This window comes from Legionella saoudiensis, from assembly GCF_001465875.1.
Lineage (GTDB): Bacteria > Pseudomonadota > Gammaproteobacteria > Legionellales > Legionellaceae > Legionella > Legionella saoudiensis.
The window spans coordinates 290,858-348,528 of the sequence record NZ_LN901323.1; the positions used below are offsets into that span (position 1 = coordinate 290,858).

The window sequence follows — 57,671 nt, forward strand, 5'->3', positions numbered from 1 at the left end:
GCAGTTGGACAAAGAATTAAAGAAACAGTTAATGCGAGTATTCCTAAAATTTTCTTATACATGATTACTTTCCTTAGTTATGTTGAAATCATAAAGAAGTATAGACGCTTATTTTGTAAAAAATATCACCTACTATAAAAAATGTATTATTTTTTTATAGCGAATTTCACTATACTATCTCCCATGTTGAGATTGCCGCAATTGAGGTTACCATGAGTTTACTAACAAAAATGCTACTATCTGCCGTCTTATTAATGGCAATAACTACAGCAAGTCAGGCCGATGTACTCTTGCGTGACCTTCAAGGACAGGAAATTTCTTTTGCCTCATTGAAAGGAAAATGGGTACTCATTAATTACTGGGCAGGCTGGTGTAAAACCTGTGTGGAAGAAATTCCCGAACTTAACCGTTTTTATCACAAGCATGCGCATGATTCTGTAGCCTTATTTGCCGTAAATTATGACGCGCTACCGCTGGATAAGCAGCATCGCTTAATTAGGCAATTAAATATTCAATATCCTTCGCTACGTACTGATCCCGCCTTTGCTTTAGGTTTAGGCGATATCACTGGCGTTCCAGTTACTTTCGTATTTAACCCCCAAGGTGAACTGGTGAATACTCTCTATGGTGGCCAAGACGTTAGGGCTTTAGAAGAAGCCATGATGGGTTAATAAAATAGCCTTGATGCCGCAATATAATTAAGGCTATGGCTAATCAAATAAAGATTTTTGGTAATACGATTCAGTTTCAACCGGTTGTTGTTGGAAATGCACCCCTAACCCAAGCAAGCGGATAGGTTTAGGATGGTGCAAATTTATCTTGTGAAATAATCCCATATAATATTCCAGATTAGGCTGGTTGGTTTTAATCTCTGCCGACAGCACTTTAAAATCGCTATTTTTTATTTTAATAAACTGATTTTTTATGACTAAATCAGCAGCATGCTTTTGAATGCGTACAAGCAAATCCTCATATAATTCGCGAATGATTGCCATTGCGTGCTCTGGTTCCACAATATCATGCAGCAAAGTTTTTTCCACACTCAGGGATTTTCGCACTCGATTAGGCTGCACCGGACGATTATCAATTCCCCGAACCTGGTAATATAACTGTTGGCCAAACTTCCCAAATTGCTCCGTTAAAAATGCCAATGAATATTGATAGAGATCATTACAAGTAAAAATATTTAAGTGATGTAATTTTTGTGCGGTTACCTTACCAACACCAAATAATTTATCAACCGCTAAAGTTTTAACAAATTCCGGCACTTGTTCTGGGGTAATCACAAACAAACCATCCGGTTTATGCCAAGCGCTGGCTATTTTTGCTAAAAATTTATTGGGTGCTACTCCGGCTGAGGCGGTCAGCCCATGCTCCTGAAAAATAGCCTGGCGAATGGCTTGAGCCATTCGTGTAGCACTGTTTTGATAATAAGAAGAATGAGTAACATCCAAAAAGGCTTCGTCCAAAGATAAAGGTTCTACCAAATCGGTGAAACGATGAAAAATGGTATTAATCGCCTGAGAAACCTCGCGGTATTTGGCCATGTTTACCGGTAAAACAATTAGCTTAGGGCATAGCCGCTGTGCTCTAGCCGTAGGCATTGCTGAGCGTACCCCATAATCACGAGCAATATAATTACAGGTGCATAAGACTCCTCGCTGGCTGGCTAAGCCACCAACGGCGACGGGTTGGTTACGTAATAAAGGGTTATCACGCATTTCAATAGCCGCATAAAAACAATCCATATCCACATGAATTATTTTTCGTGGCGCTGAAGCTTTTTCGTCTATAGGTATGTTCATTATGATAAGAAGTCGAATTGCACCAACAGCTAATTTTCTTCGCTACAACAACAGTGTTCTTATTGATAATTGCCAATGGGAATCAGCAACAATAACCAGACTTATTACGAAACCGTACTTACAAACAAGCGTTGTTTTTGCGCCTGCGTGATGCGAATTTTAAGCAACCAATCGCCCTCTTCACTAATCGATTCATTTAAAATCGCCCCAAGCTCATAGAGCTGAGCGCGTAGCTTCGCTTGTGTGGGTTTCAAGAGAATATCTTCAATCAATATCGCACCATGCAATTGAGTACTAATGGCTTCTTTTAATAAATCCAAGCCCTGATTGGCCGCCGCAGAAATCCAAACCTTACACCATTCCTGGCTGTAATCAATTTTCGGCACCCAATCTTCTTTTAAATCAATTTTATTAAACACATGGATAACTGGAACATCCAATACCCCCAATTCATCCAAAACTTGTTGTACGGAGGATACGGTATCACGCCAGTGCGGATCGGAAATATCAATCACGTGCAGTAATAAATCTGCTTGTTGCGTTTCTTCCAATGTAGCGCGGAAGGCTTCCACTAAATGATGCGGTAAATCACGAATAAAACCTACGGTATCCGTCAAAATAACTGATGAAGAGCCGGGTAAACTTAATTGCCGCATTGTGGGGTCTAACGTTGCAAATAATTGATCCGCCACATAAATGCTTTCCCCAGTTAAGGTATTAAATAAAGTGGATTTACCCGCATTTGTATAACCGACCAAAGAAACAGTGGGCATAGAGGCTTTACGGCGAGCTTGCCGGTTTTGATCGCGGCTGCAACGCACCTTTTCCAGGCGTTTGTTAATGTATTTTATCCGCTCACGCAATAAGCGCCGGTCGGTTTCCAACTGCGTTTCACCCGGGCCACGTAAACCAATACCGCCCTTTTGACGCTCCAAGTGGGTCCAACCGCGAATAAGTCGGGTAGATAAATGTTGTAATTGCGCTAATTCAACCTGTAATTTACCTTCAAAGGTACGAGCGCGTTGTGCGAAAATATCGAGAATAAGACCGCTACGGTCTACCACCCGACATTCCAATAAACGCTCTAGGTTGCGTTCTTGTGAAGGAGATAGCTCATGATTGACCAAGACCAATTCAGCATCTAAAGCCTTAACCATTTGTGCAATTTCTTCTGCCTTACCTTTGCCTACATAATATTTGGCTTCGGGTGTTGCACGCGTGCCTAAAACACAATCCAGTACTTCAGCTTTTGCTGAACATGCCAACTCTTCAAATTCTTGTAATGCTTTTTCAGCATCAACCCCAGGCAGCGCCAATTGCACGAGGATCGCTCGTTCACCACCTTGCGGACGTTCAAACAATACTTATTCTCCGACAAAAAAGGCCAACTAACCTAAAAAAAGCGCGGAATATTTAGTGCAAACCTGCTGCTTTTTTTAGGATAAATTGGGTATTCCCAATTTATGTTGTTAAAAAATGCCTAGTCTGCCACAGTTCCCTCGCTTCCACCAGTTCCATCCTCGGTAGGAACTTTTACCGCTCGTGATGGTACTACTGTAGATATAGCATGTTTATAAACCATTTGGGTAATGGAATTCTTTAACATTACGACATATTGATCAAAAGAATCCACTACGCCATGCAATTTAATTCCATTGACTAAAAAAATGGAAACAGGCACCTTTTCTTTACGCAACTCATTTAAAAAAGGGTCTTGTAATAAATGATTTTTAGACATTGCCCACTCCTTGTTGTTATTGTAATTTTAAAAGGCAAAACGTGCATCTAATAACTTATTCGACATTTTCTCAGAAAACTTTAGCTTAAATTCATGACAGCTTTAATTTATTCCGTTACTATAGCTGTACAAATTTAAATCTTGGGTTTTTGGGAGATTTAAAATGCTTGATGCACGTGCGATCTAAACCACATAAACCTATGTTTTATAAGTTTAGACATAGTTTTTATTTATCGCCAAAGAACTTTAAAATACTTAGGAGCTGTTTACATTTCGCAAGCTTAAGGCAAAATATAAACAGCCTCAAATTAAACCACTGTAGCGATGTAGGAAACCTTCCAACCATTAACATTAAGGAGATTTAAATGACCTATAGTCGTATTGAGTTATTAGAACATAAAGCACCTTATGAATTATTCAATGATGTCGATGCTGGAGACACCTTCGCCGAACACCAAGATATATTAGATAACGAATTATCCGAAGACGAACAACTCGAATTTGCTGTAAAACTGGTAAGTAGTTGTCCTCAAGATAAATTAAAAGATCTTAAGAATGCAGCAAAAGCATTATACTCAGCAAGACAGGCCGATACTTGTTTTTATTCCGTAATTGATGATGCCCTACAGGTAAAAATACGTCTTCTAAGTATCTTAGATAATAAGAATAAACAACCTCATGCATTTTTATTAGAAGAAAACACCCCGGACTTACTAGAACGCTTTAATGTTTTAGCAGGCGAAATATTGGGAAAAAATGAAATTGCCATTGCCGAGCGCCTGGCGTTGTTAACCCCAGAAGAAGATCGCAGTAAGCTTGCGCGAACCATTCATAACATTTTTCCGAACAGCGCACTCGCAGAAGAGGTCAATGCGGCGTTTACCTTAAGACGTCAGGTAAGACAATTACTCGGCGAAACACCGGATTTATTTTTTACTGATCTTGATTTTAACCGTGATAACTGCCTCAAATTTTCCACCATGCTCTCCAAGCTTCTAACTGGACATGAGGCGGAAATTGGTAGCAAACTAGCGAAGAAAGGCTTTGAAATACGACAAGACATTCGTCACAAATTAGAACTTTTAACTAGCTCGGCATTTAATAGCACCGATCCATTTCTGTTAATTGCCAAAGAAATGAACGCCAAACGCGTATCTATTGGGGCGAATAGTAGCACTCTGTATGGGGGTTCTACAGCACCAACATCAACAATTACCCCATTTTCAGAAAATTCAAACAGTAACAGTCTATGATTTATTTTTTTAATCCTATTTTTAAACTTCTTTGCCCTTACATTGTAAGGGCTTCATATGATCCATAACCTCAGTAATATTAGGAGTATTTGTATGGCCTCTAAATTAACCGTAGGACTTGTCCAAGAAAAATGGCACGAGAATCCTAAAGAACACCAAGATCAGCTGGAAGCAGGAATTCAAGCTGCCGCACACCAAGGCGCAACCGTCGTTTGTCTGCAAGAGCTAACCCTAAGCCCCTATTTTTGTACCCGTTCGGATGTTGATGGCAAACCCTATATGGAAGATATTCATACAGGCCGGACTGCCCAATTCGTTAGCAAAGTCGCTAAAGCTTATAAGGTTTCCATTACTTCCTCCTTATTTGAAAAAGCTGGCTATAATACAGCGGTAGCATTCAATAATCAGGGAGAGCTTATTGCCATAACGCGCAAACAACACATTCCCAGTGGCGAAAAATACCATGAAGATTTTTACTTTAAGCCAGGAGATTCAGATTATCCCGTCCATGAAATAGCAGGACATCGCTGGGGCTTGCCAACCTGTTATGACCAATGGTTCCCTGAGCTTTCCCGTATTTATGGTTTAAAAGGCGCTGAAATTTTAACCTACCCTACTGCAATTGGTGGTGAACCAACCGCACCTGGTTTTGACAGCCAACCGATGTGGCAGAAAGTAATGATTGCGCAAGGAATTATGAGTAATACCTTTGTTATCGCGACTAACCGTATCGGTTGTGAAGATAATCTTGAATTTTACGGCAGCAGCTTTATTAGTACACCAATGGGAGAAATTTTAGCACAAGCGCCACGAAATCAACCTGCGGTACTCGTTGCGGAATTAGATTTCAGCCAACGGGAATTATGGGGACGCCTATTTCCTTTTGCTCAACAGCGTGAACCGGAAACTTACCACGAGCTCATTAAAGTTCGTTAATCTTTTTTGGAATTTCAAAATATATGAACAATTCATTAATTGAGGCAAATTTATACAACATTGAAAACTGGGGTGAGGGATACTTCAGCGTCAATTCCAAAGGGAATATTGAAATAAGCCAGGCCCCTGGTAAAAAGGGGGTGGAACTGCAAGCTATTGTTGATGCCGCACATCGAACAGGCTTGCATTTGCCATTATTAATTCGTTGTACTGATATTTTGCATGATCGCGTACATCGTATCTATCAAGCCTTTGCTGATGCTATAGCCGAAAATGATTATGCGGGCTCTTATAAATTGGTTTATCCCATTAAAGTAAACCAAGAGCAAAGTGTAGTTCGAGAATTATTAAAATCGCCCAATAACTCAATTGGTTTGGAAGCAGGCTCCAAACCTGAGCTGATGGCCGTAATTGGCATGCTCAGTAACCAATCCAGCACAATTGTCTGTAATGGTTATAAAGACAGTAGCTACATTCGTACTGCTTTAATCGCGCAGCAAATGGGACATCAAGTATTTATTGTTATTGAAAAGAAATCTGAGCTCGATATTATCTTAAAAGAATCCGCACGCTTACAAATTAAACCTACCCTTGGGGTACGCATTCGCCTCGTGAGCAAAAGTGCTGGCAAATGGGAAAATAGTGGCGGCTCCAAATCAAAATTTGGCCTTAATGCCAAGCAAGTGCTGGAGTTAATTTCCCAATTAAAAGCGCATAATATGCTGGATTGCTTGCAATTAATGCATTGTCACTTAGGTTCGCAAATTGCCAATATTCATGATATTCGCCATTGCATGCAAGAAGTAGCGCGTTATTATGTGGAACTACGCCAATTAAATGCGCCAATCAATACGATTGATGTGGGAGGCGGGCTTAGCGTGGACTATGAGGGAACACGTGCAAATAAAGGTTGTTCGATGAATTACAACCTCAATGAATATGCCACCCACATTCTGCTGGCAATTAAACACTTATGCCAGGATGCGAAAATTCCCGAGCCCAACATTATCTCAGAATCAGGTCGTGCCTTGACTGCGCACCATGCGGTAGTTATTGCGGATATTTCTGATATAGAACGAATTGATAAATCCCCGGTGCTACCTGGTGTAGATGAAGAAGACTCGCATGTGATTCGTGATATTTATGATACTTATCAGGCCATCACAAACAGCTCACCTATCGAAATCTATAACTATGCCGTACATTCACTGCACGAAGCACACTCTTTATTTAAACATGGGGTAATTAGCTTACAAGAGAAGGCTAAGGTTGAATCTTTTTACACTAATATCTGCATGGAACTTAAAGAACGCTTAGCGGAAGATAACCCTAGTGAGCAAGCTTTATTATTAAAAATAAATGAGGATCTGGCAGTCAAAATATTTTGTAATATTTCTTTTTTCCAATCCATTCCTGATGCCTGGGCTATTGGGCAAATATTCCCCATTGCACCGATTTCGCAACTGGATGTCCCGCCCGAAATGCACTGTATTTTACAAGATTTAACCTGTGACTCAGATGGTACCATTAAGGAGTATTTAGGCAGTTCACGCGTAAACTCGACTCTAATGCTACCTCCTTATGACAGTACTAATCCCTATGCGCTAGGATTTTTCCTGGTGGGTGCCTATCAGGAAATCTTAGGTAATCTACATAATTTATTTGGTGATACCAACTCCTTAGATGTGGAGCTTTTTGATGATGGTAGCTTTGAGTTAAATGATTTAGTCAGTGGGGATACGGTCACTAACGTTTTGAATTTGGCTCATTTTGATACCAAAAAATTGAGTCAATCTTATGAGAAACAACTTATCCAAGCCGGGTTATCCCGAGAAAAAATCTTATTTTATTTGAATGAATTAAGAAGCGTTTTTTCTCAACTAACCTATCTTGACGCTGAGCATACGGAGTAATAAATAATGACACCAAAACAAAGTGGTTTTTTCATGCCCGCAGAATGGCACCCACATGAACGATGCTGGATGGCTTGGCCTTGTCACCTAGAGACTTGGTCTAAAATTGGCCTGGATAAAGCACGCCGAGCCTACGCGCTGGTTGCTAACTCCATCGCCCAATATGAGCCGGTAATTATGCTGGTCAATCCAGGTGATGAAGATTTAGCTAAAGAGCTTTGCGGAGAGAAGATTAGCATTCAATCCTTGCCGATTAATGACTCTTGGACTCGCGATACAGGACCAACTTTTTTGTTAAATAAGGAACAAAAATTAGCAGGGGTTAATTGGATTCATAATGCCTGGGGTGGAAATTACGCAGATTGTGCTTTAGATAATAAAATTTCCGCAGCCATCATTGAAAAAACCAAGGCCTTATCTTTTTCTGCACCCTTGGTAATGGAAGGAGGCTCTTTTCACGTTGATGGTGAAGGCACTATTTTAACCAGTCGTGAATGCTTGCTTAACGCCAATCGTAACCCACAATTAAGCCAGCAGGAAATAGAGCAGTATTTATTTGATTTTCTTGGTTGCCAGAAAATTATTTGGTTAAACAAGGGCTTATTAGGTGATGAAACCGACGGCCATATAGATGAAATTGCCTGCTTCATAGCACCTGGCAAAGTACTGTGCTTAATCACTGAGGATAAAGAAGATCCTAACTATGCGACCTTGCATGAAAACCTGGAAATTCTTAACGCAGCCACGGATGCACAAGGAAGAAAATTAGAAGTGTATACGGTTGAACAACCACCCGCAACCTACATGCATGGGGAACGGCTGACCCTATCCTATATTAACTTTTATTTAGCCAATAAAGGCATTGTGATGCCTGCTTTTGGCTATGAAGCGCAAGATAAAGCTGCATATGAGTTATTTACTAAGCTCTATCCAAATTATCATATAAGCCAAATCGATGCTTTAGATGTATTTGCTGGCGGCGGGGGTATTCACTGCATTACGCAACAGCAACCAAAATCCGTATAGCAAGCGTTCAAAGGACCTCACCCTGAGTAGTTTACGACGAAGGACCTGCTGAATGGGGCACAAACTCTATGTGCCCCATAAAAAAGACAAGACAATATCCCCTACTCTTTGAGAAATATCTTACATTGCGCTGCTCCATCGGCCCAATGACAATAACCATATACAGGTTATACTTAAAACTCAAAGGGATGACATGGATATGTCTGACAGGATGTCAAAATTAAAGGGACAAGTACATGGATTGTACTTCGCTGCACGGAGGCAGCACTGTTCTTTTACCCCCGCCCTTTTTCTTACCGCGCATGCGAACCCAGTTGTGCCAAACGTTTTGCAATAACAAGCTGAATGTTATCACGTGCTTTAGGCGGAAAATATTGATAAGCATCAAAAAAGTCATGTGCGTTAATTGACAGAAATTTACATGGGGTAAGTGTACTTACACGCGCCGTTCTTGGGATACGTCTTAATATAGCGATTTCCCCGAATACATCTCCCGGACCCAGGGTGTTAATTCGCCTGCGCCCCACATTTATATCCTTTACTGAAACCAGCATCTGCCCTTCAATAACGATATAAAGCTTATCCCCTATTTCGCCCTGCTCGATGATGATTTCTTCTGCACCACAACGAGTGACAATACTTTTATCTGCCAGCATTTTTTGTTCCACAATCCCTATGCCGGAAAAAATATGCGCATTATAAATAGCCATAAGCACATCAGACTGTGCTGAACCGGTGAAATCCATAAACACCACCCTTAACTTGTTAATATGTTTCTGTTTTTCTATTAGTTTAGTATATTTTTTTTAACAGTAGGGGGTAATCTCTTGGTATTTTTTACTTTTGTAATAGCAAAGCCCATTCCAAGCACCTAATGGCACACTTAGCGAACCCTCTCCCGCAGAGGAAATTCGAATAACAATACTGTTAGGCGCGGGAGAAAGGTTTCTTCTAAACTGACGTAGAAATACTTTAAATAGGCCCCATTGTAACCGGGCTACACCACTAACTACACATCAATATTTTCTGCCTCTAAGGCATTCATTTCAATGAAGTCTCTTCGTGGTTCAACATTATCACCCATTAATGTGGTAAAGATTGCATCGGTAGCTACGGCGTCTTCAATACTCACTTGCAGCATACGTCGTACGTCTGGATCCATGGTAGTTTCCCACAACTGATCCGCATTCATCTCACCAAGACCTTTATAACGCTGGATGGTTTGACCTCTTTTCGCCTCATCCATTAGCCAATCTAATGCCTGTTCGAAGCTTTCTACCGCTTGCTCTTTCTCGCCGCGCTTAACAAAAGCTCCCTCTTCCACCAAACTCGCTAATTTAGAACCTAAGGCCACCATTTCTTTATAGTCTTTAGAATAGAAGAACTCAGCATTCATTATAATATGATGAGCCATACCATGTTGCGTCATAGTAATTCTTGGCACAAATAAATTGCTGTCCGGTAAGGCATAAGCATCTACTTGATAATGTTCCGTTTTATTATCAAGCTGTTGCAAACCAAGATGTAATTGTTTACACCAACTTGCTATTTTTTCTTCCTGATTAAAATCTTCATTATGCAACACGGGAAGATAAGAAACTCGTTTCAAAATGTCACTAGGATATCTGCGCTTATAACGCTTAATAATTTTTTCAACGCGTCTGAATTGCAGTACTAACTCTTCTAAAGCGACTGCCATAATCGGAGGCACGTCTTTTGACGGATAAAATGCTGCCGAATCTAAAGCACTCTGCGTTAGGTAATCAAATAAAGCTTCATCGTCTTTCACATACTGCTCTTGCTTTCCACGTTTTACTTTATACAGAGGCGGCTGAGCAATATAAATGTAACCACGCTCTAATAGCTCAGGGGTTTGTCTATAGAAAAACGTAAGCAGGAGCGTACGAATGTGGGATCCATCGACGTCCGCATCGGTCATGATGATAATGCGGTGGTAACGTACTTTATCTGGGTCATATTCATCAGGCCCAATCCCACAACCCAGAGCGGTAATTAAGGTAGCCACCTCTTGAGAGGCAAGCATTTTATCAAAACGTGCTTTCTCTACGTTTAGAATCTTACCTTTAAGCGGCAAAATAGCCTGGAACTTACGATCACGCCCTTGTTTTGCAGAACCACCCGCAGAATCCCCCTCCACTAGGTAAAGTTCAGATAAAGCAGGGTCTTTTTCCTGACAATCTGCCAATTTTCCTGGCAAGCCAGCAATATCCAAAGCCCCTTTACGGCGAGTCATTTCGCGTGCGCGACGCGCAGCTTCACGCGCTCTAGCCGCATCAATAATTTTACCCACAATCGCTTTGGCAATTGCAGGGTTCTCTAAAAGGAAATCATTAAATTTTTCTGAAACACTGGATTCAACTACAGACTTCACTTCAGAAGAAACTAACTTGTCTTTAGTTTGTGAAGAAAACTTAGGATCCGGCACTTTTACCGATAATACTGCAGTTAAACCTTCACGTGCATCATCACCTGTGGGTGAAACTTTAGCTTTTTTAGCATAACCTTCTGCTTCAATATAATTATTTAAAGTTCGAGTCAAGGCGGCTCTAAAACCGGCCATATGCGTTCCCCCATCACGCTGAGGAATGTTATTGGTAAAGCAATAAAGGGTTTCTTGATAGGAATCATTCCACTGCATTGATAATTCAACCGTAATATTGTCTTTTTCAGCAGTCATAGAAAAAACAACGGGAGTAATTACGGTCTTATTTTTATTTAAATGCTCCACAAAAGCCTGAATTCCTCCTTCATAATGGAAGGTATCTTGTCTTTGTGAGCGCTCGTCAAATAAGTGAATGCATACACCAGAGTTTAGATAAGATAATTCGCGCAAACGCTTCGCTAAAATATCATAATGGAATTCAATATTGGAGAAAGTTTCTGCACTGGGTTTAAACCAGATTTGCGTACCGGTATTCGTAGCATCGCCTGTTATGGCTATCGGCGCATCAGGCACCCCATTACGATAATGTTGCTCATGAATTTTGCCATGACGACGCACAGTTAAATGGAGTTCTTCGGATAAAGCATTTACTACCGAAACTCCCACGCCATGTAATCCACCAGAAACTTTGTATGAGTTATCATCAAATTTACCGCCGGCATGAAGAATTGTTAAAATAACTTCTGCAGCTGAACGCCCCTCTTCCTTATGAATATCTACTGGAATTCCACGCCCATCGTCTTTTACTGTAACGGATTCATCAGAATGGATTGTGACAAAAATCTCTTTACAATAACCTGCCAACGCCTCATCAATAGAGTTATCTACTACCTCAAAAACCATATGATGCAAACCAGTACCATCATCTGTATCACCGATATACATTCCTGGTCTTTTTCTTACTGCATCTAACCCTTTTAGGACTTTAATATTACTTGAATCATAACTGGCATCAACGCTCATTAGAAGGTCCTCTTAAACCCTTAGTACACCATTTAAAATTAGCTCTATGATAGCATATTTTGCTTGTATTTTGCATGTATTTGGCTTACTAGTGCGATAAAGTATAGATAAGCTGAAATGTTCCACGTGGAACATTTTTAAAGGCTTTTCGCCTGCTAGTGAAAATTATATCCTGACGTTACAGATTTATATTAGTTATTATAATCGGGTTGCTAACAAGCAAGAATCTTTAGGCGCTATAGCTTTGCGCGATACAATTTAATCGAATGTTTCACGTGAAACATCTGAGGGTTCAACAAGTCCATGGCTAAGCCGATAACATAAACCTGTTTCAGGCGTACAAGAACGTAAAAATTCCGCACTGGTATTAGTAGTAATCACATACTGACCTTTGCGCGAAGCTAAATACGACAATAACTTTCTTTGATGCACTTCATCAAGCTCTGCGGGTAAGTCATCCAGCAAATACAAACAATCTTGTGTAACTAAATTCGCTTGCGCTAGCTTCAATGCAATTAAAATGATTTTCTGCTGCCCGCGTGAAAGAAATTGCTTCGCTTTATTTAAATTACTTTCAATAATAACATCCGCTTGGTGCGCACCGTATTGGGTGTATTGTTTATGCTTATCACTCTCAAAATGTTCTTCCAGCACTTGTTGCAGATTCTTACCGGTATTTTTTTTATCCCAACCTCTAAAATAATTTAATGTACATTCAAGATCAGTGAGCTGTGCCAAAACTAGAGTAAACTCTTTAGCCCATAAAACAAAATATTCTTTACGTAATAAATCTAATTGCAAGGCCAATTCGCTAAGCTGGTTATCCCAAGGGACAAAATGCGTATATGGAGCATGTTTTTTCAATAAGGCATTACGCTGTTTCAATACTTTCTTATAATCTTTTAGCAAGCCAAGATAATTAGGTTTCACGTGAAACAGTCCCCAATCCAAGACACTGCGACGCACCGCAGGACCGGCATCAATAATTTGAAAAATATCTGAATAAAAAATTTGACAGGGTACTGCATAAGCTAATTGGCTGGTGCTGGAGCAAAATTGATTATTCAATTTAATCTGCGTAGGTTGAGCGGAAGACTTTTGAATACTGATGGTTTCTTGTTCTGTGCCACGCGCAAAAACAGTAAAAGTAGATTGACCTTGCTGAATAATTGGAGCAATTTCTCGTGAGCGGAAAGAATGCCCACAACTTAAGAGGTAAAGGGCTTCGAGGATGGAGGTTTTGCCACTGCCATTAGCCCCAGAAATAAAATTAAATCTAGGGTGTAATGGCAATTTGATTGAAGATAGGTTACGTAAATGGTGAATTTTTAATTCAGAAAGGATCATATTTTCATTGGCATAATAATATATTGATAATGCTCATTTTCTAAAGACTCAATTAAAATACTACTGTCCATGTGCGATAAAGACAGACGAATTTGTCCCTCACCAAAGTGAGAAAGGACATCCAATAGATAAGTAGCATTTAAGCCAATTTTTAACTCTTCACCCTGAGTTTCTGCAACCAAGGATTCAACCGCTTCTTCTTGTTCATTATTATTAGCAATGAGCGTCAATAGACCTGGTTGTAAATGCAACATCACCGCCTTAGATTTCTCATGGGCCAAAATAACAATTCGCGATAAAGCCCGTTTTAGCACGGCACAATCAATAATAATTTGTTTGTCTTGATTGCGCGGGATTGCTTTCGCATAAGGGGGAAAACGCGCCTCTATTAATTTGGACAAAAAAACAAATTGCTTCGTTACCAATTTAAAATGCGACTTACCTGCAGCAAGCAAAACCTGTTCATCATCAATTCCATTTAAAAGGCGTAATAATTCTTGAATACCTTTTTTGGGAATTAATAATTTTTTATCACTACTGTTTTCACATTGATGGCGACAAATAGCCATACGATGCCCATCCGTTGCGACTGCAGAAATCAGATTAGGCTCAAAATCTAAAAACAAACCATTGAGGAAAACCCGCACATCTTGCTGGGACATAGCAAAATGAGTTGATTGTAATAATTGCAACAACACCAAACGAGGAATACTTAATTCAACTTCGTTACACTCATCCTCACTCAAAGGATAACCATCAGCAGGCAAAGTGGTCAGTTTAAATGAACTACGACCTTGCTTAATCGTTAAAATGCCATTATCTACTCGTAAATGAGGACTAGCCTGATCATCCAAAGAGCGAATAATATCAATAAACTTTTTTGCCGGAACGGTAATTGAACCGGCTGTTTGCTCCGACTCACAAGGAACTTGAGCAGAAATTTCTATTTCTAAATCAGTAGCTGTAATCGATAGTTGCCCATCGGCCAATTTAAATAAAAAGTTAGACAGTATGGCTAAAGATTGCTTTTTATCGACAGCTCCAGCAACGGTAAGCAAAGGGGTAAGCAAATCTTCCTTTTTTATCGCAAATTCAAACACCACAAGCTCCTATTTTTAAGAAGATAAGATGCGCATTAAGTTTTTATAATCTTCAGCAAAATCACTATCATCCTGAATCAGTTCTTTAACCTTCCTACATGCATGAATTACTGTAGTATGATCGCGGCCACCAAAATGATCACCAATTTCAGGTAAGCTATGATTTGTTAATTCTTTAGCTAAAGCCATTGCCATTTGTCTCGGTCTAGCAATAGAACGACTACGGCGCTTCGACAATATATCAGCCACTTTGACCTTATAATACTCAGCTACTGTTTTTTGAATGTTTTCAATAGTCACTAATTTATCTTGTAGCGCCAATAAATCACGTAATGCCTCATGAACAAACTCAATGGTAATGGGCTTACCAGTGAAATGCGCATTAGCAATAACCCGCCGTAGTGCTCCTTCAAGTTCACGTACGTTCGAACGAATACGTTTCGCAATAAAAAATGCCACTTCATAAGGCAATTCAATATTCGATTGCTCCGCCTTACTAATTAAAATCGCAACCCGCGTTTCTAATTCAGGAGGCTCCACCGCAACCGTTAATCCCCAACCAAAACGAGATTTTAACCGCTCCTCCATCCCTTCAATCTCTTTGGGATAACGATCGCTGGTTAAGATAATTTGTTGTTGGCCTTCTAATAAGGCATTGAACGTATGGAAAAATTCTTCTTGAGAGCGGTCTTTGCCGGCAAAGAATTGAATATCGTCAATAAGCAAGGCATTTAACGAGCGATAAAAACGTTTAAACTCATTGATTGAATTGGTTTGCAATGCCTTCACCATATCCGCCACAAAGCGCTCCGAATGCAAGTACAGGATTTTCGCATCGGGATTATTTCTAAGAATTTCATTACCAATAGCATGCATTAAATGGGTTTTCCCCAGGCCAACACCGCCATAAATAAATAAAGGGTTATACGCATCGCCTGGGCGTTCGGCGACCTGCATGGATGCGGCACGCGCTAATTGGTTTGAGTTTCCTTCGACAAAACTTTCAAATAAGAACTTCTTATTTAAATGGCTACTTTTGTAGTCTACCGCCTTTTTAGGGGTACTTTTGGTAACTAAAGTTTCCGTAGCAGTTACCGCTTTATTATCACCAGCGCTAGCTGTTGTGGTGCCGGAATCGGTACTAATAGAAGTTTTACTACCAATTTCAATAGAAATTGATTTAATTTCATCACCACTAAACTGTTTAATTAATTCTTCTATACGAGAGAAAAAATGCTTCTTTACCCAATCAACAACAAAACGGTTAGGGGCTAATAATACCAAACGTTGTTCCTCAGTATGTGCCTGTAAGGGACGTAACCAAGTATTAAATTGCTGGGCAGAATATTCATCCTGCAGCAAACCTAAACATTTTTGCCAAACTGCTGCTGACACAAAACAACTCCTCATCTAAAGAAGAAGGTAAAAATAAATAAAACCTGAAAATCGAATTTAAATAAGGTCTATGGTCTTTAAATAAATAAAGAATACCTACAGCATGTCCCAACCTATTTGCGACCCCTGATACTGCTCCATAAAGATTTTAAGGCATTTACCGACAGAACCTAATTATCCATGAATACAAACACTGCCACTGAGTAGGTGCAGGGCAACAAGATAATCTAAGCATGAAATTTAAAGCGAAACAACCACAACTTACTCTAAACAGCGAGGGGGCAATTATACTCAGCCTTTAGGCTAAAGGCAAAGTTATCCACAAATAAAAAGCTTTTATCGTCCAAAAAGCATACAATATAGCAACTATCTTTACTAGCATGTGAATAAAAAACACATACGCGCGAAACGCAAGCTCAATAATTCCCCACTTATCCACTATTGGTTAGAAGTACATTATTTGCTCAAAAAGGAGGAATAAGCTATAACTGACTTGATAAGCCGAGAAAATTTATTTGATCATTTTTAGGGATATTTAGCGAGAGGAAGCATGAGTCTAAATAATAAAACGGTATGGATAACAGGAGCTTCTTCAGGAATTGGTGAAGCATTAGCCTATGAACTTGCCCGTTCTGGAGCCCGGCTTATTCTCTCTGCAAGAAATCAAGCCGCATTAGAGCGGGTAAAAAACGCCTGTGTAGACTCAGAAAAACACCGCGTAGTCCCTCTTAACCTAGAGCATCACCAAGAATTAGCAAGTCAGGCACTTAGCGTTTGGGAAGAACATGGTCCGATCGATCTGCTTATTAATAATGCCGGACTCTCCCAACGTTATCTTGTGGTCGATTCAGCTTTGAAGCTAGATAAAAAAATAATGGACGTCAATTTTTTTGGTGCAGTAGCTCTAACTCGCCCTGTATTAAAAAAAATGCTGCAACGAGGAAGCGGACAGATCGCGGTTGTATCCAGCATGCTCGGCCTTTATGGAATTCAAACTCGCTCAGCCTATAGCGCCAGCAAACATGCGCTCAGAGGTTATTTTGAAAGCCTTCGTAATGAATTAGCAAACACTAATATCTATATAACCCTCATTTACCCAGGTTTTATCAATACAAACATTACACAAAATTCGTTATTAGCTAGTGGAGCGCCCTTTGGGAAAATGGACAAAAGCCATGAACGGGGAATAAAGCCTGCCCTTTGCGCGAAAAAAATCGTGCATGCCATTAACCATAAAAAACCTGTAGTGGTTATTGCAGGCTTTAAAGAACGTTTTGGCGCATTTATAGCACGCTTTTTCCCGGCGCTATTTCGTTATATCTCCCCGAAATTTGAGGTGTAATCCACCAACCTTTTAAGGATGATTCTGATGATATCAATTAACTTAATAAGCCGTCTCCTCTGTTCTTGTTTACTGCTTATAGCGCTCAGCCCTCTTACCTATGCAGAAAATAAGCCTCTGAAGCAATTAATAAGCAAAACGGCCGAGCCTTTTATTGTAAAACAGCAGATTCCCGGCATGGCAATAGCCATATATTATAAAGGGCAAGACTATTATTTTAATTTCGGGTACGCAGATAGCGAGAAAAAGCTCCCAGTTAATCAAAATACTATCTTTGAACTTGCCTCGATCACTAAAATATTCGTTACTACCTTACTTGCTTATGAGGTTAATGCCGGTACCCTAAAATTAAGGGATCCAGTGGTTAAATACATACCTGCACTCGCAAATACCACTAATCTCCCTATTGATAAGGTGGAAGTAATCAATTTAGCAACGCACACCGCCAGCTTTCCTCGACAAATGGAGCAATTTGGCGTTAATAAAGGCAATATAAAGGCTTTTTTTAATCGCTTAAAAACCTGGCAACCTAGCGTTGCGATCGGCAGCCAATATAAATATTCTAATGTGAGCTTTGGATTATTAGGCAATGTTTTAGTACACGCAACCGGTGAACCATTAGCACGCCAATTACGCGAACAAATAACGCAACCATTAGGAATGAATAATACCTATTTCACCTTACCCCCAGATAAAATGGCTCTCCAAGCCCAAGGCTATCATCCAAATGCAACGCCAGCCCCACATTATATTCCGGTTAACTTTTTGGGTGGCGGCGCGTTACGTTCATCAGCGGCCGATTTATTAAAATTTATGAAAGCTAATTTAGGAATAAAGGTTGAGCAGGCTACTCCGCAACTATTATCCGCAATGCAATTTGCCCAACAGCCTCATTTTGTAGTCAATCCCAGGTTTGTTATGGGTTTAGGTTGGCAACGTATCCAAACAAAGCAAGGACTTTTAATTACTAAAAATGGAGGCAACCAAGGCTTTAGTACCTTTATTGGCTTTTCCCCCGCCCAAAAACTCGGCGTGGTGGTATTAACCAATAAAGCAAAAGCAAATGCCACACAGATAGGAAATCAAATTCTACGAAAATTACTCAATACTGAATAAATTAAGCCAATAACAAGCTATGGATAAATCAGTATACAGATTAGGGATAAACGGCATATAAACTTGGGTATATCAACCACAGCAAAGAATATTTACACTTAGATCACAGGCTTAAACTGGATTTACAAACAGCTTTAAACAAAGCATAAGTTAATGTATTTAAACTAATTTAAAAAGTTATGCACAGAAAAATCCAAGTATATAATAAACATAAGGTTTTAAATAAAAAGAAATATTATTATATTTAGCAGTAACAAAACTGCGCTTAAACAGACAGAGCTTGTCGCTGTTTAACGCAGTAATCAATGTTTCACATAAAAACGTATCAAACCCAAAGTAATTAGTATTTTCTAACAAAGGCTAAAACCCCATCATACAAAACTTATGCAAATATATTTAAATGCATCCCTTCAATCCCTTCGCTAGACTAGCTGCAAAAATATACGCCTGTTGATTCTCTTGTAGCTTTATATAGGTAGCACAACCTAAAAGGCAAAAATTTGTCTACTCACCCTTAAATTTTAACTAAAGGGCAATCTCATTGTTATTTTCGCACGCAAGTTGAATCAATTAAGCTATGAATAACTCAGAGCAAATAACGAGTATAAGTTGCAAATAAAAACGGGGATAAATAAATCTTTAAAAAAAACAACAAACAGATCACAAGCTTAAATATAATTTATAAACAAGGAGTAAAGATATCTAAATTATTGAATAATCTTAAAAAATAAAAGTTATCAACAGAAGGTTAGGCTCTATATAACAAACATAAGTTTTTAAAAAGAAAGAATTATATTTTTATTAACATCGGTGTATAACTCAAAAAAACTAGCAATTTATCCTCGATAAGCAAAAAATAATCAATCATCTAAATTGACAGTAGAAAAAAAGTTCTCTATCATTGCCAGCCTCATAATTTTATTAACAGGTTCATCATGAAACGCACCTTTCAACCAAGTAACTTAAAGCGTAAACGCGATCATGGTTTTCGTGAGCGTATGGCTACTCGTGCAGGCAGATTAGTAATTAAACGTCGTCGTGCTAAAGGCCGTAAGCGTTTGACAGCCTAAGTGTTTGCCTTTAAAAAAGCACAACGATTATTAATCAAAAAAGATTATGATCGTGTGTTTGAACAAGCAAAAAAAATAGTTACATCCGAATTTATTATTCTCTTTAGAGAAAATAACTTAGGTTATGCCCGGCTTGGGCTGGCGCTGTCGAAGAAAATGATAGCAAAGGCTCATGATCGAAATCGTATTAAGCGGATAATAAGAGAAAGCTTTCGGCAAAGGGATTTACCTGCCGTTGATATGATTTTTTTAGCCAGACAAGGTGTCGCAAAGCAAGCTAACTCAAACATCAACACCAGATTGGGCAAATCATGGGAAAAATTAACCTCCTGCTTCGGCAGATAATTTGTTTACCAATTAAATTGTATCAGTATTTGATTAGTCCCTTGCTAAAACCCTCTTGTCGCTATTATCCTAGTTGTTCGCAATATGCGGAACGTGCCATTAAGCAATGTGGCATAACCAAAGGCTTGTGGATGGCTTTAAAAAGAGTATTACGCTGCCACCCTTGGGCACAAGGTGGTTATGATCCCGTACTCCCTAACGATGAGAAGCTTTGATGGATATACGACGTATTATTTCATATATGGCGCTAGCGCTAGTTAGTTTATCACTCTGGAATGCTTGGCAAACAGATTACCCACCAAAACCAGTAGAAAATACGGTTACGCAAAAAAACACTGCTGAGCCTCTATTGCCACAAGTCAGTGCTACAGGCAACAGTACGGAATCAACGCCTTTAACTCCTTCACCTGAGCAAACAAGCACTCAGCCTGCATCTTTAGTTGATGTTAAAACTGATGTGTTAAATGTGGCAATTGATTTACAGCAAGGTGATGTCGTTTCCGGCCAATTACTGGATTATCCTTTAAATGTAGATGAAAAAAATAAGCCATTTTCATTGTTACAAAATCAAGGAAATGAACGTTATGTTGCCAACAGCGGTCTATTAGTTCCTTCTGCGCAAGGTGTGAAAGCCCTGAATTTAGGCTTTACCACAGACAAAACGCACTATGAATTAACTCCTGACCAAAAACAGTTAGTAGTTACTTTAAATGGCAAAACAGAAGATGGCTTAACGGTAAGTAAAGAGTTAATTTTTACGAAGGGTAGCTATCTTATTGATGTAAAATATAAAATTGCTAACCAGGGTGCTAATGAGTGGAAAGGGTATATGAACACCCAGCTCGTACGCAGCTCTCCTAAAGAAGATAAGCCAAGTATGTTCCAAGTAGGTTCCTATACGGGGGCTTCTTATTCTGAACCTGGTAAACATCGCTTTCAAAAAGTTAGTTTTGGTGATATGAACAAAGCTAATCTGGATGTAGACAGTAAAGGTGGTTGGGTTGCGATGCAACAGCATTACTTTTTAACTGCCTGGATTCCTCAAGCGGACAGCGAAAATAAATTTTATACTCGTGCGGTAAATAATGACTACACAATTGGTGCAGTGAGCCAGCCAATTGTTATTAAACCACAAGAGCAAAAAACAGTTTCCGCGCAATTATACGTAGGTCCGGAAATTACCAGTGTACTTAAAAACATTGCTCCATCTCTCGATTTAACTGTGGATTATGGAATCCTGTGGTTTGTTTCTACCCTGTTATTTTCGTTAATGAAGGCTATTTATAATGTGGTAGGGAACTGGGGTTGGTCTATTGTTCTGGTTACTGTACTGATTAAGTTAGCCTTTTATCGGCTTTCGGCAACCAGTTATAAATCAATGGCCGGTATGCGTAAGCTACAACCTAAACTGCAAGCATTACGTGAGCGTTATGGCGATGATAAAGCCAAGATCAGTCAAGCAACTATGGAGCTTTATAAGCAAGAAAAAGTAAATCCATTAGGTGGTTGCTTACCAATCCTTATTCAAATCCCAGTGTTTATTGCCTTATATTGGGTTTTATTAGAAAGCGTTGAGTTAAGACAAGCTCCATTTATTTTCTGGATAAAGGACTTGGCAGCGGCTGATCCTTACCATGTGTTGCCATTGATTATGGGTGCGACCATGCTTATTCAGCAAAAACTTAACCCAGCGCCACCCGATCCAATGCAAGCTAAAGTAATGATGTTTTTACCGATACTCTTTACTGGCTTATTCTGGAACTTCCCTTCAGGCTTGGTACTGTACTGGATTGTCAACAACACCTTGTCAATTCTGCAACAATGGTACATTACCCGGAAGTATGCCGATGATGCACCAGCTAAAAAGAAAGTCGTGGCTACTGCAAAATAAATGAGTACTGATACAATCGTAGCCATAGCTACCCCACCAGGGCGAGGTGGGGTAGGCATCATCCGCTTATCAGGTCCCAATGCCTACTCTATTGCCATGACCATTAATGGCAACAAAGAATTACCTCCACGATTAGCTACTTTCAGTTCTTTCTATGCCGAGAACAATCTGGTTGATCAAGGCTTAATGCTTTATTTTAAAGCTCCACATTCCTTTACCGGTGAAGATGTAGTTGAGATCCAGGCACATGGTTCTCCTGTTGTATTGGATATGCTAACGAAAGCAAGCATTAACGCTGGTGCGCGACTGGCGCGCCCTGGGGAATTTTCTGAGCGTGCTTTTCTCAATGACAAAATTGATTTAACCCAGGCAGAAGCGATTGCCGACTTAATCCAGGCCAGCTCGCAAACTGCTGCCCGTATGGCGTTGAAATCCTTACAAGGCGAATTTTCCACGAAAATCAATCAGCTTAATGAGCAGCTTATTTATTTACGCCTATATGTTGAGGCGGCAATTGATTTTCCTGAAGAAGAAATTGATTTTCTTAACGATGGAAAAGTTTCTGGCTTATTACAAAATATTTTAGATGAGCTCAATGCCATCCGTGCCCAAGCTAATCAAGGGGTTATGTTACGCGAAGGATTATCCATGGTTATTGCCGGTAGACCCAATGCCGGTAAGTCAACCTTAATTAATTGTTTAGCAGGTCGGGATATAGCCATTGTAACTGAGATCGCAGGCACCACCCGTGATGTCATGCGAGAACATATTTTATTGGATGACATTCCCATTCACATTATTGATACTGCTGGTTTGCGTGAGTCTGATGATGTGGTAGAAAAGGAAGGGATCAAACGTGCTTGGCAAGAGCTAAAACAAGCTGATTGTGTGCTTTTGGTTGTTGATATTAATGATCCAGAGCATCATCATATCTTAACGAAAGAAATTAAGTTAGCGCTACCTCCTGACGTGCCCATTATTACTGTGTTTAATAAGATAGATACGGTTAATCATCCGCCCCAAGTACAGGAACAAGAGGTTTATCTTTCGGCCAAATCGGCATTAGGTATTAATGGCTTAAAGCAGGTAATTAAAGATGTGGTGGGTTACCAGCCTACTGAAGGGAAGTTTTTGGCGCGAAGACGTCATTTACAAGCTTTAGACGATGCCAAAAACTTATTAGTTACCGGCCAGCAACAATTATCAGAACACCGTGCAGGAGAATTATTAGCTGAAGATTTACGACTTGCACATCAAGTTTTGTGTGAAATTACTGGTGAATTTTCTTCGGATGATTTATTAGGGCGTATTTTTTCTAGTTTTTGTATTGGGAAGTAGGTCAATTAATTAAGGTTACTTTACTCGCAAATAATAATCACTTAGGTGGTATTAAACATGCGAAGCTTCAATGATATTCCACAGAATAAATGATAAATACCGCCCGCCCATCGCATGTTATGCCTAATTAAACACCTGGCTGCAAGGCAGGCAGGTATCTCTAGAAAAACAGGTTATTTGGCAAATAAACAACCAATTTTTTATTATTACATTATGTGTAAAAAAAACACAAAAAGGCTTGTCAAAATAAAAGGCTAATGATAACGTAGTAAATCTTTCTGTCTTTTTTTGCGAGGTTGTGATCATGGGTTACGCAAATGCAGCTTTTATTAGGGATAAAAACAATTTTTTTAGCCTGCTTCGTGAATCTAGCACCTTGTCATTAAATCCTAAGCAAAGAGATAGAGTAAAAGACCTTGGCTTGGTAGATGAGGCTGTTAATAAACACTCCTACCGTGAGTTGTTGGAAACGCAAATCGGTTTAGAAGCTGAATTCACTCAATTATTTACCGTCTTACAAAAACAGAAGGGCCAGGATGATGAAGCATTTTGGATGTACTGTTATTATTGTGCATCATTACTAGAGTCCTTTTATAAAGCCTATTCAAATAAATCTAAAGAAACTGAATACAGCAATTTAAAAGTGCAAATCAGAAAACGCATCTTGAAAGAGCCCGAGGATGCTCAGTCCAAGACTGCTTTCGCGCAAGCACTAGTAGACAATTTTACTGGCAGTTTAAGTAACTTAAAAAATGCTCCAGCGCATTCTTCGCAATTACGAGACTATGTGGCTTACGCTAACGTCTGTCGTTTGTATTGGACCTTTACTCGATTGACTTTGGTGAATGGTTTAAGATTTGCTAAAGAATTACAATTTATTGAACAATTAGATGCTATTTTAGGAACACATACCGATGTAGATAAAATCATTTCGGTATTTCAAGCTCCTAATGGCATTCTTAATTATTTAAGTGTCGGCTTTTTCTTGGCACGTTTTATGATTGATGCCGGAACTTTAGTGCGTCATACCTTCTTTCCTACTGCCGAAGAGAAAGACTCAACACTAGGTGAACGTTTTCGCTACGAACTGTATAAACGCCACTGGAATTTTGGCAATGATTTAGTATGGGCAACGGTTAACTTTTTAACCAATTTTAACCATATTTCGAATATTCCAGGCCCTATTGCCGGAGGAATTACGGCGGTATTTTTAGGTTTTGACGTATGTATGACTTTATATCGCTTGTCTTTATTTAAACAAGAATATTTAGTTAAAAAAGCCGAATACACTCAAGAATTTAATCGATACGCAAATCCTAATGCTCCTGATTCTGGTTTAGAGTTTGTCTCTAGCGAAGAATGTTTACAACATATGAAAATAGCAAAAAAGCAATTGGATGAATTAGAAGTTGACTGGAAGACTAAAGAAGGAAAGTTTTACTTTGCTGCATCTGCCGCATCTTTATTGATGTTAGGTTTTTCTTCTACCTTAATTTTTAGTCCGCCAGGTATTGTTATTGCCAGCTATTTCGCGTGTACGGTTGCTATTGCCATGTACTTATCTACAGGCTGTTATGGCAAATACCAGGAAAAAAGCTTACGTTTAGCTGATGCACAGCTTAACGAGGCGGGTTTATTAGAGGTAAATGCTGGATTAGAGTTAGCCCAAAAAGAATTTGATGCAGCACGTAGTGATTTTATCTTTACCATGGCGAAAAACGTGATAGTCCCTTCAGTATTAATCACTACTTTTGCTCTGTATTGGCCGGCTGCAGTAGTTTTAACCGCAGTTTATTTAGGGTATGAATTATTGCATTCACAGGATCAACACGAACGCAATCAAGAAATACAAGAACTTTCCTTCAATATGTAAAAAGCCTTCGTAGTCTGGATGGAGGCGCAGCTCAAAAGTCCCGTTTCTCGGGTTAAGATTGCGCCTCCATTAGGCTAAGTCTATTGATAAACTTATCAAATTTAATGAACAAAAATAAATTTGTTTGGACTATTATTGTCCTTTATAATGCCTTTGGTTCCAGCATATGAGGCGAGCTCAAACCCTGTAGTTGCACGGATCATTTTTAATTAAATGAGGGCATTATGAAATTAAAAACTTTTCTAAAACAGATAAAACAAAACAACTTATCTTTGGATACGGTGCAACTTAGCCTGCAACTAAATGGTAACGTAAAAAAATTATTAGCCGCACTCAATGATGAAGCCAACGTAGGTTGTAAGGATATCACTGAATTGGATTTAAGTGGTTCCCATCTCACCAGCAATGATATAGAAGCTCTAGTTAAGGCTTTGAATAAGCTTCCCAATATAAAAACTTTGCGTTTGGACCATTGTGCAATCACCGATGATCACACTTCCCGGCATTTAGTCGAATTAGAGCATGTTACCAGTCTTTCTTTAAAGGGTAATCTCTTAGGAAAGAGGCCCGCATTTAACAAAGATTTGAAAGCGTTGTATTTAGATGATAATCCTCAACTTAATATAAAAGCAGCATTGCTTCGTTTTTCAACCTATGCAAAGAAGCTAGAAATCCTTTCGTTAAATAAATGTAATGTTCAGGATGAAGATTTAATCTTTTTGATGCGACCGGGTTCCCACTTAAAAACCTTAAAGCAACTTCACTTACATGAAAATAAATTAAGTTCTATAGGAACGCATAGCTTAAAAGAGATGAGCTTATTAGAAGTTTTAGATTTGGGGCAAAATAATCAAATCGGTGATTTTGGGGTAAGTGAGTTGCAATGCCCCGCTTTACAAACACTAAACATTGAGGGCTGTAATGTCTCACCTAACGTTTTTTCATCTTTAGAAGCAATGGTTAAGCTGCGTACGTTAAATCTCAGCTATAACCCGGCATTAAAATTGTATGACCTAGGTTCCGATACAAATCCCCTAGAGCAAATCAGAAAGGTTAAACTTAATTTTTGCCGGCTTACAGACAAGAATGTTTCTTCTTTAATTGCGTTATTTCCTAATTTAACGCACTTAGAAATCGCTAATAATCAATTAACTCAATCGGGTGTAGAAGATTTTTTGTTAGTAAGTAAGCATCTTAGAGTTTTAGATGTGAGTACAAATCATCTTTATACACTTCTTAGTGCGAAAAATCCCAAAGCACATAAATCAATTGCAGCTGAAAAAGCGAAAATTGAAGATTTTTTTGTATCTGTGTCGCAAGCAAAAGGCTTAACCCATATTAATTTAAGTGGTACAGGTCTAACCGATGACATATTGCCAAGATTAATTCCCGCTGAAGGTTCCGCGAGAAAGTTACGTATGATTAATGGCATACGTTGTACTGAATTAAAAGAAGCATTAGAACAGCGAAGGGAAGCCAGAAAAAATGCAGAGGCAGTTACGCTGAGCTCTCCTGCGGGTGATGTTATCGAAATTGCCGCTAAAAAACCTTCAAAAAATATGCAGATAAAGGCATTAAAAGCGCAAGTCAAACACTTAGAATCAGAGCTTGCGAAAGCAAAGGCCACGATTACGCAACTACAAGGAGCAAAGATATCGGAGGTGCCTTACGAGAAAGGTCGTGTGCTTAAACAAGTTGCTCAATTGGAAACTAAGGTAAGTGCGCAAGGTATATTTGCCAGTACTGCTGCAAAATCCAGAAAGCGAGATGCGGCCTCAGAAGCTGCGGTGATTACTTCTATTGCTTCATCTTCAACCGATTATAGGTCTTAAGTTGTGATCATAATTAACGGATGCTTCACTCAGCGGCAAAGCAACTCGCGTTCGAAGTAAGAACCTGGGTTGCGTCACTTTGTTCGCAAGGGCAATAAAGTTTAAGTTCTTTTAGAGATAATTATTGTAGAGTAACTCATGGAACGTCACTATCTTTCCTCGCGCCACAATAATCACAATACAACAATAATGAATAGCGAATATGCGAGCAATGCGTGCATTGCTCAAATAATTCCTCTCCGCAACCAGGGCAGGTATAACGGTTAATCCCCTGTAGATTAGCATGAGTCAGTGGGGAGGTAGTTCCATTTTCCACCGTAACAAATTTGCTAAATCCAGGTTTTATAGGAAATTGACATATGGGGCATTGAACTTTTTGATATGCTTCACGGTATTGTTTTTGTAACCAATCAGGTTTAGGAGTTACTACCATCCGTAACCTGGAAAGCAGTGTTTGGGTGGTAATGTAAATTAAGACAAAAACCAGGATGTATTTAAAAATATAGGAAGGGAAATAATAATGCATAACTTCCGCTATCTTATAAAAAATGGCGATTACAGCAGCTAAGGCCAAAGGTTTATATACGCTATTTTTATAGCGACGAAGGAGGTAGGCGGCTATAAGTAATAAGGGAATTAAAACCAGCAATTGTAATCCAGCCATCGCCCAATTATGGCGAACCCATAAGGCATTATACTCTTTAGTGGCCTGTTGATTTTGCTTCGCTAATTGGCGGTCTATGTCATTAAGCTGATTTTGTAGTTGCTGTTTTGCCAAATTATCTTTAGTAATTGTATTGTTTAAATCTTGAAATTGATTTTGATAATTTAAATACAAGCTTGTTACCTGTTGGAGATTTTTTTCTGATTCAGGAGAAAAAGTAACTCCTTTTTGAATACTGGCTTTTTGTAGGTCCAGTAATTGATTCATCGTATCTCGATAACTATTAATGCTGGTTTGTACGATGTCTTGCTGTTGTTTTTGTTCATCAATTTTCGCCACTAGTTTATTAAGCTCTTGATTAAACGCTTCTTTATTTTTAACCAAAGTTGGGTTTTGATATTTTTTTTGGACTTCTTGTAACGAAGGGCCTGCTTGATCGCTAATATCATCCATTAGAAAGCCAAGAAACCAATAGATCAATAAACCCAACAAAATGGTGAGCGTAATGACTAAAGCGCGATGTCCTTTCGGTCCTTTTTTCTCTTTTATTAGTTCAGTATCCATGATTTAAGTTCGCTTAGTTATTTTAAGCTTGGAGCTATATCTAAATTATAGGTCATGTAATGGGTTATTTATGATCATTAAATAACTTTATTGTCTATAATTTAGTTAATATGGCGTTTTGAGCTTTATCATGCCAAAGACAGCGTATACCGGAGCAGTAAGGTTTCTACGAGATGTCACCAAACTTGATTGGTTCGGTTGGGTAGATGATGATTTCAATGTAGATGCAGTAACCTACCTTCCTACTGCGGAGGTAAGTAAACTGGCATTCTTGTTAGTACTGCCCGAAAAAATCCGGGCGCAAATGAGCATGGAAATTACTCCCGAGTTCATCAGGCTTTCAGCTCCTGGAATTAACTCTTCTCCGATGAATGATTATTTAACAGAATTTATGAAGTCCACTGTTTCCCTGCCGAAAAGACCCATATTGCATGAGCCTCGCCAATTAAATATTGTTACGGTATCCATGCCTACAGGTTCTTATGCACAAAAAGCGCCCCGAACGCTACAACAACAAGTAGCGCTCTTTGACCATCATGTAGAGTTATCCAACCAGCTACTCATGGAAAAGCGTAAAAAATTTTTTCCTGATGAAATGGCAATTTGTGTTATGCCAGAATTTTATAGCCACTGTGCTTTTGATAGTAAAAGCTCATTATTCATGCCTTATCCTGCGCAGCAAGCATTATTAGCAGGCTATTGTGAGGTCAGTAAAAAATATCCATCTTTGTTAATTATGGTTAATGTAACGGCAAACACTTCAGAAACGGTTAATGATGCGGAAGGAGTAATGATTGGTCATAAGCCTAAGATTCAAAAAACTAATATGTTACTTGGTATTAAAAATGGAACTATTGTTTATGCCAGCTACAAATTAAACAAAGGGCCTGCGGATATTCCTCACAACGAGCTAACTTCGGCTGAGGCTGAGCGAAACACATATTGGCAGGGTTCGGCCGATAAGGAAATGATGCCTTTGGCTTATTTCAAACAATTTAAAGGAATAACTATTGCCGGCAGTGTCTGTATTGATGCGCAAGAAGGGGTCTTAGGTAAATATTTAAAAAAACAATTTGCAGATGAGTTTCACACCGATGACTTTGGTCCTGCGGTACAAATTATCTCTTCAAGTTCTATGGCCTTGCCTCTTTTTAAAAAACGTCAAGAAATGGCTCCTCATCAAATAGTGACCCCCACAATTAGCCAAGGCGTGATCATTCAGGCGGATGGCCATGATCAATTAAAGCGTTCTGGAGTTTGGTTAGTCGATGGAGACGATTTTACACGCCAAGAACCTCGTGGTGTTATTGTTTCACAAGATGGTTCGCGAATAGAGAGTTACTCCATTAATGTGAAGTTATTACATAATAAGTTGCACGATTTGGTTGGTAAAGACATTGAAGAAGAAAGTCCCAGTCAAAAACTCCCTTGATTAAATCCTCCAAACCTCGACATACTGAGGATTAGATGAAGAATCCCTGAGTGCGGCGCTATAGCGCCACACACAGGAGAGTTTTTTGGTTCACTTAGAAAGAATAAATGGTAGATAAAGTTTGCGATCTAGCCCAAACACCCATGGTATTTGAACTTTCTACGATAAGTGGAATGTTTTTAGTGCTATCAGCTCCAGATACGGTACAAACCGGTTTTCCTTGGCTATTGGTACATGAAGAAGTGTAATAAGTACCAAGAGTCGGTGCATTAGGAACCGTAACTGCTGACCAGTTTGAACCATTATTAATGGTATTAAATAAAACTGGTGCATTAGTTGCGGTATTCTTTCCAGCCGCATTACACAATACCGTTCCGTTAAATGCTACACAACTGGTCGCTAAAAGTTGGATGGGATCCGAACTTAGGAATACCGGAGACCAGCCACTATCCGAACTTATATCGCTATTTTGCACCAAGAAAGGTAAGCCACTACCAGTACCTGCGGCGGTACAAAAAGCAGTCCCAGCATTTAGCGTACAGCCCACGGCATTAATCGTAATGCCACCACCCTCAGTCACCGCGCTAGTAACTGGCGTTACTTGATAGGTGCTGACGTTAAGAAAACCTTTAACTAGAGTAGGATTACCCACGGTATTGCCGTTTAGTGCCACAAGGCAGCTAATATTCGTGCTGGGTAAGGAAACACAGCTAATTGCGCCAAGATTAGAGGAGGGAGAAATTGAGCTGGAAGCGAGATAAATTGATTGCCAGGTAGCACCAGATATACTGTAAAAAATTACTGGTCCTGCACTGCTATCATATGCGGTAACCTGGCATAAAGAGGAAGCTGCATTGGCGGTACAATCAACACTATGCAAGGTGGAAAACTGCAGATCAGCAACTGCAATCATTGACCAACTTTGCCCACTGTTAATAGTTTGTACAATAAATGCGCCACCTGATGCATCTGCTCCGATAGCCGTACACGTATTTACTCCGGCACTGGTAGCACAGCTTACGCCATTAAATTTACCAGAAGTAGGTAAGCCAGAGATAGTAATCGGAGACCAGCTCAGTCCACCATTAGTTGATTGGAATAAAGAGGGAGCGCCATTGTGACTGCCCACAAGTGCACAAAATGATGCACCATTATCGGTGCCACAGCTTACTGAATAAAGGCTTGCAGTAGAAGGAATGTTAAAGCCATTAGTAAATAAACTCCAAACAAAACTTACTATAGGTTTTACTCTCCATGGCGTAGAGCCAGAAGGTAAGTTTGCCTTCATTGGCAAGAGCATATTGTTGACAATCGCATTGCCCAATGAGATGGCTTGAGAAAGAAATGAGGGAGTAGACGCGGTGCTTATATTTAACGCAGATGAGGGAGTTGGCTGTGAACACAGATTCGGGTCAGGAAGATTATTACCTGGGCCTCTGGTTTTACATACAACAGGTCCACCACGTACGCCTGTGGCTGGAATTTGCGCGCCATTAATGGTTAATGCAAGGGTACAGGATTGTCCCGGAGCCAATACGAAGGGCGAACTGCAATTTCCTGAACTGGTATTTTGGCTAATACCCAAGATCGGGCCCGTGGTTAATGTTCGTGTTAGTTTCGTATTATTGGTTACTATATAACTAATCGCGGCGGTACTATTTGGCGCCACTTGAATGGTGGATGAAGTACCCGCAGGTAAAACAACACTGAAGGTGGGCTTCTGTACATTTTGGGCGAAGCTAGAGAAGGGAAGTAAGGCTAAGATCCCTATTAGAAGATTTTTTTTATTCATGAGGCTGTCCTTAAATGGTGTAACTTATGGAAAATTGTAATTGATGGGTATACAGATGATTTAATCGCAATCCTGTGCCAATGCTTTGAGCCTCGGAACGAGAAAGTCTTGATTTACCCCAATCAGCAAATTCATAGCCCATACCCACACTTAAGGATTCATTTATGCCTTTTTGTAATCCGGCTCCTGCTGTATAGGAAAAACTGGTTTTTGTATGAGAAGTAAAACCAGGGAAGGGGAGCTGCTCTATGGTTTTTGGCTCCATCATGAAGTCATTAGCCCGGTTAAAACCAACGCCTACGCTGCCGATGAGGTAGGGTTGAGCCCAAAATTGGGTATTGGCGAGGAGTTTCGCTTTTGCAGCGATACGTGAGTGATGAATTCGATAGTGGTAAGAAAAATTGTCAAACTCAGGATCAGCATCATCCCAAATGCTACCATTTAATTGCGCCGAAGAAGTAAGGGCAAAGGCCACACCTAATTGATAATCAATTAAGGCCGATGCGCTTTTTTGCATACCTAAAAATAGTTCGCCGCTGGCAAGAATAGAGTTTTCTTTTTTCGCTCGGTATGCCTTGATTACATCCGGCTCTAGACTAATAACTTGAGACTTACCATTCGAAGTCCATGATGGTCCACCGCTTATAGTGATTACCTTACTATAAGGTGAGCGGAGCTCTCCTATTGTTCCGGCCAGTATATTGGTTGATATCAGACCAAGCAGAGGGATTAAAACAAAATTTTTATTCATGGCTATCCTTAGCAATATAATTATTTACCAACAATAACACGTAAATTTAAGCCTTTTTAAGTTGCCTCCCGGTATTTTGCACAAATGTTGCCAGGAATCTTTAGTTTTAAATTACTTAATTTTTAATTCGCAAGGCCAAATCATAAAGTTCATTTTTACTCGCCTTCGTCAGTTTACAAGCAAGAGTAACCGCTTGTTTCAACGGTAATTCATCCAATAATATGGCAAGTAACTCTTCATGATTTTCTTGAGGGGCCAACTCTGGTCGCGGTGGGATTATTAATACAAATTCACCTTTAACATGCGCAGGATCTGCTTTTAACCAATTTTTAATCTCCTGCACGCTCCCATGAACAAAACGCTCAAATGTTTTAGTTAATTCTTTTACTAAAACCAAGGGGCATTCTTCGCCATATACCGAGGCTATATCGTTAAGACATTCGAGAATGCGGTGTGTGGATTCATAAAAAATTAAGGTATGTGTTTCATTGCTTAGGGATTCAAGCTTGGCTTGGCGCGCATTGTGTTTTGCGGGTAAAAAGCCGGAAAATAAAAAAGAATCACAGGGAACACCTGCAGCACAAAGTGCCGTGATTAAGGCGCAGGCTCCAGGAATTGGGACGACAGGAATATCATGTTCACGAGCGAGTTTCACTAAAACATAACCCGGATCACTGATTAACGGGGTACCTGCATCGCTAATTAAGGCTGCTGATTTTCCCGCTAAAAAATGCTGCAAAAGTTGTTGGCTTTTTTCATGCTCGTTATGTGCATGTAGCGAATGCACTTGGTTTTTTATTCCCAATGAGGCTAATAGTTGCAAAGAATGGCGAGTGTCTTCTGCCAGGATAAAATCAACGGATTTCAATACTTGCAATGCTCTAAGGGTAATGTCCTCACGGTTTCCTATTGGAGTGGCAACGATATAGAGAGTACCTATTCCTGTTGCTAGTGAGTTTGTCATAGTTTATCCTTTTTTGTTATCGCTTATTGGGTGTCTTAAACATGTTAAAAATATATAAAATTCGTGTACTTATCTTCCTGACATCTACGGTATTTCTTTGCCAGTGTACTACAGCCGTTACTCCTTCAGTGCCTGAGCTGCCGACACCCGCACCGGCACCCGTAGCGGTAAAGAAAAAACCGGAAAATCCTTATCCCCAGTCAACTTCAGGCTATCTAACTCAAGCGCAAAATCAACAGGGTTATGAAAAGCAGAAATCCTTACTGATGGCTGCCGGACGCTCGATTTCCGAAGGTCAATGGCAGCAGGGCGCTGCCATTTTAACACAGACTGCTGATTTAACACCGGAGCTCATGGCGCAAAAAAATATTTTATTAGCACAAATTGATGTGATGCGGGATAGACCTCAAAAGGCGTTAAGTAAATTAGCTAGCATTGAGCAAAAAGATGGCTTACCTCGATATCAACAGGCACAATATCATGAGTTATTAGCTCAAGCTTATCGCGCTATTGATAAACCAATGGAATCGATTACCGAGCGCGTCCGATTAGATCCTTTGCTCATGGATGAAGACAAGCAGAAACTTAATCGTCGTAAACTGTGGGTAACCATAACTCATCTTTCCCAAGCAGAACTCGATAATGCGGCAGCAACCGCAGTACAACCGGAAATGCAAGGTTGGTTGCAATTAGCGCTTATCGCACGTAAATATCGGGATAACTCCAAATTGCTACTGGCCGCTTTGGATCACTGGCAGACGCAGTTTAATAATCATCCTGCAAATAACCTTTTGCCTAATCCTTTAGACTCGATTACCAATAAAATGCTGGCTCAGCCCAAACAAGTAGCCCTGCTGCTGCCTTTAAGTGGTGCATTACAAGGTCCTGGTAGTGCAATACGTGATGGTTTTATGGCAGCTAAAAAAAATAATCCTACGGCTGTGGAAATTACAGTTAAAACTTATGATACGAGTAGGGGAGATGTAGCCTCGTTGTATCAGTCGGCTATTGCAGATGGGGCTAATTATATTGTGGGTCCCTTAACTAAGGCGCAAGTTGCTGCGGTTGCGGCGCTACCTCATCCAGTCCCTACGTTGTTGTTGAATGATGCGGCAACGAGTGCGCAAGAGAATTCTTATTCATTAAGCTTATCTCCGGTATATGAAGCACAACAAGTGGCAATTAGAGCGCGCAGCAAAGGTTATCATCGGGCCTTAATTATTGCGCCGGGAAATGAATGGGGCAATGAAGTAATCCATGCTTTTACCAAGCAATGGCAGAAGAAAGGAGGGCAGGTTTCTGGCACTCTTTTATATGGCGCTAAAGATGACTTGAATAAAAAGATGAGGGATTTTCTTCATATTACCAATAGCCAACAGCGAGAAAAACAGATTAAAGAATTATTGGGCTACTCCATTCAGTCAATGATTAGTCGTCGCCAGGATTTTGATATGATCTTTTTACTGGCTTATCCGTCAAAAGCGCGACAAATAATGCCTTTATTAAATTATTACTATGCCGCTGATGTTCCTGTTTATGCTACAGCCAGTGTGTATGGCGGTAATGCAAATCCTTTAAAAGATAAAGATTTAGATGGTATTATATTCTGTGATATTCCTTGGGTTTTTGGTCATCAAATGAGGGCAAGAAATTGGCCAGAGCAATTTAATAGTTACAATAGACTGTATGCTCTGGGTAAGGATAGTTATGCTTTAGCAACTCAATTAAATCATTTAATGTTATTCCCTGCAGATGCATCTCTTTCTGGGGATGGGATCTTATATCTTAAACCCTCACAACAGGTGGCCCGGGTTTTAGAGTGGGGGCAATTTAAGCAGGGCTTGGTGCATTCTTTAGGCGAGACTGCTTAAATGCGTACTCAGGAAAAAGGCCGTATTGCGGAAGAACAAGCTATAAATTATTTAACGGTGCAGGGACTTAAGCTCGTTGCGCAAAATTATTATTGCAAGTTGGGCGAAATTGATTTAATTATGCGCGATGGTGAGCATTTGGTTTTTGTTGAGGTTCGCTCTCGTGTTTCTGCTAATTTTGGTGGAGGACTTGCAAGTATAACTTATGCAAAGCGGCAAAAAATATTAAAATCGGCAATGCATTATGTGATGGTACATAAGATAAGTAATAAATTTGCCCTGCGCTTTGATGTGATTAGCATCGATGGCAAACCAGCATCAATTACTTGGATAAAAGATGCTTTTGGTATGGATTATTAGTAAAGATGCTAGCTCCATTCAATACAGAATAAATTATTAAGGTTAAAACATGGTTCAACTGGAAGAAAGAGTAAGACATCTCTTCGGCACGCATATCGAAACAAAAATAGCACTAGCAGATGCCTTATCCGATACTATTGCTAAGGCGGGCCAACGCCTAGTGAATTGTTTGTTGGGTGATGGAAAAATATTAATTTGTGGCAATGGAGGGTCCAGTGCTAACTGCATGCATTTTGCAAGCGCTATGTTTAATCATTTTGAAGTTGAACGTCCCTCGTTGCCGGTATTTAACCTAAGTGCAGATGCAACCACCATCAGTTCTTTTGCGAATGAACATCATTATAGCCAGGTTTTTGCGCGACAAATCCAAGCTTTGGGACAAGAGCAAGATGTGTTGTTGTTATTAACTACGGCCGGTAATTCCGACAGTATGATCCATGCATTACAAGCTGCCAATGAGCGAGGTATGGATACAATTGCACTCAGTGGACGCGATGGTGGGGTACTTGCTAATCATTTAGGCCCAGAAGATATTGAAGTCCGCGTGGCATCGGATAACGCGGCACGGATCAGAGAAATGCACTTGTTCATATTGCATTGTTTTTGTGATTTAATTGATCAGTCTTTATTTGGCCAAGTTTTAGGATAAAAAATGAGTTTAAAATTAAAATCTCTGCTCTTTGTTTTAATTTCTAGTTTACTCACAGGTTGTGTGGCGGCTGTTGTCACTGGTGCTGCAGTTGGCATGGTTTATGATCGACGCGGTATCGTAACTATGGAGGCGGATGCACGCTTATTTCATGTGATTCATAAAAACATTGTTACCAACCGCCAATTTAGTGATTCGCGGATTGAGGTAACGAGCTTTAATCGCGTAGTGTTATTAGTAGGACAAACTCCAAGTGCATCCTTACGCGTCTTAGCAGAAAAGATTGCGCACAATGCGCCTGGGGTCGAGCGCGTTTATGATGAAATAACGGTTGGCTACCCTATACCCTTAACTCAACGTACTAAAGACAGTTGGATTACAGGACAGGTTCGCAGTAGTATGCTTGCCAGAAAAGGATTGGAATCAGGCTCTGTTCGTATCGTAACGGAAAATGGCGTGGTCTATCTCATGGGTGTGGTAACGGATCATCAGGCTGCTTTAGCAGTTGATGTAGCTCGACGCGTTAACGGGGTAAGAAAAGTAGTGAAAATTTTCCAATACATTCGTTAGTTATCACCATGTTAAAGCAGGGATGTTTGCACATACTGGTGATTTTTAGCCTCTGGTGTCTGTCCAGTTGCAGCAGCATTTGGACAGGTGCTAATTTGGTATATGACCGCCATGATGTCTATAAGAAACTGGATGACTATCGCTTATACGTCAAAGTAAATAATGCAATAACCGTTGATAAATTGTTTAAAGATAGCCGTTCTCCGCTTGATATTGCGGTTTTTAATGGGGATGTTCTCGTTGCCGGCCATGTGCCTACGCAACAAATGCATGCTGAATTACAACGGCGCTTAAATACGGTGCAAGGAGCTCGGCGTATTTTTAATGAAGTGCGTGTTGCTACGAATGTGCCGAATTCGATGGAAGATAATTGGATCACTGCTAAAATTCGCAGCCAAATTTTTGCGGATGCCTCTATTGACCCCAATGCATTTAAAGTAGTCACTTCCGATGGGATTGTTTACCTAATGGGAGATGTTCGCCCAGATGAGGCAGCTACGGTGATTAATTTTACTCGCCATACCGCTGGCGTACGTCATGTAGTTAAAGTGCTTAAATACCTTGTTTATCAAAAGTAAAAGCCACCAGAGTTCGCAAGCGAACTCTGGTTATGGCCTACAATTAATGGATTTGTCCTTTATCGGGTCGTTTTCTCATTTTTTTAAGTTTAAGTTCACGCAATAATCCCGTTGAACCAGTAGGGCTTTCGTTTTCGTCGATATTGTGATTCTGGTTGCACGGATGGGATCGATAGTGTTTGCGGTATGAAAGGTGGTGTTTGTTGTGTTTGTGATGTAGCTCATCACCATAACGAGCTAGCATTTTTTGTTGCAGGCTGGCTGCTGTATGCTGGATCTTATCAGGCATGTTATTTCCTTTGACAGGTTATAAACATTACTTACTACCCATGCGGATAATAAGTTCCACACTGTAAGTATAGACATTAAAATTGATTATTGTTCAAATGCTGATCAATATTAAGTAATTTGTATGGTCTTTTTGGTATGGGATGATTACAATTATTTTGCTAGCATTATGTATTTGAATAACTTTTTCATCAGCCGCAGTGCATCGATTTTTTAGGGAGAATAAGCCATGCATTATTTGCACACTATGGTCCGAGTGACCAATTTGGATGAGTCTTTAGATTTTTATTGTAACAAACTAGGGCTTGTAGAAGTAAAACGAACAGAACATGAGCAAGGTCGCTATACCTTAGTTTTTTTAGCAGCGCCAGGTGATTTAGAGCAAGCTAAAAAAGCACAGGCACCATTACTGGAGCTGACCTATAACTGGGACCCCCAACCCTATCCACAAGGACGCAATTTTGGTCATTTAGCCTACCAAGTAGATAATATTTACGATACCTGCCTACGTTTAGGTCGTGCAGGTGTGGTAATTAACCGCCCTCCACGAGATGGCCACATGGCGTTCATTCGTTCACCCGATAACATCTCCATTGAGTTGCTGCAAAAAGGCGACCCTTTACCCATCCAGGAACCCTGGGCATCGGCACAGAATGTAGGTCAGTGGTAACGTCATAGACTGACTTTACCGCCCAGCTTACAGTTTTGCCGTAAGACATATCCCCACTCACGCAGTTGAAGGCCAAAGGTTTACCCAGTATATTGATAGACCAAGCAAATTTCTCATAACAATAAGGATTGTTATTATGAGCAAATATTTACTCCAGTATATTCCTGAAAATAAAGCAGGTAGCATTATCACTTTATCAATTAGCGAAGGCCTTCTATTAGCGATTGAAGCGGGGATTGAAGCAAAAATAGCGCTAACGGATTTAGAAAAATTATACAAACTTTATCTAGAAGGAAGAAAAACCGCAGAGCAAACTCTTTTTCTCGAAGAGTTAAAAGCGATTTTAATAGATAAAGGCTATCATATTAGCACTACGGCGCAAACTACTAATGAGGATCCAACCAGGCGCTATTTTGAAACGCATCTAGCGTATCATTTACTGGAACAAAATGCTGAAACATTGCCGCATGATGAATTAGTTACCTTTACTGAAAATCTACGTAAACGACTTTATTCTTTACCATATCCCAACGCCAATCGCATTAAAGTTGAAGCCATTTTTAGTGGGGATATAAACTCAGAGATATTGACGAAGTATGAGCAAGAATATGCCGAGCTGATTTCCAAACTAGCGCAACATAACTATCATAGCCTCTCAAAAAAAGCCTGTGATAATTGTTTACAAATAGCCTGTTCTACCAGCCTTGCCACCTTAAATACACAATTAGATGCAATGCCTGCAGACGTCTATGAAGACAGCGAATTTGCCATGGGAATGGATGGACGAGGACGAATTACTAAATCCAGAATCCAGCAAGAGTTGGTTAGAACTACCGCGAAAGGTTTAATGAAAGCAACATCGCCTTTGCCTTTATATAACGATTGGGTTAATGCCATCAATAAGACTTATGAAGAAAAAAATAATTTTTCCCCTTTTCAACGCTCTGTGGATCAATCCAAATTCATGACCGAAAATCAATGGGTACAGTATTTATTTTCTTTTCAAATGCATGCGTATTCTAATGGAATTTCCAGCACCACCTTAGCCCAGATACGCAATATGATTTTAGAAAAGCGATTAGACCAATCCTATTTTCAAGGAGCTTTTCAAAAATACATGACGGTTTTTGCCGCTTTAATGGTTTATAACAGTGGCGGGCATTCGTTTTTTGAAATTTTTGAAGTATTTAAATTGCCCATATGTCGTGAGCTAATTGAAGATGAACCGCATATTTTAGACTGCCTAGCGCGTGATCAATTAATGTATCAGTGGTTGTATGTGGATCAAAAAGAAGCTTTTGCTACCTCATTAAAGGCAACAATTGCTTATATGCACGTACTGCTGGCCAAAAAACAGATGCATGCCGAGTTCCATAAGGGGAATCTAGCCCAGGGGCAGAGCACCGTACAGCCCATGAGCTTACACAAAGCAATAATTCATGCCAATTTAACAGAGTTTTCTCAGGTGCTATCCCGTACTGCCAAAACGAAAATTGATAAAGAAAACCATAATGGCTGGACTGTTTTAATGATTGCGGCACAGCTTGGAAAAACCGAGCAGATGCGGATGCTGCTTAAGGCCGGAGCCAATATTCATAAAGAAGTAAAAATGCCTCTTAATGCGAACATTGATGCTAAGAAGCAAATACATGCTCTTTCTGCCCTAGAGCTGGCGATTAAATGGCAGCATTATGATACTGTCCAAGAGTTATTGAAAGCTGGTGCGCTGGTAAAAAGAAGCAAAATAGAAGGTGATACATTAAAACAGCATGCGCCGGCATTATATTTTGCCTGCCGTCAATTTGATATGCGAATTCTCCATTTAATTTTAGAATCAGACAATAACCTTGATTTGGCGGATATGAAAGAAGCGTTATTCTATGCGATAAAAGTAGAAAATTTGCCCGCAATGCAGGTACTTATTACGCATATGGGCAAACAATGCGTGTTTACTGAAGAGTATAAATTTGAATTGTTAAAAGCAGTGGTTACCTTAGGCAATACCCAATTAATCCAGGCGCTTATATCCCTTAAGCTTTATCCTGAAACAATGCAGTCTGCACATCAGTACTTACTAAATATGGCCGTTGAAAAAGGTTTTGTGCCGGTGCTTAAGGTGTTGCTGCCATTATTTGCCAAGTGGCATCACGTTATCAATCTTCAAGAGGCATTTTGGCTTGCACTACAAAACCAGCGCTTTAATGCCGCAGAGTTTTTATTATTGTCGGACGCTAATGCTCAATCTATCCCTTGTGATGCGCCCAATATTAAAGAGTTTTGCGTCTATCTAAAAAACAGTAAAACAAAACAGCTTGCCCTTATTGATGAGCATTCAGGAGCTTATTCCATTCAAAGAAAACCCTTAGCATTTAAATACGGAGGGCTTTTTTTTGGTGATAAGCCACAAAATGAGCTGCCATCATTTACTAAAAGTGACATTTCTTTAATAAGTTAAAACGAAAAACGCTAAAATTGTAGCCTTGATTACGTGATGCTGTATTCAGGCTACTAACTAGCATTTAGCTACAGCTTCGGTGTCTCTATCATTTCCCATGATTCTTCTTCAATGCCACTACGTTTTATTTCACGTTGCAATAACTGCTGTACCGGCTGCAAATAATCATCAAATAGGCTGGCAGAGGTTGCTTGTGAATAAAATGTAAGCCAATGGCGGGTGGTAGAGGCTATTTTTTGAATGTTATTGATGCGGTTTAGCAAACGTTCGGCATCATGCTCGCCAGTTGTTAAATAGGTTAGTTGTTCCATATAAAAATTAATTTTTTTATCGATATGCTCATTACTGTATTCATTGAGAAGACATAAACGACCCACTTCGCAAATTAAGTAAAGTTTGAGGTACTCGCTTACTGACTCTAAAGCAAATTCAGCTTGAAATGGCTGCAGTAAAAAAAACTGATTGAAGTAGGTGCGAAAATGCTCCAAAGATTGGGGATCAAACCAATTGTAGGAATAGCTATGTTTCTTTACGATCCTTGCTGCCTGTATAAATTGTTCCGCAGTTAATAAGTAAGGGTCTTTATTAAGCTCATTTAAATTGTTTAAACAAATATAATAGGCCGCAATTTTTTCTTGCTGCCATGGTATATCTTGCTGAGAGGTAACTAAGGCTTTTGCTTCCAGGCGAAAAATTTCTAGCCTGATAAACTCAACTAGCTTTGTTTTTATGGTGTTCATGCTGGGCTTAGGTGGAGGGCTTGAAATCTCCTGACTGGTATTTGTTTCTGCTTGGCATTGCTCCACAAAGGCTTTTATTGCTTTTTGGGTGTGTACTGAATCATAAACAAAAATTTTTTCTAGGGTGTAAAACTCATCAAATTGGTCTGGATGCAGCCAGGCATCAGGTAAAAAACCTTGAGCATCGTATAAATAAATACGCACCCCATCTCCTGTTTCCTCAGGAATAACCAAGCCTGATAAAGCATGGCTCCCCGGTAATTTGTTTAGCTTGGCAAAAATAATTAAATGGCTGTAGGCTGGAATTTTTAACTCTGCTACATACTCCGAGAGTTGGGCATAGTTAAAATTGAAGATAAAGCTACGGGCTTGCTTTGTTTCATCTAAGTGAATAAAGCGTGTATGTAAGGAATGTAAATACCCAGGGATGAGGTTGGGCAGTGAAGGCAAGGGGGTAACTGCTGGAAAAAAAGTGCCTTGGTTCTCCAGTAATGCTTTATAAGCATGCATGGTGATTTCCAGACAGTTAACAAACCGACCTAAATGATAGCCTGTATTCATTGCTTGTAGTTTTCGATTGGCAAGCTCCAGCCATTTAGGTTGAGGTAAATCTTTCCCACCATATAAATATTGTAAAAAAAGGGATGCAAATTTCATGATTTAGAGCCATAGAAAATTTTGAGTATTTTTGAAGATCAGGTCATTAAGGTCAAGATATTAAGAAAAATAAGCGGAAAACGGTACTATGAAATAAACGTCATCCCGAACGTAGTGAGGGCTCTTCTGCATGTGGCTCAATGCCTGCAGCGAAGTTACCTCTCTGCACGTTTGGCGGTCGATACAACAATGGACTATAATTTAAATAAGTTCGATGTTTTACACTGTAGAAAATAGGTAAATGCCATGAGCGATGATGGAAAAATGAAAGAATACAAAAGCTTTGCTGAGTTCTACCCCTTTTATCTAAGTCAGCATCAAAACATTATGAGCCAGCGCCTGCATTTTATCGGTACTTCCTTAGCCTGCTTATTTTTCCTGTTTTTTCTCTTCTCCGGACATTTGCGGTGGGTATTACTCATGATTCTTGCTGGCTATGGTTTCGCCTGGGTAGGGCATTTTGTTTATGAAAAAAACCAACCGGCCACCTTTACCTATCCCCTATATAGTTTAATGGGTGACTTCGTTATGTTTTGGGAAGTTCTACGAGGGCAGCGGAAAATATTTTAAGACCAACCCCTATCAAATTTTCTTCTTGTCAATTACGTTTGCTCAGTAAAGCATTACTGTTTTTGCCTGCGCCTTTAATTTGCCAAGCGTCTCTAATTTGTGTAAGGTAGTTTGGGTTTTTGGGTCGCACATGGTGCATTTGTTTTTAGGGATAATTTTTCAAGGCGAAAACATGAGAAAACAAAACATACTAAAGGGATGTGTTGTCGCAACCTTATTTTTAGCACAAATCTCCTATGCAGATTTTACTTTTCATGCGTCAACTTCAAATGCCTGTGACCACCTTGCAGGACGTTGGTCAGGAACCGGTACTGCCAGCAATTGGGCAATTGGCGAGTGTGCTTATCATGGCTCAGGTCTTATTAGTCCTTTAGATAATGACGGTAATTTTACTGTCGATGTAGTTTCCGACAAAGATTCAGGAAGTTTTCTTTGTCCCTCTCATAATGAAAAGCATTTAACTGGGACTTGCGTTAATGGAGTGACTATTATCCATACCGAATATGGCGATATTTCTGGCAATTTTTCACAAAACTCTGGAAATGCTCAGGGCACTTTATCTGTAACACCAGGTCTTAAAGTTGATGTATTTATGCAATTTAGCCGTGATAATTAACAGCCATACGGGAGTCTAGAAATTATTTAGGCATAATGCCTTAACGATATACTAAATTATCAACCTCAATCCGATGCCCATGCCCTCAGACCTGCGAGGTAGCGTATTATTTTGTATAAGACGAAGTATATGTTATCTTCGTTTTATTTAACTTCTTCATTTTAAGGATAATTTATATGCGTTCAGGCTTTTCTGCTCTGAGCATCGCAGGAGCACTTTTATATTCTTCTTTTGCGGTTTCAGGTGAATCAGGCATTCGTTCTATGCTCCCTACTTATAGACCAGTGATTTCTTTTACTGGAGGTTATGCCAACATGGATGCAACGGGGAAAGCCTATTTTTTAGGGGATGATGAGAGTTTATTTTCTTATGACTCTAAGACGAATAGCCGTAATGGAGGGGTTGTCGGTGGTTTTTTGGGCGTAGAGCGTTCATTACCCTGGTATGATTTATTGGCTCAAGTAGGGGTGGAGTACAATTATTTTACGCCTATTCAAATCCACGGGGAGCATACCGTAGGGATGGACCCTGATTATTCCACTTTGTATCATTATCGTTACCAGTTTCAAAGCCAACAAGTCCTTGCCTCATTTAAACTCTTAGCCACGAATGATAAATTCTTGCATCCTTACCTGCAGGTAGGTTTGGGTGCTGCCTGGAATAAAGTAGGGCATTTTAGCGCTACTACCGCTGAAACGGGCAGTATTAATTTAACCCCGTCGTTTAAGGATCATACAAAGGCCGAATTTAGCTATAACCTAGGTGCTGGTCTTGATTTTGACATGAGCCAAAATATTCGCCTTGGGTTTGGTTATCGTTTTAGTGGTTTAGGTAATGCCTCATTAACTGGCGGGCAGATCAGTATGGGTGATTTCACCACCTCGGTGCCTTTTGCCGTAGGCATACATCATGCAGGTGCACATCAAGTGATTGCAAGCATTAGTTATGTAAAATAAAACATAGCCGGGTTAGGTTTGTTCCACCAGCCACGGAAAGCAAGAAATACGGTCATTTTATTTCGATTAAAACAGGATGTTATTCATGGGGAAAAAACAGAATTTAGCTTTACTATTTACCGCTTTTTTTATAGGAAACCAGGCAAACGCTGGCGCTACATTTAATATTGCTCCTACACCAGGAACTTCATTGCCCACCACTGTAGTTCAAGGAAGTTCTGTTGCAGCCTATTACACGATTACTAATAATACAAACGCCACCAGAGCGGGTTATGTTATTAAGGGGCTTCCTGCCCCAGTGGTAGCGCAAAATCAAAGCAATGGTCATTGCCCTGCAGTAATTTCTTTAGCTGCAAAAGCAAGTTGCGTGCTGCAATTGGATATTACCGGGGCTGTTTCTAGTAGTTTTGCCTTATGCAGAGGAGTAACATGCACTTCTGCAGCCGTGCCCTTGAATGTCACTATGATTCCAGCCCCACCGCCGCCTCCGCCCCCACCACCACCGCCGCCACCGCCATTTTTTGTTGCAGCAGGGCAATATAATTCTAGTTCTGGAACATCTCCGTTGATCGTATATAGTACGACAGCAGGAGCGACATGGGCTTATCCTTTAGCATCACTTGCTAGTTTTTCAACAGGAACTTATTTATATGGAGCGAGTTGCGTAGGCAGCTTTTGTGTTGTTGGTGGGGAACAAACACCCAATGCTTTCCTGGCTATTAGCTCATCTTCTGGGCAGAATTGGACGGCGGTTAATCTCTCGTCATTGCCTCCAGATTATTCTTCTGGTGGTTATTTCAATGCCGTAGCATGTGCTGATTCTTTCTGCGTTGCCAGCGGTGCATACACTACGACCGGAGGTTTAATTGCGCCTTTAGTGGAAACGAGTACGGGTTTAGGAGCGAACTGGTCTCCTACCTATACGAGCTCGGAAAAACCTTCTGATTTAACTTTTGGATATTTTAATGATCTTAGCTGCGGAAGTACTGCCTGTATTGCTGTAGGAACGTATACTGGCTCTATTACTTATCCATTCATTGTTACGGGAACCAATCAGGGGACTCAATGGACTAATTCTTTGACTGGAAGCTCACCCTTGCCGACTGATTATTTGGGTTCAGGCTCTCTCTTTGGTTCTGCCGCCAGCGGCACAAAATTTGTTGCGGTAGGGAGTTATTTCTCCACCGCAGGAGATAATAAACCCTTAGTAATGTCGAGTGTCGATAATGGCGTGACTTGGAGTTCCACCGTCACGGGTACAACTCCAGTTCCGCCCCCCGGCTTGGCATCGGGACAGTTGAATGCCATAAGTTGCAGTGGTAGTGTTTGTGTGGCTGTGGGAACTTTTAGCGCAGGTTCTTCTTATCCTTTAGCAGCAACGAGTTCTAACTCTGGACAAACATGGTCTTATACTATTAATGCTACGACGCCACAGCTTCCTTCTGATTTTTTTGTGGGAAGTGATAATTATTTTAATGATGTGAGTTGTAGTAGCAATATTTGTATTGCCGTAGGTGCTTATTTAAAGAGCTCCACAAGTACTTTTCCCCTGTTAGCTGCTAGTTCGGATGGAGGACAAACCTGGAATTATCGTGTTAATAGCACCTATCCGGTGTTAGTGGGTGATACTATGAGTAGTGGTTATTTCAATACATCCTCATGCCAGGGTACCTATTGTATGGCTGCCGGGTCTTATCAATCGACCTCGGGAATTTCCTATCCTTTAGTCGCTATGAGCAGCGATGGAGGTATCACTTGGGCTTATAAAGTGAATAGTGTTGCTCCTCTATTACCAGCGGATTATGTTGATGGCGGGGCATTTTATGCGAAGGCTGGTGCTGCGGGAAATTCAGCATTTTTACCTAATTCACTAAGATTTTTAAGCAAATAATCGATGAAATTGTAGGGTGATGCCTGGCTCAATACTATATTGAGTCAGGAATCACCCTATAAACTCCTCTGAATCCCATAACGCGCCAAAATATCTTCTGCCTCCAAACCATAAGCCCCAGAAGCTCCTGGAATGCCAGTAGTTAATATCGCACCATTACCCGAATCAAAAACCGGTGTGGCTGGATTTACCGTAAATCCCCAATGCGTTGCATCCGCCATTTGCCCACTGCTCGTAATCGGTGTGCCATTACCATTAACCACTAAAACTACATTTCCATAAATAGTGGTTGGCGGAGTGAACACAATAGGGCTCGCACTTGCTTGCGGAATATGGGCGGTCGCATCATATACGACTTGATTGGTATTCCCTATAATCTTTGGCAGCGGGATAATTTTGACTTGATAAATCGCTGGAGTGCCAGGCCCAGTACCCACACAAAAAGTACGGCTATGTACCCCTATCGAGGCCCATCTAACGATAGCCACTCCCGCATAAGCAAGATTGGTAAGCGTGGTGCAGGGTTGGGTGCTATTTGCATGATCATATACTTCAACCCTGATGCTGGACTGGGTGAGACCGGTGTTACCTACTCCCCCATCATGGGCAAGATTATTAATTATTACTAATTGACCGCTACTTGGGGCCATCGCAAAACTTGTTGGCGCAGCGAATGATGCAAAAAAAGCCATTAATTTTAATAAATTATAGTTCATGCTCATATCTATTCTTAGCTAGATTAACTCATCATCATTTGTGGTTGCGTGAAAAGGGATAATGCCATAATGGCGCATTAGTTTTTCCGCTCTTAAACCGAAAGCCCCAACCGCGCCAGGAACGCCTGTGGCACTTAATGCGCCTGTACTTACATCAAAAACCGGCGGGGTGGGGGTTACGGTAAATCCCCAATTAGTCGCGCTCGCAGTTTGACCAATGGTATTAGGAATACCACTACCATTGATAAGCAAGGTCATGTTTTCATAACTCGTTGTTGGTGGGGTGAAGACAATGGGGCTGGCAGTACTCTTAGGCACACTGGTATCAACAGTAGCATCATAAACAATCGTAACGCTATTATTAATCAACTTATTTAATGGGGTGATAACAACTTTAGAAATGGCTGCCGTGCCTATTCCTGTACCGGCGCAAGAAGCGGCGCTATGAACGCCATTGGCCTGCCATTTAATAATGGCAACGTTATAATATCCTAGTCTTTGCGTGGTGTAACAAGGGGAGGAGGGGGTATGGGTGTCATAGACCTGTACCATAATGTTGGAGCGCGAATTAGTATTTGCATTAGCCGCGGTTAAATTATCCAAGCCATTAATTATTACCAATTGCCCTGAACTTGGCGGAGTAGCAAACGCAGTTGTTCCTAAAAAAAATAAGGCGGCAGTTTTAAACGATATATTTTTTACCGATTCCATGTAAATTAATTTATTCCTAATCAGGTGTTAAATATCACTCTAGCACATGATTATTGATTGCGAAATCAAGCCTTGATGCGATGCACCCGAAGCATGCCTGCACATAGAGGAAAAGCATAACTACTTACTCAACATTTTCCAAACACCACACCAGTCCGGATCGACCGGCTGCTCTTTTAAAATCTTACAGCGTTCAATATACACGGTTGAAGGCTTATCATGAGGATGTAACGCCAATGCTGCATCAAAACAGGCGATAGCCTTATCCCATTGCGCACTATTATAAAACTCTATGCCATTATTAAAGTGGTTAATAACCTCAATTTGGTGTGGAAATACTTTTTTATCGTAAAAATTTATTACTTCATAAATGGAAACTGCTTTATTTTTACCTTTAACAATAACCTTATCAATATGGCGCATACGATAGGTCGACTTTAAGCGCTCGTAGGTAAATTCACTAATAAGAATATGCGCCCCATAATGTTTACATAGACTTTCAATGCGGGAGGCCAGATTCACCCCATCACCAATCACTGTAAAGTCCATACGCTTATTGGAACCAATATTACCAGCGACGATTTTATCGGTATTAATACCAATACTGTGATCCAATAAGGGCAAGTCGCGCTCCATACGGCGTTGATTTAGCTCATCCAAGGCATGCATCATCGCAATGGCCGCCCGTAAGGCGCGGTCGGGATCGTCATCATGTGGGAAGGGGTTGCCAAAAACGGCCATCACAGAATCCCCAATAAATTTATCCAACATTCCGCCTTCATTTTGAATGCAATCCACCATTAAAGAGAAATACTCATTCAATAGTTTCACTGTTTCTTCCGCCCCCAGTGATTCGGAAAGCGTAGTAAAATTGCGAATGTCAGAAAATAGTACCGTAGCAAGGGTACTGGTGCCTCCTAAAGAATAATCACTGGATTGCAGGAGTTTTTCGGTTAAATCAGGGCTCATGTAACGCGACATGGTTGACTTCATACGCTTTTCAGAACTAATGTCTTCAATCATGACCATGGTACCCAAACGCTCATTATTGGCGTTGATTAAGGGAACAATGGTAATGTTTGCGGTAATTTTTACATTCATCAACTCCAGCTCAACATCCATCATCACTTCCTGCTTTACCTGCGAGGACTCATGATTGATGGTGGTAATTTTTTCCACCAAATTATTCGGGTCATCTTTAAATAAGACAGAAATATCTTTTAACATGAGTGGGTTTAGGGAGGAAAGATTCAACATCTTCATTCCTGCACGATTGCAGGTGACAATTTGATTATTGGTATTAAGGGTTAATACGGTGTTGGTCATACTTTCGAGAATACTTTCATTGTAATTTTTTATACTTTGGACCTCATCAAAGAGTTTGGCATTTTCAATCGATATAGATATTTGCGAATTAATTGCTAATAGTTGTGATTCATCATCGGAATTAAATTCACCGCGCCGCTTATTCAAAACTTGGGTAACGCCAATGACCTTGCCATTTTTATTTTTTACAGGCGCCGATAAGATAGAGCGAGTAAAAAAGCCAGTTTGCCGGTCAACAGAAGGGTTAAAACGCAAATCGGCATAGGCATGGGGGATATTAATTACCTCACCACTGGTAAATGTAGAGCCTGCGATCCCCAAGTGATTGGGAAAACGTATTTGTTTTTTGGCTAAACCAATACCGGCTTCGGTAAATAATTCATTAGTTTTTTCATCGTTAATGAATAAAGTGGAGCGTTCTGCATCTAAGGCTTTGGTAACCGTATCGATGATCTTTTCCAGCAGTAACGATAAATTAATTTCGGAGGAAACATTGGAAATAGTTTCCAGAAAATGTAAATCTTTTTGATGACATAATTCAATTTGCTCAATGGTCAATTGATTTTGAATGGCCATTGCCGCATGCTCAGTCAAGGTTTGCACAAATTTAACATCAGAATCCGAAAAGTCTCCATCGATTTTATTGAGCATTTGGGTAACGCCAATCAGTTCATTATTGGCATTTCGCAAGGGTACGCAAAGAATACTGCGGGTTTGAAATCCGGTAATTTTATCTACCTGTTTATTGTGTCGTTCATCTTCCTCAACATCTGTTAAAAAAACAGCTTCATTATTGGTAAAGGTCCAACCAGCAAGACCGCTGTTGTTAAGAATCCTAATTTCGAAATGCAAATCACCTTGCGCAATAAAGGAATAAAGTTCATTGGTTTTTTGATCATTTAAAAATATGGTGCCACGCTCACAGCCAATTACATCAACGGTCACATCAATAAGCTTTTTGGTTATTTCTTTTAAATTAGAGGTCGCAGCCAAATCACGATAGATCTGTGACAACAGCATATAAAATTTTTTTGAATTCATGTTCTTGTAACGTACAACATCGCGCATGTTAATTTCTCAAAAATATTTTCTGGTTCTTAAAAAACTTCCGAGCTAAAAGCTTATTTAGTTTGGTCGTCAATGAAATTTGCCTTTTCTAATATGCCTCTCAATTCCCTTATCGTCTCTTGGAGTTGGTAAATTTCATTATTTTTATCTTTTTTTAATTCTTCCAGGTTCTTTAAATGTCGATGTTTGATATTTTCCAACTCATTTCTTAATTCAACAATGGAGGTCTGTAGCTGAATAATAATTTGGTTATAATCCGAACGCTCTTTCTCAATTCGCCGTTGCATTTCCATATGATTTGCTTCTAGTTTCACTCGTAATTGAATGATAATGTCCTTTAGTTGTCTGTTTTCATTTTCCTCTGCTAATGCTGCCATACTACTAATTCCCCACAGATTCACCATTGGTTATTATCCCGGGCACACTATTAAACGATTAGATTATGAGCACTTATCTTTATGCGTTATTATAGTGCGGATAGTTAAATTATAGCTCATTTTTAAGGAGGGGAATGGGGCATGGGCAAGTATTCGCAAAGTATGACAAAACCAGTAAAAAAACTGGCTAACCCTTTTTTCCGAACAAATTAAATGTAATCCGATTGCACGCAACTAATGGCACTTACTTAAGGGATTTTGTAGGCTGGCGCTGAGTGCAGCGAAGCCCCGCGCCTCCATTTATAACAAGGCAAATACAGCTAGTTAAGAGCCAATTCTAAGGCATTGAATAAAAAGAATTATTCATATACCATATCCCTCAAGCAAGTACCCAAGAAAGGATTATCATCATGCGCTTAAACAGCAAAGCCTTTTTCTATACCCTAATAATTCAAATTTTATTTTTCGCTCTCTTTTTTATAGGCTTCCTGCTCGACCCACTACTAGGTTTATGGTTTGTTTTCCTATATTTCATTGGTTGTGGTTCATTTTGGGTATACCAATGCTTAAACAGCAAATGCCAGGGATTAATTCATGAAGAGATACACATCAGCTAGAAATTTGCACGCTAACTAAAAAAGATGCAGATTATCTTTATCGCACACATTTTGATATTAAATGGTATTAATTTTACATAAATAAGTTAATAAAAAATAACATTTTTTATTGACCTTGCAGCCTCAATTGATTAGGATGAACCCCTGGCTTGGAAGATGCCATGGAAATTACGGAATTAAATCATGAAGAAAATATACAAGAACCAACTTATGGAATGCACAGTATCGCTAGTTAGCCAACATCGCACCTTTTTTCTCCTCATCCTATTTTTTCTCTACTTCATGTGTGACACATGAGTTTTAAACCAAAAATCATTAATTCACATCACCGTTGCTGTTGATGTGCCCAGTTATTTTTGTTTAAAGGATTTGGTTGTGAAAAGATTAGTGTTGTTTGGCTTTATGTTGTTGTGGGGTGTTTGTTGGGCTAACATATGCAAAGATCATCCAATGAGCGTATCTCTTACCTTTAAAGAAACTGGTAAAAATAATATTCAATTTACGGCATATAAGGGAGAGATAAAAACCATCCCTATGACCTTGCAGTACAGTTATATGCATGGATTAAAAATCTGGAATTTGCTCCCACAACCTTTAACGGTTGGGGTTGGAAATCTAGATCCACAATGCCCCGGTCTTATAAATGATCAGGATTGCAAGCCTCACAGAAATGCTATTTGTAATATGGTGGCTGTTCTCCACACGGAAGTTTTAGAAATAGGGCAAACTGTTTCAGGACAATTTTCTTATCAAGTCGGAAAAAATAACAAGCCCTACCCTATGGCCTATACCGTTACTATTATCCATCGTCCTTTGTCAATGCAAGTTATTGCACCGCAAGATGCAAAGATAGGAGGTAAGTTCTATTTTCCTTTAAAAAATATGATTAATAATTATTGGGAGAGTGTTAAGAATAGCGCGCCAGTCTTTTTGAAGATGAAAGATGGAGAAGTCGTTACCTTAAATAAAATGGGATTGTATTTTGATGAAAAGGACTTTTCCATCTATGGGAATCCTAACCAAGTCGGTGAATTTAAATTCCATGTAGGTGCCACTAATATATTAAGTGAAACGGAATTTGTCCCTTTAACGATTCATGTTCAATATAATAAAGCCAATACTCCTCGCTTTAAACCAAATATTCCTATTCTCAGTGCCCCACCTAAGGAAAAATATCAACTCAAATTAATGACCTTACTCGAAAATACACCGGGATTTAATGTGACTAACCAAGTAAGGTTTAGAGTCGAGGACAATTCTAAAGTTAAATCAGGATTCGCGTTGAGTGCCGAAGATCCTTTGGTGCTGGAAGGAGAGCCCAATCCGGCATTAGTTGGAGATATGGCAATACTGACCCTTATCGCTACCTCTAATACAGGTGGGGATTCAGAGCCATACCAACTTAGGATCCCGATTGCTTATGACAGTAGCAAAAAACCAACCATCGAGCTTTTCGAACTGGAGCAACCAGTAGGAAAACAGTTTGCGACTGATTTATCACAATATATCAAGGATCCTGCACAAGACGACTCTCTTGTCGTAAAGATTGACGAAATTGAGCCTAAACTTGAAAAAATTGATGAAGTTAAGTCATTCAGGATACAAATTTCCCCACAAAACCCTAAGATATTGGAAGGTTATATTCCTGAACATGCAGTAGGTAAAAAATATTATATTACCTTACATGCGAATACGCATACCGGAGGCGACTCGGAAAAAATAAAAGTTCCTTTGCAAGTAAGCATCGATGAAACGCTTACCCCTGGCTTTAGGCAGTCTAATCCGCAACTACCTTTAATTATTCCTGGCCAACCCTTTGCCCATGATTTTGTAGCTAATCGTGATGTATGGCCTGAATATGAGGACATACCTTATGAAATCAGCTTTGCGGAGGGTTATAACCCGCCACAATGGTTAAAGCTAGAAAACAATAAACTTTTTTCAGCGGGAAATGTCCCAATGGCAACCAAAGATATAGATATTACTTTAATTATTAAGAATATTCCCGGAGGCGTTTCAAACCCGATAACCCTATCTTTAACCGTATCTTGATGAAAAAGGAAACCATGTTCAAGCTTGCGGTGACCGCCCGGCTTGAAGTGTTTAAAAAAGAATAATTACTCGTAGGATGTATCATGACACAAACAATTACTGGCAATGGTTTAGGAATTTATGGCTCCTCTATCGGTATGAGGGGCCATGCGACTCATGGTAGTGCCTCTTTGGGCCAAGGCGGTGAGTCAGCCTATGTTAATGCCGCTAATGGAAACTTAATATTACGTCATTCTGATGGTTTTCTTGCTGATATCGGTTTTGGTTTTGACCTATTTCAAACCTATAACTCTTTAGGCGAGGGGGGCGGCTCCTGGTGTTTTAACGTGCAATCAGGAATCGAATTGCATGGTGAAGCAAATCATGAAGGCTCCTACGTTATTCGCATTGGTGAAGATGGGCATCGGGCGCGTTTTAACTGGAATGCTACGCGTCAGCAATATGTACCTGAAGAGGGCGGTACGGCTAATTTACGCTTGACTGCCAATGGATGGATTTATAAAGATGGCAGTGCTAAAACCACCTATGAATATGCGCACAATGGCCAGTTAACGCAAATTAGTGACCAGGACAATCACCATCTTAAATTTAATTATGTTGATGGGCATTTGAGCTCCATTGTAAGCACCAGCGGCCGTCAAAAAGTTACCTGGACATTTAACCAGGGTTTACTTACCGATATCACCACAACCAGCGATTCGCAACAGGTGCACCACATCCATTACGACTATGATGAACATCAGCGTTTGCATAAAGTTAGCCGTGATTTAGGCGATGGAAAAAACTATTGGATAACTTATGACTATGTAGGGGATTCTAATCGTATAAGCTCAGTAAAACAGTCAGATGGCACAAGCTTACGCATTGACTATGATGCTCAAGGGCGCGTGCATAAGCTAATTGACGGTGAAGGACGTTGCACTATTTATAATTATGAATCAGGGCATACCACCTTAACCAACAGCCTTGGAGAGTCATGGACTTATTTTTATGATGAGCGCGATCGCCTAATTGCGGTAGAGGGGCCTGAAAACTATCGTATTAGTTATCGTTATGAAGGAAATCAATTAAGCAGTATTACTCAAGGTGCGCAAACTTGGCATTACCGTTATAATGAAGCCGGTGATTGCATTTACATCCAGGAGCCTAACGGGCAAATAACTAAACGCAGTTTTGATGCAGAGCATCATTTGCTTTTAGAAACCAGCTATCAAGCTTTTGACGGCGAGCATCATCCGATTAAGCCGAAAACTACACGTTATGCTTATGATGCGCAAGGACATTTGCGTTTTATTATTGCTGCGGATGGCACCGTTACTGAGTATCGTTATAATTCTCAAGGGCAATTGGCGAGTAGCCGCCGCTATCTAAAGGCTGCTTACAATGTAAGTTCTTTAGCAGAAGATCTGTGTCTTAATCAGGAGCAGATGGAGGCATGGTGCGCTCAGCAAAATCCGCAACAAGTCAGTTTAGTGGATTACAGCTATGATTGGCGTGGCCAATTAAGCGAAGAAATTCATTACACTCATGTTACGACTGAGGGGATTGGCATTCTGGATGCGCAAGCTACTCGTTCTCATTCTGTATATGATGCTGCTGGGCGTTTGCGCGAGAAAAGTACGCCAACTGCAAATGGATGGAGTACTACCTACTATTTCTATGATGATTTAGGCCGCTTAACTCAAACTATAGACAATCAAGGACATACGCAAAGTATTAGTTATGATGATGCGCATCAACAAATTATCCAAACAGATGCCAATGGCTTACAAACAATAAAAATCTATGATCGTAGTGGTTTATTAATTGCCACGCATTGTTTGGATGTGAGACATGATTTTGGTACCACATCGTACCAATACGATGAAGCTGGCCGCTTGATTTCCGAAACCGGCGTAGATGGTTTAAATATTTTTTATTTTTATGATGCTCAAGGTCGCCTAAACGCTAAGGTGAATAAGCAAGGACAACTTACCAGATACTCGTATAATGAGGATGGGCTGTTAATACAAACCCATCAGTACTCTCAACGAGTCAGTACCAAAGGCTGGTTGCAGGACTATCCAGCTTTTATATCTATTATTCCGCTTAATAATAAAAATGATAACATTAGCCAAATAATTTATAATGAATACCAGCAAGTTGCTTATACTGTTGATGCGACCGGTGCGGTAATTGGCTACACCTACAATGCCGAGGGAAAAATAGTTAGTAAAACCGCATATGCACAACGCTTAGCGGATTACCAACCAGAAACATTATTGTCTTCAACTTCCTTTAACCTAAACTCAAACATTAATGACCGCAATATTTACTATTATTATGATCTTAATGGTAACGTCTCAGCTGAACGTGATGCCGAAGGTTATGTTACCGAATACCGTTATGACCGGCAGGGGCATGTGATTGAAACCATTCGTTATACGCAGTGCATCAAAAAAATCTTTAGTGGAGATTGGCAACTCGATAAGCCTGGTGAGCAAAGCACAGACATCCATACCTATAATTTTTATGATGCGCAAGGGCAAAAAATTGCAAATGTTGATGGTGAGGGCTACCTTACCGAATACCGCTATGATGCTAGTGGCCAATTAATCGAACGCATTGCCTATGCAACTGCGGTTGCTGCTGAATTGGAGCTTAGCAGCGAAACGCTAGAAACGATTCGCCCGCCGCAACATGGCAACGATCATCATAGTTATTATACCTATAATGATTTGGGGCAATTAAGCCAAGAGAAATCCCCTAATGGGTTAATTACCACATACGTTTATAACGAGATGGGGCAACTCATTAGCAAAACTCGTACGGATGCGCGTACCCAGGCAATAAGAGAGCAACAATATCGATACGATGCTTTAGGACGAATTATTCAGGAATTAGATGAATTAGGGTGCGCAAAGCTCAATCAAAAACCATTAACGGATAAAGCCATTGAACAAATTTGGCAGGAGCATAGTATTCATTATGTTTATGATAATTCAGGATTATTACAATCCAAGACTGATGCCTTACAACGCACCACACGCTATTTTTATAATCAATATGGCCAACTGCAATTTACCGTCAATGCCCAAGGTGCCATCAGCGAAACCCGTTATAATGCATTGAACCAAATTGAAGTAATTCATAAATACAGTGCACCACTCTCATTAAAAAGATTAAAGACCATAACCATTGAAGATCTTCGGGCCTATGTAGAACAGGTAAAAGACGAGCATTTTGATGAAACCACCAGGTATGAATATAATCGAATTGGTCAAGTAATTGCGCAGCATAAGGGAGCTCAAGGATTAATTACTTCCGAATACAATGCTTTTGGTGAATTGGAGCGGAGCATTGAAACTATTGATGCAACTCATACTAAAACCACCGCATATAGTTATGATGGACGCGGCTTATTGGTGCAGCGAACTGATGATCTCGGTGGATTAAATCGTTCGCTAAAAATGCACTACAATGCTTTTGGTTTTATGGAGAAGTATGTTGATGGGCGCGAGAATATTATTCGTTACAAATGGAATAAACGTGGAGAACAAATTACCATTTTTAATCCTCAAAATAAATTTAAAAAAATAAAATACGATGCATTTGGCCGAGTGATTTCAGAAACAGATAATTTGCAAAAAAATATCAAGCAGTATACCTATGACGATCAAAATAATAAATTAACCTTATCCGATCCTAATCGGCGCTCAAAAATCATCACCGAATTTAATGCGTTTGGGGATAAGCTAAGCTTAATCGATGGCAATAAAAATACCACGACCTTTACCTATGATGAGCGGGGTTTGCTCATCCGCGTAGACGCCCCGGAAAATACCTCTAAAACCTATCATTATGATGCCGCCGGACAATTACAATGGCAAGAAGACTCGGGCGGCCATAAAATTGCATACACCTATGATGCCCAAGGCCATGTTCTTACCAAAACCATTGATCCAGATGGGCTTAATCTTGTTACCGAATATGCCTATGACGCTATTGGTAGACAAATACAAATTACAGAAAATAAACGAGTCAGCCAATTTACTTATAATGATCAGGGGTTATTGGTTAAATCCTGCATTGATCCTAAAGGATTAAATCTTATCACCGAGTACAGCTACGATGCGCGGGGGAAATTGGTACGCAAAACGGAATGGAATCGCAATGGACATAATAAGGTAACGGCCTATACCTGGGATAATTTAGAGCGCTGCACCGCTACTATTCAAGACCCGGATAACTTGCGGCTTACCACCTACTATCAATACGATGAAAATGACAACCTGATTTGCCAAACTGATGCACGTGGCAATAGCACGCATTATGTCTATGATGCGAATAACCAATGCCGTTATCAAATCAATGCACGCGGGGTAGTTACCGAGCATATTTATAATCCAAATGGTTGTGAAGAACAAACCATAACTTATGCAAAACCCATAAAGTTAATGGCAAGTTATTCTGAAGAAGGTCTCAATAAGCTCCTGGTAAAAGATGTTAAAGATCAATATACCTTTCGCATATGGGATGCGGCTGGGCGTTTGGAACAATTATTTGATGCTTTAGGTTATGCTACGTTGTATCGATATGATAGTAATGACAACATTGTTAATGTAACGAAATGTGCCGTAGCGATTTCTATAGAAGATTTAAAAGCAGGAAAGCCGGTTAAACTGGATCGTACCAAGGTGCGTGAGGAGTATTTTGCCTATGATGGCTTAAACCAGCTACGCTTTCAATGTAACAATGGTTTGGTAACAGAATTACGCTACGATGCGCATGGACAGGTTATTGCACGCATTCAATATGAAAGCTCTGTTTCTCTTAATGAGAAAACTAAGGTAGACCTGGAATACTTCCAGAAAAATTGCACCAGTAATAGCCAAAATAAAATAACCCGCTATGCCTATGATCAAGCCGGCCGCATGATCATTGAGTTAAGCCCTCAAGGCGTTGCCAAATCTTATATTTACAATGAATTAAATCAAGTTATTTCCTGCACGCGTTACGCCACCTTAATCACTGGCGATG

General features: G+C 40.0%; 47 protein-coding genes (2 of these 47 running past the window's edge). 28 read left to right on the plus strand and 19 right to left on the minus strand.

Going from position 1 to position 57,671, the window contains the following annotated elements; translation table 11 throughout:
• On the minus strand, positions 1 to 62 hold the beginning of the coding sequence (locus BN3124_RS07635) for a Spy/CpxP family protein refolding chaperone (protein ID WP_058534205.1). The gene continues 376 nt to the left of window position 1, outside the view; the window shows 62 of its 438 coding nt (coding positions 1-62); the start codon lies at positions 60 to 62; the stop codon falls past the left edge of the window.
• 150 nt (positions 63 to 212) lie between these two features.
• Here BN3124_RS07635 and BN3124_RS07640 point away from each other — a divergent pair, with 150 nt between their 5' ends.
• Complete coding sequence (locus BN3124_RS07640; RefSeq protein ID WP_058534206.1) at positions 213 to 671, plus strand: TlpA disulfide reductase family protein; 459 nt, start codon at positions 213 to 215, stop codon at positions 669 to 671.
• A gap of 39 nt (positions 672 to 710) precedes the next feature.
• Here BN3124_RS07640 and dinB read toward each other — a convergent pair whose 3' ends face one another.
• The 3 genes from dinB to hfq form a co-directional block, all read right to left on the minus strand.
• On the minus strand, positions 711 to 1,805 hold the full coding sequence (dinB, locus tag BN3124_RS07645; protein WP_058534207.1) for a DNA polymerase IV: 1,095 nt from the start codon (positions 1,803 to 1,805) through the stop codon (positions 711 to 713).
• Positions 1,806 to 1,909: 104 nt separating this feature from the next.
• Positions 1,910 to 3,166, minus strand: coding sequence for a ribosome rescue GTPase HflX (gene hflX, locus BN3124_RS07650; RefSeq protein WP_058534208.1), 1,257 nt, complete (start codon positions 3,164 to 3,166; stop codon positions 1,910 to 1,912).
• Between the two features lie 119 nt (positions 3,167 to 3,285).
• A complete protein-coding gene (gene hfq / locus BN3124_RS07655) occupies positions 3,286 to 3,543 on the minus strand; it encodes an RNA chaperone Hfq (protein ID WP_058534209.1) in 258 nt (85 codons plus the stop codon).
• Between the two features lie 365 nt (positions 3,544 to 3,908).
• Here hfq and BN3124_RS07660 point away from each other — a divergent pair, with 365 nt between their 5' ends.
• The 4 genes from BN3124_RS07660 (at position 3,909) to BN3124_RS07675 (ending at position 8,671) form a co-directional block, all read left to right on the plus strand.
• Entirely contained in the window at positions 3,909 to 4,796 is an 888-nt protein-coding gene (locus tag BN3124_RS07660; RefSeq protein ID WP_058534210.1) for a lpg0008 family Dot/Icm T4SS effector, read from the plus strand.
• A gap of 93 nt (positions 4,797 to 4,889) precedes the next feature.
• On the plus strand, positions 4,890 to 5,732 hold the full coding sequence (locus BN3124_RS07665; RefSeq protein ID WP_058534211.1) for a carbon-nitrogen hydrolase: 843 nt from the start codon (positions 4,890 to 4,892) through the stop codon (positions 5,730 to 5,732).
• Positions 5,733 to 5,755: 23 nt separating this feature from the next.
• A complete protein-coding gene (speA, locus tag BN3124_RS07670; protein ID WP_058534212.1) occupies positions 5,756 to 7,645 on the plus strand; it encodes a biosynthetic arginine decarboxylase in 1,890 nt (629 codons plus the stop codon).
• A gap of 6 nt (positions 7,646 to 7,651) precedes the next feature.
• Positions 7,652 to 8,671: an agmatine deiminase family protein gene (locus BN3124_RS07675; protein ID WP_058534213.1), complete on the plus strand. Its 1,020-nt coding sequence runs from the start codon at positions 7,652 to 7,654 to the stop codon at positions 8,669 to 8,671.
• A 293-nt stretch (positions 8,672 to 8,964) separates the two neighbouring features.
• Here BN3124_RS07675 and BN3124_RS07680 read toward each other — a convergent pair whose 3' ends face one another.
• The 5 genes from BN3124_RS07680 to dnaA form a co-directional block, all read right to left on the minus strand.
• Positions 8,965 to 9,417 carry a cyclic nucleotide-binding domain-containing protein gene (locus BN3124_RS07680; protein ID WP_058534214.1) on the minus strand — a complete coding sequence of 151 codons (453 nt, stop codon included), beginning with the start codon at positions 9,415 to 9,417 and terminating at the stop codon, positions 8,965 to 8,967.
• Positions 9,418 to 9,680: 263 nt separating this feature from the next.
• Positions 9,681 to 12,098: a DNA topoisomerase (ATP-hydrolyzing) subunit B gene (gyrB, locus tag BN3124_RS07685; protein ID WP_058534215.1), complete on the minus strand. Its 2,418-nt coding sequence runs from the start codon at positions 12,096 to 12,098 to the stop codon at positions 9,681 to 9,683.
• Between the two features lie 258 nt (positions 12,099 to 12,356).
• Complete coding sequence (gene recF / locus BN3124_RS07690) at positions 12,357 to 13,445, minus strand: DNA replication/repair protein RecF (protein ID WP_058534216.1); 1,089 nt, start codon at positions 13,443 to 13,445, stop codon at positions 12,357 to 12,359.
• Positions 13,442 to 14,545 carry a DNA polymerase III subunit beta gene (gene dnaN, locus BN3124_RS07695; protein WP_058534217.1) on the minus strand — a complete coding sequence of 368 codons (1,104 nt, stop codon included), beginning with the start codon at positions 14,543 to 14,545 and terminating at the stop codon, positions 13,442 to 13,444. The genes recF and dnaN overlap by 4 nt, the downstream gene beginning before the upstream one ends.
• 15 nt (positions 14,546 to 14,560) lie before the next feature.
• Entirely contained in the window at positions 14,561 to 15,940 is a 1,380-nt protein-coding gene (gene dnaA, locus BN3124_RS07700) for a chromosomal replication initiator protein DnaA (protein WP_058534218.1), read from the minus strand.
• Between the two features lie 550 nt (positions 15,941 to 16,490).
• On the opposite strand from dnaA, the gene BN3124_RS07705 reads away from it, so the two are divergent.
• From BN3124_RS07705 to BN3124_RS07745, 9 genes are all read left to right on the plus strand, one after another.
• Entirely contained in the window at positions 16,491 to 17,282 is a 792-nt protein-coding gene (locus BN3124_RS07705) for an SDR family oxidoreductase (RefSeq protein ID WP_058534219.1), read from the plus strand.
• Positions 17,283 to 17,309: 27 nt separating this feature from the next.
• On the plus strand, positions 17,310 to 18,398 hold the full coding sequence (locus BN3124_RS07710; RefSeq protein ID WP_058534220.1) for a serine hydrolase: 1,089 nt from the start codon (positions 17,310 to 17,312) through the stop codon (positions 18,396 to 18,398).
• Positions 18,399 to 19,333: 935 nt separating this feature from the next.
• Positions 19,334 to 19,468, plus strand: coding sequence for a 50S ribosomal protein L34 (rpmH, locus tag BN3124_RS07715; protein ID WP_019232681.1), 135 nt, complete (start codon positions 19,334 to 19,336; stop codon positions 19,466 to 19,468).
• A complete protein-coding gene (gene rnpA / locus BN3124_RS07720; protein ID WP_058534221.1) occupies positions 19,469 to 19,813 on the plus strand; it encodes a ribonuclease P protein component in 345 nt (114 codons plus the stop codon).
• On the plus strand, positions 19,780 to 20,028 hold the full coding sequence (gene yidD, locus BN3124_RS07725; protein ID WP_058534222.1) for a membrane protein insertion efficiency factor YidD: 249 nt from the start codon (positions 19,780 to 19,782) through the stop codon (positions 20,026 to 20,028). The genes rnpA and yidD overlap by 34 nt, the downstream gene beginning before the upstream one ends.
• Positions 20,028 to 21,704: a membrane protein insertase YidC gene (gene yidC / locus BN3124_RS07730; RefSeq protein ID WP_058534223.1), complete on the plus strand. Its 1,677-nt coding sequence runs from the start codon at positions 20,028 to 20,030 to the stop codon at positions 21,702 to 21,704. The genes yidD and yidC overlap by 1 nt, the downstream gene beginning before the upstream one ends.
• Positions 21,705 to 23,042 carry a tRNA uridine-5-carboxymethylaminomethyl(34) synthesis GTPase MnmE gene (gene mnmE / locus BN3124_RS07735; protein WP_058534224.1) on the plus strand — a complete coding sequence of 446 codons (1,338 nt, stop codon included), beginning with the start codon at positions 21,705 to 21,707 and terminating at the stop codon, positions 23,040 to 23,042.
• 304 nt (positions 23,043 to 23,346) lie between these two features.
• The gene (locus BN3124_RS07740) at positions 23,347 to 24,915 is read left to right on the plus strand and encodes a hypothetical protein (RefSeq protein ID WP_058534225.1); all 1,569 of its coding nucleotides are present in this window, start codon (positions 23,347 to 23,349) and stop codon (positions 24,913 to 24,915) included.
• Between the two features lie 224 nt (positions 24,916 to 25,139).
• Positions 25,140 to 26,747 (plus strand): leucine-rich repeat domain-containing protein, encoded by a 1,608-nt coding sequence (locus tag BN3124_RS07745; RefSeq protein WP_058534226.1) that lies wholly within the window; start codon positions 25,140 to 25,142, stop codon positions 26,745 to 26,747.
• A 136-nt stretch (positions 26,748 to 26,883) separates the two neighbouring features.
• Here BN3124_RS07745 and BN3124_RS07750 read toward each other — a convergent pair whose 3' ends face one another.
• Positions 26,884 to 27,975, minus strand: a complete 1,092-nt coding sequence (locus tag BN3124_RS07750) for a hypothetical protein (RefSeq protein ID WP_058534227.1) — start codon at positions 27,973 to 27,975, stop codon at positions 26,884 to 26,886.
• 130 nt (positions 27,976 to 28,105) lie between these two features.
• Between BN3124_RS07750 and BN3124_RS07755 the strand changes: the two genes are divergently transcribed.
• Positions 28,106 to 29,407, plus strand: a complete 1,302-nt coding sequence (locus BN3124_RS07755; protein ID WP_058534228.1) for a hypothetical protein — start codon at positions 28,106 to 28,108, stop codon at positions 29,405 to 29,407.
• Between the two features lie 94 nt (positions 29,408 to 29,501).
• Here BN3124_RS07755 and BN3124_RS07760 read toward each other — a convergent pair whose 3' ends face one another.
• The 3 genes from BN3124_RS07760 to rsmI all read right to left on the minus strand — a co-directional run bounded on the left by BN3124_RS07760 (position 29,502) and on the right by rsmI (position 32,914).
• Complete coding sequence (locus BN3124_RS07760) at positions 29,502 to 31,199, minus strand: hypothetical protein (RefSeq protein WP_058534229.1); 1,698 nt, start codon at positions 31,197 to 31,199, stop codon at positions 29,502 to 29,504.
• A gap of 10 nt (positions 31,200 to 31,209) precedes the next feature.
• Complete coding sequence (locus BN3124_RS07765) at positions 31,210 to 31,950, minus strand: outer membrane protein (RefSeq protein WP_058534230.1); 741 nt, start codon at positions 31,948 to 31,950, stop codon at positions 31,210 to 31,212.
• A 115-nt stretch (positions 31,951 to 32,065) separates the two neighbouring features.
• Entirely contained in the window at positions 32,066 to 32,914 is an 849-nt protein-coding gene (gene rsmI, locus BN3124_RS07770; protein WP_058534231.1) for a 16S rRNA (cytidine(1402)-2'-O)-methyltransferase, read from the minus strand.
• Between the two features lie 41 nt (positions 32,915 to 32,955).
• On the opposite strand from rsmI, the gene BN3124_RS07775 reads away from it, so the two are divergent.
• From BN3124_RS07775 to BN3124_RS07795, 5 genes are read left to right on the plus strand one after another with little or no spacing between them, the layout of a single operon-like run.
• On the plus strand, positions 32,956 to 34,785 hold the full coding sequence (locus BN3124_RS07775; RefSeq protein WP_058534232.1) for a penicillin-binding protein activator: 1,830 nt from the start codon (positions 32,956 to 32,958) through the stop codon (positions 34,783 to 34,785).
• A complete protein-coding gene (locus BN3124_RS07780; protein ID WP_058534233.1) occupies positions 34,786 to 35,145 on the plus strand; it encodes a YraN family protein in 360 nt (119 codons plus the stop codon).
• Between the two features lie 49 nt (positions 35,146 to 35,194).
• Positions 35,195 to 35,794, plus strand: coding sequence for a D-sedoheptulose-7-phosphate isomerase (locus BN3124_RS07785; protein WP_058534234.1), 600 nt, complete (start codon positions 35,195 to 35,197; stop codon positions 35,792 to 35,794).
• A gap of 3 nt (positions 35,795 to 35,797) precedes the next feature.
• Positions 35,798 to 36,364 (plus strand): BON domain-containing protein, encoded by a 567-nt coding sequence (locus BN3124_RS07790; RefSeq protein WP_058534235.1) that lies wholly within the window; start codon positions 35,798 to 35,800, stop codon positions 36,362 to 36,364.
• An 8-nt stretch (positions 36,365 to 36,372) separates the two neighbouring features.
• The gene (locus BN3124_RS07795) at positions 36,373 to 36,942 is read left to right on the plus strand and encodes a BON domain-containing protein (protein ID WP_058534236.1); all 570 of its coding nucleotides are present in this window, start codon (positions 36,373 to 36,375) and stop codon (positions 36,940 to 36,942) included.
• A 43-nt stretch (positions 36,943 to 36,985) separates the two neighbouring features.
• Here BN3124_RS07795 and BN3124_RS07800 read toward each other — a convergent pair whose 3' ends face one another.
• Positions 36,986 to 37,231, minus strand: a complete 246-nt coding sequence (locus BN3124_RS07800) for a hypothetical protein (RefSeq protein WP_058534237.1) — start codon at positions 37,229 to 37,231, stop codon at positions 36,986 to 36,988.
• 228 nt (positions 37,232 to 37,459) lie between these two features.
• Between BN3124_RS07800 and BN3124_RS07805 the strand changes: the two genes are divergently transcribed.
• Together BN3124_RS07805 and BN3124_RS07810 are read left to right on the plus strand one after the other, a co-directional pair.
• Positions 37,460 to 37,900 (plus strand): VOC family protein, encoded by a 441-nt coding sequence (locus tag BN3124_RS07805; protein ID WP_058534238.1) that lies wholly within the window; start codon positions 37,460 to 37,462, stop codon positions 37,898 to 37,900.
• 136 nt (positions 37,901 to 38,036) lie between these two features.
• A complete protein-coding gene (locus BN3124_RS07810) occupies positions 38,037 to 40,355 on the plus strand; it encodes an ankyrin repeat domain-containing protein (RefSeq protein WP_058534239.1) in 2,319 nt (772 codons plus the stop codon).
• 68 nt (positions 40,356 to 40,423) lie between these two features.
• On the opposite strand, the gene BN3124_RS07815 is transcribed toward BN3124_RS07810, so the two are convergent.
• Entirely contained in the window at positions 40,424 to 41,752 is a 1,329-nt protein-coding gene (locus tag BN3124_RS07815; RefSeq protein ID WP_058534240.1) for a hypothetical protein, read from the minus strand.
• Positions 41,753 to 41,998: 246 nt separating this feature from the next.
• Here BN3124_RS07815 and BN3124_RS07820 point away from each other — a divergent pair, with 246 nt between their 5' ends.
• The 4 genes from BN3124_RS07820 (at position 41,999) to BN3124_RS07835 (ending at position 45,785) form a co-directional block, all read left to right on the plus strand.
• Complete coding sequence (locus BN3124_RS07820) at positions 41,999 to 42,322, plus strand: Mpo1-like protein (RefSeq protein WP_078061511.1); 324 nt, start codon at positions 41,999 to 42,001, stop codon at positions 42,320 to 42,322.
• A 172-nt stretch (positions 42,323 to 42,494) separates the two neighbouring features.
• Positions 42,495 to 42,938 carry a hypothetical protein gene (locus BN3124_RS07825; RefSeq protein ID WP_058534241.1) on the plus strand — a complete coding sequence of 148 codons (444 nt, stop codon included), beginning with the start codon at positions 42,495 to 42,497 and terminating at the stop codon, positions 42,936 to 42,938.
• Between the two features lie 176 nt (positions 42,939 to 43,114).
• Complete coding sequence (locus BN3124_RS07830) at positions 43,115 to 43,894, plus strand: outer membrane protein (RefSeq protein ID WP_058534242.1); 780 nt, start codon at positions 43,115 to 43,117, stop codon at positions 43,892 to 43,894.
• Positions 43,895 to 43,979: 85 nt separating this feature from the next.
• On the plus strand, positions 43,980 to 45,785 hold the full coding sequence (locus tag BN3124_RS07835; protein ID WP_058534243.1) for a sialidase family protein: 1,806 nt from the start codon (positions 43,980 to 43,982) through the stop codon (positions 45,783 to 45,785).
• Between the two features lie 56 nt (positions 45,786 to 45,841).
• Here BN3124_RS07835 and BN3124_RS07840 read toward each other — a convergent pair whose 3' ends face one another.
• The 4 genes from BN3124_RS07840 to BN3124_RS07855 all read right to left on the minus strand — a co-directional run bounded on the left by BN3124_RS07840 (position 45,842) and on the right by BN3124_RS07855 (position 50,010).
• Complete coding sequence (locus BN3124_RS07840) at positions 45,842 to 46,501, minus strand: hypothetical protein (protein WP_058534244.1); 660 nt, start codon at positions 46,499 to 46,501, stop codon at positions 45,842 to 45,844.
• 18 nt (positions 46,502 to 46,519) lie between these two features.
• A complete protein-coding gene (locus BN3124_RS07845) occupies positions 46,520 to 47,212 on the minus strand; it encodes a hypothetical protein (protein ID WP_058534245.1) in 693 nt (230 codons plus the stop codon).
• A gap of 120 nt (positions 47,213 to 47,332) precedes the next feature.
• On the minus strand, positions 47,333 to 49,606 hold the full coding sequence (locus BN3124_RS07850; protein WP_058534246.1) for a GAF domain-containing protein: 2,274 nt from the start codon (positions 49,604 to 49,606) through the stop codon (positions 47,333 to 47,335).
• A gap of 53 nt (positions 49,607 to 49,659) precedes the next feature.
• On the minus strand, positions 49,660 to 50,010 hold the full coding sequence (locus BN3124_RS07855; RefSeq protein WP_058534247.1) for a hypothetical protein: 351 nt from the start codon (positions 50,008 to 50,010) through the stop codon (positions 49,660 to 49,662).
• A gap of 965 nt (positions 50,011 to 50,975) precedes the next feature.
• Between BN3124_RS07855 and BN3124_RS07860 the strand changes: the two genes are divergently transcribed.
• Positions 50,976 to 52,652, plus strand: coding sequence for a hypothetical protein (locus BN3124_RS07860; RefSeq protein WP_149865228.1), 1,677 nt, complete (start codon positions 50,976 to 50,978; stop codon positions 52,650 to 52,652).
• 83 nt (positions 52,653 to 52,735) lie between these two features.
• A protein-coding gene (locus BN3124_RS07865; RefSeq protein ID WP_058534249.1) for a pre-toxin TG domain-containing protein crosses the window boundary here: on the plus strand, positions 52,736 to 57,671 show its start. Its footprint extends 6,380 nt past the window's final position; the window shows 4,936 of its 11,316 coding nt (coding positions 1-4,936); its start codon is at positions 52,736 to 52,738; its stop codon lies off the right edge, out of view.

Excerpts from the sequence above, each read along its gene's own strand:
- BN3124_RS07640 (WP_058534206.1), top strand. The coding sequence starts at position 213 with ATGAGTTTACTAACAAAAATGCTACTATCTGCCGTCTTATTAATGGCA.
- dinB (WP_058534207.1), bottom strand. The coding sequence starts at position 1,805 with ATGAACATACCTATAGACGAAAAAGCTTCAGCGCCACGAAAAATAATT.
- hfq (WP_058534209.1), bottom strand. The coding sequence starts at position 3,543 with ATGTCTAAAAATCATTTATTACAAGACCCTTTTTTAAATGAGTTGCGT.
- BN3124_RS07660 (WP_058534210.1), top strand. The coding sequence starts at position 3,909 with ATGACCTATAGTCGTATTGAGTTATTAGAACATAAAGCACCTTATGAA.
- BN3124_RS07665 (WP_058534211.1), top strand. The coding sequence starts at position 4,890 with ATGGCCTCTAAATTAACCGTAGGACTTGTCCAAGAAAAATGGCACGAG.
- speA (WP_058534212.1), top strand. The coding sequence starts at position 5,756 with ATGAACAATTCATTAATTGAGGCAAATTTATACAACATTGAAAACTGG.
- BN3124_RS07675 (WP_058534213.1), top strand. The coding sequence starts at position 7,652 with ATGACACCAAAACAAAGTGGTTTTTTCATGCCCGCAGAATGGCACCCA.
- BN3124_RS07680 (WP_058534214.1), bottom strand. The coding sequence starts at position 9,417 with ATGGATTTCACCGGTTCAGCACAGTCTGATGTGCTTATGGCTATTTAT.
- gyrB (WP_058534215.1), bottom strand. The coding sequence starts at position 12,098 with ATGAGCGTTGATGCCAGTTATGATTCAAGTAATATTAAAGTCCTAAAA.
- recF (WP_058534216.1), bottom strand. The coding sequence starts at position 13,445 with ATGATCCTTTCTGAATTAAAAATTCACCATTTACGTAACCTATCTTCA.
- BN3124_RS07705 (WP_058534219.1), top strand. The coding sequence starts at position 16,491 with ATGAGTCTAAATAATAAAACGGTATGGATAACAGGAGCTTCTTCAGGA.
- BN3124_RS07710 (WP_058534220.1), top strand. The coding sequence starts at position 17,310 with ATGATATCAATTAACTTAATAAGCCGTCTCCTCTGTTCTTGTTTACTG.
- rpmH (WP_019232681.1), top strand. The coding sequence starts at position 19,334 with ATGAAACGCACCTTTCAACCAAGTAACTTAAAGCGTAAACGCGATCAT.
- yidD (WP_058534222.1), top strand. The coding sequence starts at position 19,780 with ATGGGAAAAATTAACCTCCTGCTTCGGCAGATAATTTGTTTACCAATT.
- yidC (WP_058534223.1), top strand. The coding sequence starts at position 20,028 with ATGGATATACGACGTATTATTTCATATATGGCGCTAGCGCTAGTTAGT.
- mnmE (WP_058534224.1), top strand. The coding sequence starts at position 21,705 with ATGAGTACTGATACAATCGTAGCCATAGCTACCCCACCAGGGCGAGGT.
- BN3124_RS07740 (WP_058534225.1), top strand. The coding sequence starts at position 23,347 with ATGGGTTACGCAAATGCAGCTTTTATTAGGGATAAAAACAATTTTTTT.
- BN3124_RS07745 (WP_058534226.1), top strand. The coding sequence starts at position 25,140 with ATGAAATTAAAAACTTTTCTAAAACAGATAAAACAAAACAACTTATCT.
- BN3124_RS07750 (WP_058534227.1), bottom strand. The coding sequence starts at position 27,975 with ATGGATACTGAACTAATAAAAGAGAAAAAAGGACCGAAAGGACATCGC.
- BN3124_RS07755 (WP_058534228.1), top strand. The coding sequence starts at position 28,106 with ATGCCAAAGACAGCGTATACCGGAGCAGTAAGGTTTCTACGAGATGTC.
- BN3124_RS07760 (WP_058534229.1), bottom strand. The coding sequence starts at position 31,199 with ATGAATAAAAAAAATCTTCTAATAGGGATCTTAGCCTTACTTCCCTTC.
- BN3124_RS07765 (WP_058534230.1), bottom strand. The coding sequence starts at position 31,950 with ATGAATAAAAATTTTGTTTTAATCCCTCTGCTTGGTCTGATATCAACC.
- rsmI (WP_058534231.1), bottom strand. The coding sequence starts at position 32,914 with ATGACAAACTCACTAGCAACAGGAATAGGTACTCTCTATATCGTTGCC.
- BN3124_RS07775 (WP_058534232.1), top strand. The coding sequence starts at position 32,956 with ATGTTAAAAATATATAAAATTCGTGTACTTATCTTCCTGACATCTACG.
- BN3124_RS07780 (WP_058534233.1), top strand. The coding sequence starts at position 34,786 with ATGCGTACTCAGGAAAAAGGCCGTATTGCGGAAGAACAAGCTATAAAT.
- BN3124_RS07785 (WP_058534234.1), top strand. The coding sequence starts at position 35,195 with ATGGTTCAACTGGAAGAAAGAGTAAGACATCTCTTCGGCACGCATATC.
- BN3124_RS07790 (WP_058534235.1), top strand. The coding sequence starts at position 35,798 with ATGAGTTTAAAATTAAAATCTCTGCTCTTTGTTTTAATTTCTAGTTTA.
- BN3124_RS07795 (WP_058534236.1), top strand. The coding sequence starts at position 36,373 with ATGTTAAAGCAGGGATGTTTGCACATACTGGTGATTTTTAGCCTCTGG.
- BN3124_RS07800 (WP_058534237.1), bottom strand. The coding sequence starts at position 37,231 with ATGCCTGATAAGATCCAGCATACAGCAGCCAGCCTGCAACAAAAAATG.
- BN3124_RS07805 (WP_058534238.1), top strand. The coding sequence starts at position 37,460 with ATGCATTATTTGCACACTATGGTCCGAGTGACCAATTTGGATGAGTCT.
- BN3124_RS07810 (WP_058534239.1), top strand. The coding sequence starts at position 38,037 with ATGAGCAAATATTTACTCCAGTATATTCCTGAAAATAAAGCAGGTAGC.
- BN3124_RS07815 (WP_058534240.1), bottom strand. The coding sequence starts at position 41,752 with ATGAAATTTGCATCCCTTTTTTTACAATATTTATATGGTGGGAAAGAT.
- BN3124_RS07820 (WP_078061511.1), top strand. The coding sequence starts at position 41,999 with ATGAGCGATGATGGAAAAATGAAAGAATACAAAAGCTTTGCTGAGTTC.
- BN3124_RS07825 (WP_058534241.1), top strand. The coding sequence starts at position 42,495 with ATGAGAAAACAAAACATACTAAAGGGATGTGTTGTCGCAACCTTATTT.
- BN3124_RS07830 (WP_058534242.1), top strand. The coding sequence starts at position 43,115 with ATGCGTTCAGGCTTTTCTGCTCTGAGCATCGCAGGAGCACTTTTATAT.
- BN3124_RS07835 (WP_058534243.1), top strand. The coding sequence starts at position 43,980 with ATGGGGAAAAAACAGAATTTAGCTTTACTATTTACCGCTTTTTTTATA.
- BN3124_RS07840 (WP_058534244.1), bottom strand. The coding sequence starts at position 46,501 with ATGAACTATAATTTATTAAAATTAATGGCTTTTTTTGCATCATTCGCT.
- BN3124_RS07845 (WP_058534245.1), bottom strand. The coding sequence starts at position 47,212 with ATGGAATCGGTAAAAAATATATCGTTTAAAACTGCCGCCTTATTTTTT.
- BN3124_RS07850 (WP_058534246.1), bottom strand. The coding sequence starts at position 49,606 with ATGCGCGATGTTGTACGTTACAAGAACATGAATTCAAAAAAATTTTAT.
- BN3124_RS07855 (WP_058534247.1), bottom strand. The coding sequence starts at position 50,010 with ATGGTGAATCTGTGGGGAATTAGTAGTATGGCAGCATTAGCAGAGGAA.